The sequence below is a fragment of the Parasaccharibacter sp. TMW2.1890 genome (assembly GCF_023337645.1).
Taxonomy (GTDB): Bacteria; Pseudomonadota; Alphaproteobacteria; order Acetobacterales; family Acetobacteraceae; genus Bombella; species Bombella apis.
The window spans coordinates 519,043-576,713 of record NZ_NWUV01000001.1 but is presented as its reverse complement, the minus strand read 5'-3'; the positions used below and the strand labels follow the sequence as shown (position 1 = coordinate 576,713).

General features: G+C 59.7%; 51 protein-coding genes and 2 tRNA genes (2 of these 53 only partly in view). 17 read left to right on the top strand and 36 right to left on the bottom strand.

What is annotated here, in order from left to right; genetic code table 11:
• From CPA54_RS02550 to purB, 4 genes are all read right to left on the bottom strand, one after another.
• Positions 1-186, bottom strand: partial view of a Rap1a/Tai family immunity protein gene (locus CPA54_RS02550; protein ID WP_052349075.1) — the beginning only. Its footprint begins 567 nt before the window's first position; only the first 186 of its 753 coding nucleotides appear in the window; it begins with the start codon at positions 184-186; its stop codon lies beyond the left edge, outside the window.
• Positions 183-425, bottom strand: coding sequence for a phosphoribosylformylglycinamidine synthase subunit PurS (purS, locus tag CPA54_RS02545; RefSeq protein WP_043560321.1), 243 nt, complete (start codon positions 423-425; stop codon positions 183-185). The genes CPA54_RS02550 and purS overlap by 4 nt, the downstream gene beginning before the upstream one ends.
• Positions 425-1,186: a phosphoribosylaminoimidazolesuccinocarboxamide synthase gene (gene purC, locus CPA54_RS02540; RefSeq protein ID WP_043560324.1), complete on the bottom strand. Its 762-nt coding sequence runs from the start codon at positions 1,184-1,186 to the stop codon at positions 425-427. The genes purS and purC overlap by 1 nt, the downstream gene beginning before the upstream one ends.
• 107 nt (positions 1,187-1,293) lie before the next feature.
• Complete coding sequence (gene purB / locus CPA54_RS02535; protein ID WP_043560325.1) at positions 1,294-2,625, bottom strand: adenylosuccinate lyase; 1,332 nt, start codon at positions 2,623-2,625, stop codon at positions 1,294-1,296.
• Positions 2,626-2,848: 223 nt separating this feature from the next.
• On the opposite strand from purB, the gene CPA54_RS02530 reads away from it, so the two are divergent.
• Both CPA54_RS02530 and CPA54_RS02525 read left to right on the top strand, forming a co-directional pair.
• A complete protein-coding gene (locus CPA54_RS02530) occupies positions 2,849-3,487 on the top strand; it encodes a TerC family protein (RefSeq protein ID WP_249085478.1) in 639 nt (212 codons plus the stop codon).
• On the top strand, positions 3,459-5,426 hold the full coding sequence (locus tag CPA54_RS02525) for a lytic transglycosylase domain-containing protein (RefSeq protein WP_249085477.1): 1,968 nt from the start codon (positions 3,459-3,461) through the stop codon (positions 5,424-5,426). Before CPA54_RS02530 ends, CPA54_RS02525 begins: the two co-directional genes overlap by 29 nt.
• Positions 5,427-5,499: 73 nt before the next feature.
• Here CPA54_RS02525 and CPA54_RS02520 read toward each other — a convergent pair whose 3' ends face one another.
• The 12 genes from CPA54_RS02520 to CPA54_RS02465 all read right to left on the bottom strand — a co-directional run bounded on the left by CPA54_RS02520 (position 5,500) and on the right by CPA54_RS02465 (position 18,679).
• Complete coding sequence (locus CPA54_RS02520) at positions 5,500-5,778, bottom strand: hypothetical protein (protein ID WP_043560331.1); 279 nt, start codon at positions 5,776-5,778, stop codon at positions 5,500-5,502.
• A gap of 163 nt (positions 5,779-5,941) precedes the next feature.
• On the bottom strand, positions 5,942-6,391 hold the full coding sequence (locus CPA54_RS02515; protein ID WP_043560335.1) for a type II toxin-antitoxin system RatA family toxin: 450 nt from the start codon (positions 6,389-6,391) through the stop codon (positions 5,942-5,944).
• Complete coding sequence (lipA, locus tag CPA54_RS02510) at positions 6,391-7,371, bottom strand: lipoyl synthase (RefSeq protein WP_043560338.1); 981 nt, start codon at positions 7,369-7,371, stop codon at positions 6,391-6,393. The genes CPA54_RS02515 and lipA overlap by 1 nt, the downstream gene beginning before the upstream one ends.
• Before the next feature lie 3 nt (positions 7,372-7,374).
• The gene (gene lpdA / locus CPA54_RS02505) at positions 7,375-8,781 is read right to left on the bottom strand and encodes a dihydrolipoyl dehydrogenase (protein WP_081563099.1); all 1,407 of its coding nucleotides are present in this window, start codon (positions 8,779-8,781) and stop codon (positions 7,375-7,377) included.
• 2 nt (positions 8,782-8,783) lie between these two features.
• Positions 8,784-10,031, bottom strand: coding sequence for a pyruvate dehydrogenase complex dihydrolipoamide acetyltransferase (locus CPA54_RS02500; RefSeq protein WP_043560346.1), 1,248 nt, complete (start codon positions 10,029-10,031; stop codon positions 8,784-8,786).
• A 5-nt stretch (positions 10,032-10,036) separates the two neighbouring features.
• The gene (locus CPA54_RS02495) at positions 10,037-11,410 is read right to left on the bottom strand and encodes a pyruvate dehydrogenase complex E1 component subunit beta (RefSeq protein WP_249085476.1); all 1,374 of its coding nucleotides are present in this window, start codon (positions 11,408-11,410) and stop codon (positions 10,037-10,039) included.
• A 3-nt stretch (positions 11,411-11,413) separates the two neighbouring features.
• A complete protein-coding gene (gene pdhA, locus CPA54_RS02490) occupies positions 11,414-12,418 on the bottom strand; it encodes a pyruvate dehydrogenase (acetyl-transferring) E1 component subunit alpha (protein ID WP_043560353.1) in 1,005 nt (334 codons plus the stop codon).
• Between the two features lie 117 nt (positions 12,419-12,535).
• The gene (gene trpC, locus CPA54_RS02485; protein WP_081563098.1) at positions 12,536-13,483 is read right to left on the bottom strand and encodes an indole-3-glycerol phosphate synthase TrpC; all 948 of its coding nucleotides are present in this window, start codon (positions 13,481-13,483) and stop codon (positions 12,536-12,538) included.
• A gap of 48 nt (positions 13,484-13,531) precedes the next feature.
• Positions 13,532-14,605, bottom strand: a complete 1,074-nt coding sequence (gene trpD, locus CPA54_RS02480) for an anthranilate phosphoribosyltransferase (RefSeq protein ID WP_249085475.1) — start codon at positions 14,603-14,605, stop codon at positions 13,532-13,534.
• Positions 14,605-15,204 (bottom strand): aminodeoxychorismate/anthranilate synthase component II, encoded by a 600-nt coding sequence (locus CPA54_RS02475; protein ID WP_043560360.1) that lies wholly within the window; start codon positions 15,202-15,204, stop codon positions 14,605-14,607. The genes trpD and CPA54_RS02475 overlap by 1 nt, the downstream gene beginning before the upstream one ends.
• The gene (locus CPA54_RS02470) at positions 15,201-16,715 is read right to left on the bottom strand and encodes a chorismate-binding protein (protein ID WP_249085474.1); all 1,515 of its coding nucleotides are present in this window, start codon (positions 16,713-16,715) and stop codon (positions 15,201-15,203) included. Before CPA54_RS02470 ends, CPA54_RS02475 begins: the two co-directional genes overlap by 4 nt.
• Positions 16,712-18,679: a peptidylprolyl isomerase gene (locus tag CPA54_RS02465; RefSeq protein ID WP_283163712.1), complete on the bottom strand. Its 1,968-nt coding sequence runs from the start codon at positions 18,677-18,679 to the stop codon at positions 16,712-16,714. Before CPA54_RS02465 ends, CPA54_RS02470 begins: the two co-directional genes overlap by 4 nt.
• 158 nt (positions 18,680-18,837) lie before the next feature.
• Between CPA54_RS02465 and tpiA the strand changes: the two genes are divergently transcribed.
• The 4 genes from tpiA to kdsA all read left to right on the top strand — a co-directional run bounded on the left by tpiA (position 18,838) and on the right by kdsA (position 22,518).
• Positions 18,838-19,632 carry a triose-phosphate isomerase gene (tpiA, locus tag CPA54_RS02460; RefSeq protein ID WP_043560363.1) on the top strand — a complete coding sequence of 265 codons (795 nt, stop codon included), beginning with the start codon at positions 18,838-18,840 and terminating at the stop codon, positions 19,630-19,632.
• Between the two features lie 18 nt (positions 19,633-19,650).
• Entirely contained in the window at positions 19,651-19,980 is a 330-nt protein-coding gene (secG, locus tag CPA54_RS02455; RefSeq protein ID WP_043560365.1) for a preprotein translocase subunit SecG, read from the top strand.
• A gap of 73 nt (positions 19,981-20,053) precedes the next feature.
• Complete coding sequence (locus tag CPA54_RS02450) at positions 20,054-21,697, top strand: CTP synthase (RefSeq protein ID WP_043560366.1); 1,644 nt, start codon at positions 20,054-20,056, stop codon at positions 21,695-21,697.
• Entirely contained in the window at positions 21,694-22,518 is an 825-nt protein-coding gene (gene kdsA, locus CPA54_RS02445; RefSeq protein WP_249085472.1) for a 3-deoxy-8-phosphooctulonate synthase, read from the top strand. The genes CPA54_RS02450 and kdsA overlap by 4 nt, the downstream gene beginning before the upstream one ends.
• 20 nt (positions 22,519-22,538) lie before the next feature.
• On the opposite strand, the gene CPA54_RS02440 is transcribed toward kdsA, so the two are convergent.
• Positions 22,539-23,021, bottom strand: coding sequence for a DUF3429 domain-containing protein (locus CPA54_RS02440; protein WP_086431032.1), 483 nt, complete (start codon positions 23,019-23,021; stop codon positions 22,539-22,541).
• Between the two features lie 113 nt (positions 23,022-23,134).
• Here CPA54_RS02440 and eno point away from each other — a divergent pair, with 113 nt between their 5' ends.
• Both eno and CPA54_RS02430 read left to right on the top strand, forming a co-directional pair.
• Positions 23,135-24,421, top strand: a complete 1,287-nt coding sequence (eno, locus tag CPA54_RS02435; RefSeq protein ID WP_043560384.1) for a phosphopyruvate hydratase — start codon at positions 23,135-23,137, stop codon at positions 24,419-24,421.
• A gap of 199 nt (positions 24,422-24,620) precedes the next feature.
• Positions 24,621-24,944, top strand: coding sequence for a septum formation initiator family protein (locus CPA54_RS02430; protein WP_043560387.1), 324 nt, complete (start codon positions 24,621-24,623; stop codon positions 24,942-24,944).
• 145 nt (positions 24,945-25,089) lie between these two features.
• Here CPA54_RS02430 and rpmG read toward each other — a convergent pair whose 3' ends face one another.
• From rpmG to CPA54_RS02405, 5 genes are all read right to left on the bottom strand, one after another.
• Positions 25,090-25,257, bottom strand: coding sequence for a 50S ribosomal protein L33 (gene rpmG, locus CPA54_RS02425; protein ID WP_043561310.1), 168 nt, complete (start codon positions 25,255-25,257; stop codon positions 25,090-25,092).
• A 171-nt stretch (positions 25,258-25,428) separates the two neighbouring features.
• Positions 25,429-26,775 (bottom strand): hypothetical protein, encoded by a 1,347-nt coding sequence (locus CPA54_RS02420; RefSeq protein WP_249085471.1) that lies wholly within the window; start codon positions 26,773-26,775, stop codon positions 25,429-25,431.
• Positions 26,776-26,913: 138 nt separating this feature from the next.
• The gene (gene pgsA / locus CPA54_RS02415) at positions 26,914-27,477 is read right to left on the bottom strand and encodes a CDP-diacylglycerol--glycerol-3-phosphate 3-phosphatidyltransferase (protein ID WP_081563091.1); all 564 of its coding nucleotides are present in this window, start codon (positions 27,475-27,477) and stop codon (positions 26,914-26,916) included.
• Between the two features lie 44 nt (positions 27,478-27,521).
• Complete coding sequence (uvrC, locus tag CPA54_RS02410) at positions 27,522-29,399, bottom strand: excinuclease ABC subunit UvrC (protein WP_043560393.1); 1,878 nt, start codon at positions 29,397-29,399, stop codon at positions 27,522-27,524.
• Positions 29,400-29,705: 306 nt separating this feature from the next.
• Positions 29,706-30,734, bottom strand: a complete 1,029-nt coding sequence (locus tag CPA54_RS02405; protein ID WP_249085470.1) for a dipeptidase — start codon at positions 30,732-30,734, stop codon at positions 29,706-29,708.
• A 103-nt stretch (positions 30,735-30,837) separates the two neighbouring features.
• Between CPA54_RS02405 and CPA54_RS02400 the strand changes: the two genes are divergently transcribed.
• Positions 30,838-31,632, top strand: a complete 795-nt coding sequence (locus CPA54_RS02400; protein ID WP_249085469.1) for an exodeoxyribonuclease III — start codon at positions 30,838-30,840, stop codon at positions 31,630-31,632.
• An 82-nt stretch (positions 31,633-31,714) separates the two neighbouring features.
• Here the strand turns inward: CPA54_RS02400 and CPA54_RS02395 are convergent, their stop codons facing one another.
• The 8 genes from CPA54_RS02395 to CPA54_RS02360 all read right to left on the bottom strand — a co-directional run bounded on the left by CPA54_RS02395 (position 31,715) and on the right by CPA54_RS02360 (position 40,332).
• Complete coding sequence (locus CPA54_RS02395; RefSeq protein WP_043560399.1) at positions 31,715-32,419, bottom strand: response regulator transcription factor; 705 nt, start codon at positions 32,417-32,419, stop codon at positions 31,715-31,717.
• 122 nt (positions 32,420-32,541) lie between these two features.
• The gene (locus CPA54_RS02390; RefSeq protein WP_086431035.1) at positions 32,542-34,392 is read right to left on the bottom strand and encodes a sodium:proton antiporter; all 1,851 of its coding nucleotides are present in this window, start codon (positions 34,390-34,392) and stop codon (positions 32,542-32,544) included.
• A 152-nt stretch (positions 34,393-34,544) separates the two neighbouring features.
• Positions 34,545-35,858 (bottom strand): RsmB/NOP family class I SAM-dependent RNA methyltransferase, encoded by a 1,314-nt coding sequence (locus CPA54_RS02385; RefSeq protein ID WP_086431036.1) that lies wholly within the window; start codon positions 35,856-35,858, stop codon positions 34,545-34,547.
• Between the two features lie 60 nt (positions 35,859-35,918).
• Positions 35,919-37,403, bottom strand: coding sequence for an IMP dehydrogenase (gene guaB, locus CPA54_RS02380; protein WP_081563087.1), 1,485 nt, complete (start codon positions 37,401-37,403; stop codon positions 35,919-35,921).
• Between the two features lie 144 nt (positions 37,404-37,547).
• On the bottom strand, positions 37,548-38,936 hold the full coding sequence (hemN, locus tag CPA54_RS02375) for an oxygen-independent coproporphyrinogen III oxidase (RefSeq protein ID WP_043560411.1): 1,389 nt from the start codon (positions 38,934-38,936) through the stop codon (positions 37,548-37,550).
• 115 nt (positions 38,937-39,051) lie between these two features.
• A tRNA-Gln gene (locus tag CPA54_RS02370) sits at positions 39,052-39,125 on the bottom strand.
• Positions 39,126-39,166: 41 nt separating this feature from the next.
• Positions 39,167-39,240: transfer RNA gene (locus CPA54_RS02365), tRNA-Gln, on the bottom strand.
• Between the two features lie 69 nt (positions 39,241-39,309).
• Positions 39,310-40,332 carry a DUF475 domain-containing protein gene (locus tag CPA54_RS02360; RefSeq protein WP_249085468.1) on the bottom strand — a complete coding sequence of 341 codons (1,023 nt, stop codon included), beginning with the start codon at positions 40,330-40,332 and terminating at the stop codon, positions 39,310-39,312.
• A 127-nt stretch (positions 40,333-40,459) separates the two neighbouring features.
• Here CPA54_RS02360 and CPA54_RS02355 point away from each other — a divergent pair, with 127 nt between their 5' ends.
• Positions 40,460-41,251 (top strand): RlmE family RNA methyltransferase, encoded by a 792-nt coding sequence (locus tag CPA54_RS02355; RefSeq protein ID WP_086431038.1) that lies wholly within the window; start codon positions 40,460-40,462, stop codon positions 41,249-41,251.
• Positions 41,241-42,104 carry a glycosyltransferase gene (locus CPA54_RS02350; protein WP_249085467.1) on the top strand — a complete coding sequence of 288 codons (864 nt, stop codon included), beginning with the start codon at positions 41,241-41,243 and terminating at the stop codon, positions 42,102-42,104. Before CPA54_RS02355 ends, CPA54_RS02350 begins: the two co-directional genes overlap by 11 nt.
• A 19-nt stretch (positions 42,105-42,123) precedes the next feature.
• On the opposite strand, the gene CPA54_RS02345 is transcribed toward CPA54_RS02350, so the two are convergent.
• A complete protein-coding gene (locus CPA54_RS02345; RefSeq protein WP_081563464.1) occupies positions 42,124-42,588 on the bottom strand; it encodes an Rrf2 family transcriptional regulator in 465 nt (154 codons plus the stop codon).
• A 220-nt stretch (positions 42,589-42,808) separates the two neighbouring features.
• Here CPA54_RS02345 and hmpA point away from each other — a divergent pair, with 220 nt between their 5' ends.
• Positions 42,809-44,023, top strand: coding sequence for an NO-inducible flavohemoprotein (hmpA, locus tag CPA54_RS02340; protein WP_249085466.1), 1,215 nt, complete (start codon positions 42,809-42,811; stop codon positions 44,021-44,023).
• 85 nt (positions 44,024-44,108) lie between these two features.
• Here the strand turns inward: hmpA and mfd are convergent, their stop codons facing one another.
• The gene (gene mfd, locus CPA54_RS02335; RefSeq protein ID WP_249085465.1) at positions 44,109-47,603 is read right to left on the bottom strand and encodes a transcription-repair coupling factor; all 3,495 of its coding nucleotides are present in this window, start codon (positions 47,601-47,603) and stop codon (positions 44,109-44,111) included.
• Positions 47,604-47,709: 106 nt separating this feature from the next.
• Between mfd and recG the strand changes: the two genes are divergently transcribed.
• Both recG and CPA54_RS09165 read left to right on the top strand, forming a co-directional pair.
• The gene (gene recG / locus CPA54_RS02330; RefSeq protein ID WP_249085464.1) at positions 47,710-49,812 is read left to right on the top strand and encodes an ATP-dependent DNA helicase RecG; all 2,103 of its coding nucleotides are present in this window, start codon (positions 47,710-47,712) and stop codon (positions 49,810-49,812) included.
• A gap of 279 nt (positions 49,813-50,091) precedes the next feature.
• A complete protein-coding gene (locus tag CPA54_RS09165; RefSeq protein ID WP_081563082.1) occupies positions 50,092-50,778 on the top strand; it encodes a cold-shock protein in 687 nt (228 codons plus the stop codon).
• 144 nt (positions 50,779-50,922) lie between these two features.
• On the opposite strand, the gene smpB is transcribed toward CPA54_RS09165, so the two are convergent.
• The 4 genes from smpB to CPA54_RS02300 form a co-directional block, all read right to left on the bottom strand.
• Complete coding sequence (gene smpB, locus CPA54_RS02315; RefSeq protein WP_081563081.1) at positions 50,923-51,426, bottom strand: SsrA-binding protein SmpB; 504 nt, start codon at positions 51,424-51,426, stop codon at positions 50,923-50,925.
• Positions 51,427-51,434: 8 nt separating this feature from the next.
• Complete coding sequence (gene dapA / locus CPA54_RS02310) at positions 51,435-52,334, bottom strand: 4-hydroxy-tetrahydrodipicolinate synthase (protein WP_043560424.1); 900 nt, start codon at positions 52,332-52,334, stop codon at positions 51,435-51,437.
• A 104-nt stretch (positions 52,335-52,438) separates the two neighbouring features.
• Positions 52,439-53,278: a prephenate dehydratase gene (locus CPA54_RS02305; protein ID WP_043560427.1), complete on the bottom strand. Its 840-nt coding sequence runs from the start codon at positions 53,276-53,278 to the stop codon at positions 52,439-52,441.
• A complete protein-coding gene (locus CPA54_RS02300; protein WP_103765468.1) occupies positions 53,269-54,018 on the bottom strand; it encodes a 3-deoxy-manno-octulosonate cytidylyltransferase in 750 nt (249 codons plus the stop codon). The genes CPA54_RS02305 and CPA54_RS02300 overlap by 10 nt, the downstream gene beginning before the upstream one ends.
• 65 nt (positions 54,019-54,083) lie before the next feature.
• On the opposite strand from CPA54_RS02300, the gene CPA54_RS02295 reads away from it, so the two are divergent.
• From CPA54_RS02295 to CPA54_RS02285, 3 genes are all read left to right on the top strand, one after another.
• Positions 54,084-54,878 (top strand): inositol monophosphatase family protein, encoded by a 795-nt coding sequence (locus CPA54_RS02295; protein ID WP_249085463.1) that lies wholly within the window; start codon positions 54,084-54,086, stop codon positions 54,876-54,878.
• A gap of 82 nt (positions 54,879-54,960) precedes the next feature.
• Positions 54,961-56,226, top strand: a complete 1,266-nt coding sequence (gene serA / locus CPA54_RS02290; protein WP_043560435.1) for a phosphoglycerate dehydrogenase — start codon at positions 54,961-54,963, stop codon at positions 56,224-56,226.
• 94 nt (positions 56,227-56,320) lie between these two features.
• On the top strand, positions 56,321-57,671 hold the 5' portion of the coding sequence (locus tag CPA54_RS02285) for a YifB family Mg chelatase-like AAA ATPase (RefSeq protein WP_249085462.1). Its footprint extends 146 nt past the window's final position; only the first 1,351 of its 1,497 coding nucleotides appear in the window; the start codon lies at positions 56,321-56,323; the stop codon falls past the right edge of the window.

The window sequence follows — 57,671 nt, the reverse complement described above, 5'->3', positions numbered from 1 at the left end:
AGCACCATCGACCACACCGGCCAGATAGGACCCGCAGGCAGCCCGCTTGGACTCTTTCTGGCAGAACTTTTCCAGCTCAGCGCCTGAAAGAGATGAAATACGCTGAGCGTGAGCCGCAGTCCCCAAGAACACGCATGCCATGCTGAAAAACAGGGCAAGCCCTGTCTGCCGAACAGACTTTTTCATCCAACCACCTCTACCCGAAAATCCTCAATCACCTCATTGGCCAGAAGAGCACGAGCCATTTCAGCTCCCTTCTCCTTGGCCGCCTCTGCACTGTCAGTCTTCACGCACAGATCCACCACACGGCTGATCCGCACATCAGATGCCCCCTCGAACCCGAGAGAATGCAACGCATGCTCTACTGCCTTGCCCTGCGGATCCAGCACACCGTCCTTCAGAGAAACAAACACCCTAACCTTCATCACACACTCTCCGCAGCTACGCTTTCAGCCTGGCCATGTTCCGGAAGGATACCCAGACGACGTGCCACTTCCTGATAGGCCTCACCGACGCCACCCATGTCCCGACGGAACCTGTCCTTGTCCATCTTCTCCTGTGTCCGGCTGTCCCACAGACGACAATTGTCTGGTGAAATCTCGTCAGCCAGGACTATCCTCATCTCGTCCCCCTGCCAGAGACGACCGAACTCCAGCTTGAAATCAATCAACGTGATCCCGACACCCGTAAACAGGCCGCATAGGAAGTCGTTCACCCGCAGGGCGAGGCTCTGGATTTCCTCAAGCTCCTGCGGATGCGCCCAGCCGAATGTGGCAATATGCTCTTCGGAAACCAGCGGGTCATTCAGCGCATCATTCTTGTAATAATATTCCACAAGGGTCCGGGACAGACGCTCACCTTCAGGCAGGGCAAAACGCTTGGAAAGGGACCCCGCCACAACATTGCGGACCACGACCTCCAGCGGAATGATCTCCACCTCCCGCACCAGCTGTTCGCGCATGTTCAGGCTGCGGATAAAGTGAGTGGGAATGCCCAGCTCCCCCAGACGCTGCATCAGATATTCGCTGATCCGGTTGTTGAGAACACCCTTGCCCGTAATGACGCCACTCTTGGCCCCATTGCCTGCCGTTGCATCATCCTTGAAGTACTGGACGACCGTTCCCGGCTCCGGCCCTTCAAAAATGATCTTGGCTTTTCCCTCATAAATCTGACGACGGCGAGCCATGTCATTCAATCCTTAATCGATGCACCTACAGGTCGTCCGGGCAGCCTAGCACAGCTGGACGCCCTTAGACGAGCCTGAGATCAGGCCGGCAGCTCCGGCCCTGCTGTTCAGCCAAAAACGCGGGCAAATATCTGGTCCACTGCACGGAGATGCCGTGCGGGATCCAGAGCATCATCAAGCACGGCCTTCTCGACCCGTCCGGCCACCTCGGGATCAGCCTCCAGATTTTCACGGAATGTCCGGCCTTCTGGCGTACCGAGCTTCGTCCATGTTGCCATGGCGGCACGCTGGACGATCCGGTAGGCATCCTCCCGGGAAATGCCAGCACGGGCCAGAACCAGCAGCACCTCGCCAGAGTGGACCACGCCACCAAGGCTTTCCACATTGGCAAGCATCTGGTCTGGATAGACCACCAGTTTCTCCATCATCCCGGACAGGCGGGCCAGGGCGAAGTCCAGCGTGACCGTCCCATCCGGGCAGATGTTCCGCTCCACAGAGGAATGGCTGATGTCACGCTCGTGCCACAGGGCCACATTCTCCAGCGCCGGAGTGACATAAGAGCGGATGAGACGGGCCAGGCCCGTCAGGTTTTCGGACAGGACCGGGTTCCGCTTGTGGGGCATGGCCGAGCTGCCCTTCTGCCCGGCATGGAAGAATTCTTCTGCCTCACGCACCTCAGAGCGCTGGAGATGCCGTACTTCCGTTGCCAGACGCTCGATCCCGCTGGCGATCACGCCCAGAGCGCAGAAAAAAGCCGCATGACGGTCACGGGGGATCACCTGCGTGGAGACAGCCTCCGCCTTCAGCCCCAGGTGATTGGCCACATATTCTTCCACCTCGGGAGAGATATGGGCATAGGTACCCACCGCACCGGAAATGGCACAGACGGCGATTTCCTCACGGGCCACCTCAAGACGGCGACGGTTGCGGGCAAACTCGGCATAATGCCCGGCCAGCTTCTGACCGAAGCTCATCGGTTCAGCATGGATGCCGTGACTGCGCCCGATGGTGACGGTATGTTTGTGCTCATGGGCACGCTTCTTCAGTGCAGCCAGAAGGATGTCCATGTCCTCCAGGAGAATATCGGCTGCCTGCGTCAGCTGCACGGCCAAACAGGTATCCAGGACATCAGAGGATGTCATGCCCATGTGGACAAAACGGCTCTCCGGTCCGACCTTTTCTGCCAGCCATGTCAGGAAGGCGATGACGTCATGGCGGGTTTCGGCTTCAATCTCATCAATCCGGGCCACATCAGCATCGGAGAATGCCGCCATGGCCTCATCACCCTTCGTGCGGATGATCCTGGCAGCTTCTTCCGGAATCTCCCCTCTCTTGGCAAGCGCCTCACAGGCCAGAGCCTCAATCTCGAACCAGATGCGGTAACGGTTGACCGGTGACCAGATGGCCGTCATCCGAGGACGCGAATAGCGGGGAACCATGACGTAACTCCTGCAGAAAAAGCAATCCAGCCCTGCTTACCCCAAACAGTACCCTCTTGCCAGAGCCGACAGCGAAAAGAGACCGGCTTTTACAGGAAGGAAAGCAGAACCGTCTTTATCAATCTTCTCCGGAGAAATCATTTTACTGCATCAGAAAACATTTCTGGCTATAATGGAGGGCCGACAAAGGCAGGCCGGACACTGCAAATACGATCGTGTGATCATGTCTCTTTTCCATTTCATCGTGATGGTCTGTCTGACCATCCTCCTGAATCTGGCCCTCAGCGGCTATAACGTGATCATCCTCAAGAAGATCATAGACAGCATCAGACCAACCGGAACCGATGAGAATTTCCAGTCCTCCGAGACACAGGCAGAAATACGGCGCTACAGGCGGCAGGCTTTGATCTTCGGCACGGCTCTGGCTGCATTTCTCAGGATCGGGCTGACCCTGATCCTCAGTGATCTCCTCATTTTTTCCTACACGAAACTTGTAGCCAGCGTTCTGCTGTTCTGGACAAGCTGGACACTGTACCGTGCCCTCACGTCCCCCGTCCCGGAAGAGACAAGCAGCCACTCAACCAGCCTGGCCGAGGCCATTCCCAAGATCATCATTGCGGACCTCGCCCTCGGATTGGACAATATTCTCGCCATCGCCTGTGTGTCCATCCATCACCACATCATCCTCATTGTCGGGCTCGTCATTTCCCTCGTGATCATCACGGCCGGCGTCATCCATACGCCCACCCTCCTGTTGCGGATGCGCTGGCTGGGCTGGGTTGGCGTCCTGATCATGCTCGGCCTCAGCCTGCACCTTCTTTACCAAGGCTATCATGATATCCGCTTTCCGAACGTCCATTAAACCGCCAGGCAGACCGGGGCGGACGATCCTCCGATGTGTTCTGGCCCTCGCCTGTTCTGCTCCGGCCGTGACAGCATGGGGCGACACTTCCAGATCACTGGAAGCAGAGCTCGGCCTTTCCCCTTCTGTTCCATCCGCATCGTCTCCATCCCGGCTGGATGAATGGAAAGCGCTGACAGCCCCGGGAGGCACGGCCTACCCAGCCCAGCGTTATGCGGCTTTTCTCCGCCAGCAACCCGCCTGGCCGTTGCAGAAACGCATCGAAAGCCGGTATGAACGGGCCATGCTGATGGAAACGTCGGCGCAGGCACGTCAGGCCCTGTGTCCTGCCTTCCCCATCATGCGCAGTGATCTTCTCGCCGCCTGTGCCTCCTTTCTGCCGGACCTCCCAACCCAGGCACGTCGGCTCTGGCGGGAAACAGACATGGGTCCGGCAGAACAGGGGCTTTTCCTTACCCGTTTTTCAGCCCATCTGACAGCCGATGATGAACTGAAACGCTACGAGCGGCTGGAACGCAACGGCCCGGTCACCCTTGCCAGGGAGCAGCTTCAACGAACACCTCCTGCTCTGCGTCCTGTCCTCACAGCACGGCTGGCCAACCGTTTTGCCACGGCTGACGCCGATGCTGCCTTCCAGAATACGGATGCCTCCAGCGATGCCATGCTGGTTTATTATCGACTGAAATATCTGCGCCTTCACGACCGGCTGGATGAAGCCATCCAGCTCTGGCAGCAACCGCTTCCCACAACGTCCGTCGGTGCCCTCTCCCCGCCGACGGTCACACAATGGCAGGACGAGCGTACAAATTTTGTCCGGGCCCTGTTACGCTCCGGCAGACATGATGCCGCACTGACGGGTTTTGCCCTGCTGGACACCATACCTGCCTCCAGCCAGACCGAAGACAGCCACATGATGGCCGGATATATCGCCCTCATGCTGCTGCATGACCCCAACCGGGCTGCACCACATTTCAAGGCTCTGGCAGCAGAAACAGACCTGAACCACCGGGCCGCAGGGCTCTACTGGCAGGCCCGAAGTCTGGAAAGCCAGCACCCGGACCAGGCCGGACCACTCTTCAGGAAAGCAGCAACCCTGCCGACCACCTTTTACGGCCAAATGGCTCTGGCACGATTGACGCACACAGCATTTCTCTCGGCCACCAACCGGGACATGCGTTTCCTCGCACTTCTGAAACAGCAACTGGCTGCTCTGCCCCCCATGCCACCAGCAGGAAAGTCGCCACGACCTGATCTGATGGCGGCAGCAACACGGCTGCAACAGGCTGGTGACAACCAGAATGCTACCCTGTTCCTGACCTATCTTCAGGGCAGGACACAGGATGACCGGGCGGGACAGCCAGCCATAGCACGCCTTTCAACCAGACTTGGCCTGCCCAAGCCCGCCATCCTCGTGGCCCGACAGCTGGCCCGGCAGGGTATCGCCTTCTATCCGGGAGGCTATCCGTCACCCCGTGTCATGGTTCCCACTTCCCTGCCCCAGAGCCTCATGCCAGCCCTGATCCGCCAGGAAAGCAGCATGGATGAATACGCTGTCAGCCCCCGCCATGCACTTGGCCTCACGCAGCTTCTCCTGCCAACAGCCATCCGGACAGCAAAACGCCATGCTCTACCGTATCAGCTGACATCCCCTGCCGACCTGCTGGCCCCCAACATCAACACGACGATCGGCAGCCTTTTCATGGAGGACCTTCAGGCCCAGTTCGGTCAGGTTTTGCCCTACGCACTGGCTGCCTACAATGCCGGGCCTGGCCGCTCCAGGCAGTGGCAGGACGAAATAGGCAGCCCCACGTCTCCAACACGTGAAGATGAAGACAGTCTGCTGCGCTGGATTCTCCTCATCCCCTATAAGGAAACACGAGTCTATATCGAGCACATCATCACGGACATGTCCCTTTACGCACTTCTCCTGCCCCATTGATCTTTTAGGGACGAATCATAAAAAAAGCGGTCCCAGACGGGACCGCTTTTCCACTGCCAGAAACAGGCCTGGATCAGTTGGCCGGAGCTGCTTCCGGAGCCGGAGCTGCAGGCTGGGCCGGAGCTGCTTCCGGAGCCGGAGCTGCAGGCTGGGACTTCTGCAGGGAAGATGCGTTCAGATCTTCAGTAGCCTGCGGAGCCTTGCCGTCTTCCTTCTTCTGGCCATGCTTCATGTTGCACTTCTTGCCATGATGATGGTGATGGCGAGCATGATGGGCATCAGCAGCAAAAGCCGGAGCAGCAGCAGCTGTCAGGCCGATCAGAGCGACAGCAGAGAGAGACAGTTTCTTCATAAAATCCTCCTCAATCGTCCTTCCATGTGACGACGGGGGCAGTGTAGGACGAATACTTCTGCAAAACAATCCACACAGCACTAAAAGAAATATTACATAAAAAACAGGTCTGTAAGTCCACCCCATCCAGACCGGGCAACAGATCTTTCGTCTGCTGGTCCTGTCAGCCTGCATTCCCTCCGGGAGGCCCATAGATTGCCCCGGCCCGGGTAATAAAAGCCTTGACCATCAAGCGGACCCCCTCATTGAAGACCATGCCGATGGCATTCCTCAGAAGGCGGGACCGGAACTCAAAATCCACAAAGAAATCGACACGGCAGCCCTGCCCCTCCGGTGTGAAGGTCCAGACATTCTTGAGATGTTTGAAAGGACCACGCTCATACCCCACGACGATACGATGGGGACGCTCCAGCCGCACACGGCTCGTATAGCTTTCCCTGAACGGCCCGAAGCCGATTGTCAGGTCGGCCAGCAGCTCGTCTTCCGTACGTGACCGAACGACCGATCGCACGCACCAGGGCAGAAACTCGGGATACTTGCCAACATCAGCTACCAGATCAAAAAGCTGCTCAGCAGAATAGGGAATCACTCTCTGTTCAGCGTGTGTCGGCATCAGCCCTGACCCTTTTTCAAACGACGTTCCCGGGCCTCACGCAGCTCGGCAAAGTCCCGGTCCGCATGATAGGAGGACCGGGTCAGCGGAGACGAGCTGACCTGAAGGAACCCCTTCGCCCGGGCCATGGCACCGTAATCAGCAAATTCATCAGGCGTGACGAAGGCTTTCACTGCCGCATGTTTGACAGTGGGTTGGAGATACTGACCCAGCGTCAGAAAATCGACATCGGCAATCCGGAAATCATCCATCACCTGCGCCACCTCCATCTTCTCTTCACCCAACCCCAGCATCATGCCGGACTTCGTGAAGATGGACGGATCAAGCTTCTTGGCCTCATCCAGAAGACGGACTGACTGATAATAACGGGCCCCCGGGCGTATCCCCGGATAGAGCCGGGGCACCGTCTCGATATTGTGGTTGAACACATCCGGCCGGGCCTCCACGACCACCTCCAGCGCACCCGGCTTCCGCAGGAAATCGGGTGTCAGGATTTCTATGGTCGTACCGGGCGACGCAGCCCTGATGGCGGCGATCACATCGGCAAAATGCTGCGCCCCGCCATCAGGCAGGTCATCACGGTCCACCGATGTGATGACCACATGCTTCAGCCCCAGCTTGGCCACAGCCTCCGCCACATGGGCAGGTTCATCAGGGTCCAGCCGGTTGGGAAGGCCCGTCGTGACATTGCAGAAGGCACAGGCCCTCGTGCATATCTCACCCATGATCATCATGGTCGCATGGCGCTGGGACCAGCACTCCCCGATATTCGGGCAGGCTGCTTCCTCGCAGACGGTCGCCAGGCCATGCGTGCGCATCAGCTCTCTTGTCTCATCATAGACGGGATTGCTCCCTGGAGCCTTCACCCTGATCCATGAAGGTTTCTTCTGGATGGGGTTGTCCGGCCGGTGAGCCTTCTCAGGATGCCGTATGGCCGCCATACGCTCCCGCTGATGATTGATGACGATACGCTGGACCATGAATCAGATGTGCAGAGCACCCTCATAAGCAGCAAGAACGGCTTCGTGCATCGTCTCCGAGATGGTCGGATGCGGGAAGACCGTTTCCATAAGCTCAGCATCGGTCAGCTCGCCCGTACGGGCAATGACATACCCCTGGATCATCTCCGTAACTTCGGAGCCGATCATATGGGCACCGAGCAGCTCGCCCGTCTCGGCGTCAAAGACCGTCTTGGTCATGCCTTCAGGCTCACCCATGGCCACGGCCTTGCCGTTGGCCAGGAAGGGGAACCGCCCGACACGGACCTTGTAGCCCTCTGCCTTGGCCTTCTCCTCGCTCAGCCCCACGGAAGCCACCTGCGGACGAGCATAGATGCAGCCCGGAATGTTGCGGGCATGGAGAGGCTCCGGAGAGCGTCCGCTGATCTTCTCGACGCAGATCACACCTTCATGGCTTGCCTTGTGGGCCAGCCACGGCGGAGCCGCCACGTCACCGATGGCATAGATGCCCGGCTCACCCGTGCGGCAGAACTCGTCCGTCTGGATGTGCGAACGGTCCACCTTGACCTTCGTCCCCTCGAGGCCGAGGTCTTCCACGTTACCGACGATGCCCACGGCGCAGATCACACGATCCACCGTCAGGTCAACCTTGCCTTTTGCCGTCTCGATCGTGGTGGAGACCTCATTGGCCCCCTTCTTCAGCGGACCAACCTTCGCACCCGTATGGATGGTCATGCCACGCTTCTCGAACGCCTTGTGCGCCTGTGCGCTGATCTCGGCATCCTCGGTCATGAGGATACGGTCAGCCACTTCAGCAATCGTGACCTCACAGCCAAGATCACGATAGAAAGAGGCAAACTCGATGCCAATGGCACCAGAACCGATGACCAGAAGCCGCTTGGGCAGCGTATCTGGCGTCATGGCCTCACGGGCACCCCAGACAAGCTTGCCGTCCGTCTCAAGCCCGGGAAGCTGACGCCCCCGTGCCCCGGTGGCCAGAATGACATGAGGCGCACGGATCTGGGCCGTTTCCTTGCCATCCTTCGTGATGGAGACCTTATGCGCCTCACCAGCACGACCGGCCAGCCTGCCACGGCCATCAAAGGTCGTGACCTTGGCTTTCTTCAGAAGATGGGCCACGCCCTTCCCCATCCGCTCCGCCACGCCACGGGACCGTTTCACGATGGCTGCGAGGTCAAAGGACGGCTGGTTGGCAGAAAGACCGTACTCCTGGAGATGGCCGAGCGTATGATACACCTCGGCGGAGCGCAGCAGGGCCTTGGTGGGGATGCAGCCCCAGTTGAGGCACACGCCACCCATGTGGGTGCTCTCCACCAGAGCCACATTCATGCCAAGCTGGCTGGCCCGCAGTGCGGCCACATAGCCCCCCGGGCCACCACCGATCACAACAAGATCAAAAAGGTCGGACATGATCAAAGCACCAGAGAATAAGGGTTCTGAATGAGGTCACGCAGCGTATTGAGCCACTGCGCACCAAGAGCACCATCCACGGCACGATGATCCACCGAGAGCGTGGCCGTCATGACGGTTGCCACGGCCAGCTCACCATCCCGCACCACGGGGCGTTTCTCACCCGAAGCAACCGCAAGGATGGCAGCCTGCGGCGGATTGATGATGGCGGCGAAGTCCTTCACGCCAAACATGCCCATGTTGGAAATGGAGAACGTTCCACCCTGATAGTCCTCAGGCGAGAGCTTGCCGTCACGGGCACGGGTCGCAAGACTGCGGGCCTCCTGACTGATCTCCCTGAGGCTCTTGCGGTCAGCCTGCCGGATGACCGGCGTCACCAGCCCATCCGGCACGGAGACGGCCATGGAAATGTCCACATCCTCGAAATGCAGCATCTCGGTCTCGGTGAACTGGACGTTCAGGCCCGGCAGCTTCTTCAGGGCAAGAGCCACAGCCTTGATCATCATGTCATTGACAGAGATCTTGCAGCCCTCGGCCTCCAGAGCCTTGTTCAGGCGGCTGCGCAGGGACAGCAGGGCATCCAGCTCGATATCGACAGAGACATAGAAATGCGGCACCTGTGTCTTGGATTCCGTCAGGCGGCGGGCAATCACCTTCCGCATCCCGGAATGCTTCACATGCTCCACATGACCAGCTGCCGGAGCGGCCGCAGACGACGCAGCCGGAGCAGGCTTCTGCCCCTTCGCCTTCTCCACGTCACGCCGCAGGATGCGGCCATTGGGGCCTGTCCCTGCCAGGCTGGCAATATCAACCCCATGCTCCTTGGCAATGCGACGGGCCAGAGGAGAAATGAAGATGCGCTCCCCTTTGCCTTTTTCAGGTGCAGCCGGCTTCTTGTCCGGGTCGAAAGAGGAAATCTCAATCGGGGCGGGAGCCTCGTCCTTTACCCCGGCCTTCTTTTCCGGTTCCGGCTTTGCCCCGGCAGCCGGAGCCTCCGGAACATCTTCCCCCTCATCCACCAGAATGGCGATCGGGGTTTTCACGGCCACATGCTCGGTCCCTTCCGGAATGAGGATCTTCCCAAGAATCCCCTCATCCGCCGCTTCCACTTCCATGGTCGCCTTGTCGGTCTCGATCTCGGCGATCACATCGCCGGACTGGACCATGTCACCCTCTTTTTTAAGCCAGCGGGCGACAGTACCTTCCGTCATGGTCGGAGACAGGGCCGGCATTAAAATATTGATTGCCATCGGTTTCAGTCTCCAAACTGCTTGCGCACAGCCTCAACAATCCATTCCGGCTTGGGCAGGGCCAGCTTCTCCAGATTTGCTGCATAAGGGAGAGGAATATCCAGCCCGCAGACACGGGCCGGAGGGGCATCCAGCCAGTCGAAGGCCTGCTCGACGGCAACCGTGCAGATTTCGGACCCGATGCCCGCAACCGGCCAACCTTCTTCCACCGACACGATGCGGCTCGTCTTCTTCACGCTCTTGATGATCGTTTCCGTATCGAGCGGACGCAGGGTCCGCAGGTTGATCACCTCGGCCTCGATGCCCTGCTCGGCCAGAAGCTCGGCAGCTTCCAGAGCCACGCCAACCATGATGGAGAAAGCGACCAGCGTCACGTCCTTGCCTTCACGCTCGATCTTGGCCTTGCCGATCGGCAGGATGAAATCCTCATCCACCGGGCATGGGAACTTCTTGCCGTACATGATCTCGTTTTCCAGAACCACGACCGGGTTCGGATCACGGATGGCCGCACGGAGCAGGCCCTTGGCATCTGCCGCAGACCACGGGGCCACGACCTTCAGGCCCGGAATGTGGGCATACCAGCTGCCAAAGCACTGAGAATGCTGCGCCCCGACACGGGCCGCTGCTCCGTTGGGACCACGGAACACGATCGGACAGGACATCTGACCACCGGACATGTAACGTGTCTTGGCGGCAGAGTTGATGATGTGATCCACAGCCTGAAGGGAGAAGTTCATCGTCATGAATTCGACGATCGGCTTCACACCGGACAGGGCGGCACCAACGGCCATGCCGGTGAAGCCATGCTCCGTGATGGGCATGTCCATGACACGCTTCGCACCGAATTCATCCAGAAGGCCCTGACTGACCTTGTAGGCACCCTGATACTGGGCCACTTCCTCACCGAGCAGGAACACGTCCTCATCACGACGCATCTCGGCAGCCATGGCATCACGCAGAGCCTCACGCACGGTGATCTCGGCCGTCTCCCCCCATTCAGGCTCGACCAGATCGGTCGTGGAGGTGCTGGCCGGAGCCTGTGGTGCGGGCATCTGGGCAGGAACGTTCTTTTCCACCTTGGAAGCAGAGCCAGCCTTGGGACCGAGGTCCAGCCCGTCCGCTGCAGAAGCGTCCTCACCCTCCTCCAGCAGGACGGCGATGGGCGTGTTCACCGCCACGTGGTCCGTTCCCTCGGTGACGAGGATACGCCCCAGAACGCCTTCCTCGACGGCTTCCATTTCCATGGTGGCCTTGTCGGTCTCGATCTCGGCGATCACTTCGCCGGGCTTGACCACATCACCTTCTTTCTTGACCCAGCGGGCCAGTGTTCCCTCCTCCATCGTCGGGGAGAGAGCAGGCATGAGAATAGGAGAGGCCATGAGTTATTCCCCCACCAGAACGTCGGTCCAGAGCTCGGATGCATCCGGCTCAGGGCTGGTTTCTGCAAATTCGGCAGCATCCTTCACAGTGGCCTTCACATCCTGTTCCACTGCCTTGAAGAAGGCTTCATCAATCCCGTGCTTGATCATTTCTGCTTTCAGCGTTTCGATCGGGTCACGTGTCCGGCGCATCTCGTCCACCTCGGACCGCTGGCGGTACTTCGCCGGGTCTGACATGGAATGGCCACGATAGCGGTAAGTTTCCATCTCCAGCAGGAACGGCCCCTTGCCGGAGCGGCAATGCTCCATGGCTTCCCTGGCGGCCTGATAAACGGCGGCCACATCCATGCCATCCACCTTACGGGATGGAATTCCCCACGGAGCGGCATTCTTCGAGAGGTCCTTGGAGGCGGAGGAGCGCTCAATGGAAGTCCCCATGCCGTAACGGTTGTTCTCGATCACATAAAGGCAGGGAAGCTTGTGCAGGGCGGCGAGATTGAAGCTCTCATAAACCTGCCCCTGATTGGACGCACCCTCACCGAAATACACGATGGAAACGGCACCATCCTTCTTGTAAGCACTCGTCAGGGCAAGGCCGGTCCCGATGGCCACCTGCGCTCCGACAATACCATGCCCTCCGTAGAACTCCTGTTCCTTTGAAAACATGTGCATGGAGCCACCCTTGCCGTGGGAATACCCCCCTGAACGGCCTGTGAGCTCCGCCATGACGCCACGGGCCGTCATGCCAGCCACCAGCATCTGCCCGTGATCACGATAGGAGGTGATGGAACGGTCGCCCTTCTTCATGGCGAGACCGATACCAGCCACAACAGCTTCCTGACCGATATAAAGATGGCAGAAGCCACCGATCAGCCCCATGCCGTACAGCTGGCCGGCCTTTTCCTCGAAGCGACGCACAAGGAGCATTTCCCTGTAGGCACGCTCCATTTCCTCCCGTGATAGCGCCGGGCCATTCTGCCGGTTCGGCGCGTCCGTCATAGAACCCATGACACTCTCCCGCGGTTGACGATTTCAGATAGGGCGGACTTGTAACAACAGTCCCTTCCAAAAGCTAGCTATCCGAGACCCCCTCCAACCATTTTTTATACCGGACCGGTACTCTTTTCAGAAACCGAGCAGCCTGCGGGCTGCAAGCCCCGGATCTTCCTCACGCAACAATGATTCTCCGACCAGAACGGCACTGCACCCTGCCTCGCCAACCTTGGCCAGATCATCCGGCGTGGCAATGCCACTCTCGGACACGACAAGACGATCCGGCGGAACCTGCGGAGCAAGGTCCAGCGTCGTCTGAATGTCCGTCTTCAATGTCTTGAGGTTCCTGTTGTTGATGCCGATCAGGAAACTGTCATAAGCAAGCGCCCGATTCAGCTCTTCTTCGTTGTGCACCTCAAGCAGCACATCCATGTCCAGACCACGGGCCAGAGCGATCAGCTCAACAGCCTCATCTTCCTTCAGGGCGGCCATGATAAGCAGGATGCAGTCCGCCCCGATGAGGCGGCTCTCATGAACCTGCCATGGCTCAAGGATGAAATCCTTCCGCAAGATCGGAAGGCTGCATGCAGCACGGACGGCCTGAAGGTCTTCCGCACTCCCGTGGAAACAGGACCCTTCCGTCAAAACGGAAATACAGCTTGCCCCAGCATTCTGATAGGATCGGGCGATCTGCGCCGGATCATACTCAGGCCGCAGGATTCCTGCCGATGGAGATGCTTTTTTCACCTCTGCGATGAGTCCCACACGCCTGTCAGCCGTAATATGCTGAAGGGCCTGACCAAACCCACGGGTCGGCATGGAGACTTCCTTTGCCTTGGCAGCAATCTCCTTCAGCGGCATCACCTGCATCCGCTGCTCGACATCAAGGCGGGTCCGGGCACAGATGCGCTCCAGCACATCACCGCCGCTCTCCCCGCTACCTGATGTGGCAGGCTGGGAGACTTCCGACGCTACCGCCTCCTGTGCATCACCATTTGAAGGGACATCAGAAGCCGGAACCTGTCCACCATCCTCTGCAGGGGCAAAAGCAGCCATCGACCGCTGTGGCAAAAAAATCATGATCGTCCTGAATCTTTACCTTGGAACATTACCGAACGGTTCTAGCGTTCAGTCCTGAGCACTTACACCCGTTTGAGCCCGGATTAAAGCCTTCCGGGCCAGCCCTTCATCAAGGGAGCGGGCTGCCTCGGCCACGTTGCGCCTCAGAGCGGGAACAGAGAGACGGCCACTCTCAAGCAGATTCCCCCGCCCGGCAACATGCAGGCCAACAGCTGCATTCAACAGCACCGTATCCCGATAACAGCCTGTTTCTCCTGCAAAAAGAGCCCTCATGCGCTGGGCATTGCAGATGGGGTCTCCCCCCTTCAGGGCGGCAATGCCGTAATGCGGCAGGCCGGCCATTTCCGGTGTCAGGTCAAAAGAAATGATCTCCCCATTCTCCCACACATCATTGTGTGTTGGGCCGGCGAGAGTCAGTTCATCAATCCCGCCTTCATCCGTATGACCATGCACAACCCAAGCGGAAACAGCCCCCAGCTCACCCAGCACCCGGGCCACTGGCCGGCACCAGACTTCATCAAACACGCCCACCAGCTGCCGCCGGACCCGCGCCGGATTGCAGAGCGGCCCCAGAAGGTTGAAGAGTGTCCTGAAACCAAGCTGTTTGCGAACAGGTGCAGCCACACGCATGGCCGGGTGATGGAACGGCGCTGCCAGAAAAGCGAGATTTTCCTGCCTCAGACGTTTTTCCTGCCGGGCATGGTCCGCATCGGCAGGAATCCCCAGAGCTTCCAGAACATCCGTTGCCCCGGCCCGGGAAGACAGGGCCCGCCCCCCGTGCTTGGCCACGGGCACGCCCAGCCCAGCCAGAACAAAGGCCGTGGCTGTGGAGACATTCAATGTTCCCAGGCCATCGCCCCCTGTGCCGCAGACATCCACCGTGTCATCCGGCACCTTCTGCAATGCCTGCATACTCTGCCGCACGGCCTGCACGGCACCTGAAAGCTCCTCAACGGTCTCTCCCCGCATCTGAAGGGCTGTCAGGAAAGCGGCAAGTTCAATATCCGAAACGGCTCCCTGCATGATGAGCCTGAAAGCCTGCTCCGCCTCAGAAACATCCAGCTCCTTTCTGGCGGCGACTTTCCTGAGAAAAGACGCAAATGGCTTCTCCTGCCCGCCCATCAGCCAGTTGCACCCTCTTTCTGCGGAAGAACATTGGCCAGTCGCAAAAAGTTGGCCAGAAGGTCACGCCCGGAATTGGAGGCAATGCTTTCAGGGTGGAACTGCACACCATGGATCGGATGCTCCCGGTGACGGACCCCCATGATGACACCATCCTCCGTCCTTGCATTGACGATGAGCGAATCCGGTATGCTGTCCGGGTCCAGCGTCAGGCTGTGATAGCGCACCATATCCACCGGGTCGGGCAGTCCGGCAAAAACCCCGCTGCCATCGTGATGGATGGCATTGATCTTGCCATGCATCGGCACGGCAGACCGGACGACCTTCGCCCCGAAGACCTGCCCAATGGACTGGTGGCCCAGACAGACACCCAGCACGGGGACCTTCCCCGCTGCTTTTTCAATCAGCTCACAGCAGATACCCGCTTCATCGGGAGAACAGGGGCCGGGAGACAGCACAATGGCAGAAGGATTCATCTCCAGCGCCCGGTCTGCGGTCAGCGCATCATTCCGTTTCACCGCACATTCCACACCCAGTGCTCCGAAATGATGCACCAGATTGAAAGTGAAACTGTCATAGTTATCAATCAGCAGGATCATCTGACTCTCTCCTCACATCCAGAGGTCATATCTGCTTTCTCAGATGATGTGCGGGATGAGGAATTACACCCCCCTTCCCCAGAAAACGCCTGCTGCCCATTATGAACAGCCTGACCAATGGCCGCCTCCGCAGCAGTGAAGAGCGCCCGGGCCTTGGCTCTCGTCTCCTGATATTCCGACTCAGGGTCAGATTCCGCCACGACACCGCAACCGGCCTGCACATGCATCTGGCCATCCTTCAGCAGGGCCATGCGCAGACCGATGCAGGTATCCATGTCACCATCCGCTCCGAAATAGCCGACACACCCGGCATAAGGGCCACGCCGGGTGGGCTCCAGCTCGTCAATGATTTCCATGGTGCGTATCTTCGGCGCCCCGGTCAGCGTTCCCGCCGGGAAAGCAGCCGAGAGAGCATCCAGCGCCCCGCACCCCGGCTTCACCCGGCCCGTCACGGTCGATGAAATATGCATGACATGGCTGTAGCGCTCCACCACGAAACGGTCGGGCACCTCCACGGTCCCGAGCTGGGACACACGCCCCACGTCGTTCCTGCCCAGGTCGATCAACATGAGATGCTCGGCAAGCTCCTTGCCATCAGCGAGCAGCTCTTTCTCCAGTGCCAGATCATGGGCCCGATCCCGCCCGCGGGGCCGGGTTCCGGCCAGAGGACGGACCGTTACGATACCATCCCGCATCCGCACCAGAATCTCCGGGGACGACCCTACGAGGGTGAATTCACCCAGCTCCATCAAAAACAGGAACGGTGCCGGATTGATGCGCCGCAAACTGCGATACAGGGCCAGTGACGACAGGGGAAACGCTGTCGTGAAACGCTGGCTCGGAACAATCTGGAAGGCGTCACCCGCTGCAATATAATCCTGCGCCGTCCTCACCTTCTGGAGGAAAGCCTCATGCGTGATGTTGGAAACAGGCTCCGCCAGCCGGGTTCCCTCTGGCAGGGTCTCTGCCGGGTCAGCAACGGGCTGCCGCAGAGCGGCCACAGCCTTCTCCAGCAGCGCCTCCCCTTCTGCCCTGACCATGCCATCACGCAACGGGGTGGCCAGAATCAGCTCGTCCCGCACCGTATCGAACACAGCAAACAGCCGGGGACGGATCATCACCCCTTCTGGCAGGTCCAGGTCATTCGGCGGCGGGTTGGGAAGGTCTTCCATCTGCCGGACCATGTCATAGCCCAGCACGCCAAAGACACCGCCAATCATCGGGGGCAATCCCTCCGGCAGGTCCATACGGCTCTCATCAAGCAGAGCCTTCAGCGACACCAATGGAGCCGCCTCTTCCGGCCTCCCATCACGAAATGCCTGACCATCCTTGCAGCGCCAGATCGTATCCGGCAGCAGGGCTATGATGGAATACCGCCCTCTGGCAGCGCCTCCCTCCACACTCTCGAAAAAGAGGCGGTACGGATCATCCACCAGACGGGAAAGACGGAGAAAAACCGAGAGCGGTGTCAGCAGATCGGCTGCTTCTACCCTATGTAATATCCTGCTCACTGCTGGCCCAACCTTCCTGAAATCATGCTCAGCACCCTCTCATTCACATCACTGAACAGAGCTGCATTGAAATGACGGGGAGGAGCCTCCCGGGTATAGGACATGCCCAGCGTCTCCTGAAGATCATTGCGGTAAGCCCCGGCTATCAGGCTTGCCTGACGCTGCCGGATGGCCTGCATCATGGTCGGTGATTCCGCATACTGCCCTGTCACATTGACAAGCCAGTAGCCATCTCCCTCCTGGAGCATGGCTGTCTGTCCCTGTTTCTGCTCAAGCGCCGCCCTGAGAATGAGGGCGGGCACATCGTTCCGCAGCTGGAGGCGAGAAAAATGCTCATCCTTCTGGAGCATGGCTTCCTCTTTCTGTCCTGCCAGAGCCTGACGCAGCCCCTCTTTTTTCGCCTGCTGATACAGGGCGGTGCCCCTCTGCTCAGTGGCGTGTTTCCGGGCATCCGCCAGCCAGGCATCCTTGACGGCCTGCTGCACGACCTCGTACGGCTCCTGCCTGCCCGGCGTGACACCATCCACCAGCACGGCAAAAGCACTGCCATCCGGTCCGGTCACGACATGCGGCGGCTCATCTTTCTTCTGACTGAAGACCTGCTCTATCAGAGCCTGACGCAGGGCGGCATCACCCGGCAAAGGAGCAGGCTCCCCGCCCGGCAGATTGCCATGGGAATCCAGACTGCCTTCCAGAGGGAAAGCACCAATGTCGGCCGGAACCTTGTCCAGCGTGACAGACCCGGCCACGGCCTCCTCAAAGGCTCTCTGACGGTCCTTCAGCATGGCCGTCGCCCGTTCATTGGCCAGATCCTCACGGAGACTGTCCTTCAGGCTTTCAAAACTGGCATGTCTCGCAGGCTTGACGGACAGCACATGTACCACGCTCCAGCCAGCGGCCGTATGAACAGGCGCAGAAACATGACCCTCCGGCGTGGCAAACGCTGCCTTGCCCAAGGCCTCATCAGGCAGATCGGTCAGACGGGCGTCATTCAACGTGGCAGGAATGGCTTTGGGGTGCTGCTTCTGCAAAGCCGCCCAAGACTGCCCTCCCCGCCATGCTGCCGCCAGATTCTTTGCCGTAGCCTCATCCGTCACGGCCAGCACCTCAATGGAGCGCAGTTCCGGACTGTTATGCCGGGCCGCCTCGGCGGGGTCCTGCATCTTCATCCTGTATGCCGCCTGAAGGTCCTCATCAGAAATCTGGATCGTCTTTGCGACACTGCCTACCGTCATGATCACGATCCGGGCATGACGGTACTCCGGCTGCCGGAACTGCCAGAGATGGTTCTGATAATAACGCTTCAGCTGCCCATCAGTCGGTTGGGCAGACACCTCTCCCAGAGAGAACGGCAGACGCACCATATCCACCACGGTGCCATGACCGATATAGTTCATCAGCCAATCCAGCTCCTGCGCCGGGGGCTGCACGGTTTTACCGAATGCAAGCAGAGTGGCACTACCATAAAGCATGCGCCGTACTTCCTGCGTCAGATCCTGATGACTCATATTGTTACGCCCGAGCACCGCCTCCATCTTCTGCGGGTCAAAGCGGCCACTGGGATCCTGGAAATCCGGCATGGCAAAAACAACCCCACGAATCGTTTCATCCCCAGGATTGAGGCCATTCCGCCTGCCAGCCAGTTCTCCCTCATGCACCAGAATGAGACTGCGCAGGGCCGTATGGCCGATCTCCTGCCGTCCCTGCGGGGTCTTCAGGAATTCAGCCGAACCACCCGTCTGCTGAAGGACAGAGGCAACCTGATTCTGGATGGCTTTCTGAAACTCGGCAGGGGTGATCTTGTGTGCTCCGACCTGCACCACGGTATCACCGCCCAGACCGGCCATGCCGCCGCCCAGCCCAAAAAAGGTGCCTCCCAGTACAACAAAAGACACGAAAACCATTAAGGCGATCACCCGGCCGAGCCAGGAGTCAACCAGGAAATGACGCAGGGCAGTAATCATCGAAGACGCATATCACTTTACTGATGGCAGAATAGCATTAGCCGGGAAAACCCGCTAAGCTGCCCCAGCATAGAGATGCCGACACAGATTGACCAGCACGGCGTGTCCCTTCTCTGCTCATGCGCAGTGGATGCATCGTGCCGACCGGGGAGAGCAGAATGACCACCGTACCCAAATTCGTCATTGGGAACTGGAAAATGCAGGCTCGCCACGAGCACGGCCTACAGCTCGCACGGGACATTGCCCATGGCATGAAAGAAGCCCCGCCGCCAGCCCACCTTCACACCATCATCTGTCCGCCTTTCACGCAGCTCGATGGTGTCCATCAGGCCCTGAAGGAAGTCTGCCTGCCCCACGAGCAGCTGGCCCTGGGGGCACAGGACTGTTACCCGGCCTCCTCCGGGCCCTTCACGGGGGATATTTCCGCCCCGATGATCCGGGACATGGGAGCACGCTATGTCATCCTGGGGCATTCCGAACGGCGCCAGAACCATGGGGAGACGGACGCAGTCATCCGTCAGAAGGTCAAGGCCGCCACGGCAGCCGGATTAACGCCAATCGTCTGCATTGGCGAACATCTGGCCGAACGGAACGAAGGTCGGGCCGCCAGCGTACTTTCCACACAGATTGAGGGCTCCCTGACACGGGGCTTCCGTGGAATCGTGGCCTATGAGCCTGTCTGGGCCATCGGCAGTGGTATCACACCCTCCCGGGAAGAGCTCCAGAGAAAGCTCCAGCTGATCCGTGCCCTGCTGCCAATGAGACTCATGACGGATGACATTCGTGTTCCGGTCCTGTATGGCGGGTCTGTAACTTCCGTGCAGGCTCCCTCCATCATGTCCATAGAGGCAGTGGATGGGGTGCTTGTCGGCAGTGCCAGCCTCGAGGCACGAAGCTTCCTGGACATCATTGGCGCTGCGGCTGAAGCAACAACGCCTCAGCCTTCCCCATAACCTGTTGGACCTGACTGCATGACCACATTACTGCTTATCCTCACTGTTCTGGTTGCCCTGGCCCTCATCGGCATTATCCTGATCCAGCGTAGCGAAGGCGGTGGTCTCGGCGTTGGCAGCAGTCAGGGACTTGGCTCCTTCATGTCCGGCCGGGGGACAGCCACCCTGCTGACCCGCGGTACGGCCGTTCTGGCTGCCATTTTCATGATTCTCTGCCTGTGTCTGGCCGTGCTGAACCGTGGGGCCTCCAGCGGTGGCAACACGCGGGACATTCTGGCCCATCCTCCTGCCAGCCAACCAGCAGCTCCAGCGGCTCCGACAGCGCCGTCCCAGCCACAGCATCCCTGAGGCCATTTTTGGGGGAAGCTGAGCACATAATCTGCTTCCCCTTCCCCCCCTCTTCACTATATAAGGGCCTCCCATGACGCGCTTTGTTTTTGTGACGGGTGGGGTTGTATCCTCCCTCGGTAAAGGTATCGCTTCGGCGGCTCTGGCTGCCCTCCTCCAGGCTCGTGGGCACAAGGTCCGCATCAGGAAACTGGACCCTTATCTGAATGTTGATCCGGGCACGATGAGCCCGTATCAGCATGGTGAGGTGTTCATCACTGATGACGGTGCCGAGACCGACCTCGATCTCGGTCATTACGAGCGTTTTACGGGTGTTCATGCCCGTCGCTCCGACAACACCACGACGGGCCGCATTTACTCCGATGTCATCGCCCGGGAACGCCGGGGCGATTACCTCGGGGCTACGGTCCAGGTCATTCCGCACATCACGGATGCCATCAAGGAAGCCGTGGTTACCGATACGGATGGCTACGATTTTGTCCTGGTTGAAATCGGCGGCACGGTTGGCGACATTGAGAGTCTTCCTTTCCTGGAAGCCATCCGCCAGCTCCGCAATGATCTGGGGCATGAGAACACCATGTGTGTTCACCTGACCCTCCTGCCTTACATTCCCTCCGCTGGTGAGCTGAAAACCAAGCCGACCCAGCATTCCGTCAAGGAACTCCAGAATGTCGGCCTCCAGCCGCAGATTCTTCTCTGCCGCTCCGACCGTCCCATTCCGCAGACAGAGCGGCAGAAAATTGCCAGCTTCTGCAATGTCCGTCCCGAAGCCGTAATTGCAGCGCTGGATGTCGATACAATCTACGCCTGCCCTATCGCCTATCACGAGCAGGGCATGGATCGTGAAGTTCTGCGTTATTTCGGCCTGCCGTTCGAAACAGCGCCAGACCTCTCCCGCTGGGAGAAAATCGTCCGTGGCGTTCGGGAGCCGAAAGGCGAAGTCCGCATCGGCATCGTCGGCAAATATACGGCCCTGCTGGACAGCTACAAGTCCCTTGCCGAGGCCCTTCTGCATGGTGGCATCTCGCAGGATGTCCGTGTCCATATGAACTGGATTGATGCAGAAGAGCTGGAAGACCCCTCCAGTCTTGAAGAGCAGCTGCGTGGCATGGATGGCATCCTCGTGCCGGGCGGCTTTGGCGAACGTGGGTCTGAAGGCAAGATCAACGCTGTCCGTTATGCCCGTGAAAACCGGATTCCGTTCCTTGGAATCTGCTTCGGGATGCAGATGGCCGTTATTGAATGTGCCCGCTCCCTCGCAGGCCTGAAGAAGGCCTCCTCCACGGAGTTCGGCCCGACAGATGAGCCACTGGTCGGCCTGATGACCGAATGGGCCCGTGGCACGGAACTGCTGCGCCGCCGTGAAGGAGGCGACCTTGGCGGAACCATGCGTGTCGGTGCCTATCCGGCCAAACTGGTTGAAGGCTCCCGTGTTGCAGAGGTCTACGGCCGGACGGACATCCGTGAGCGCCACCGCCATCGCTGGGAAGTCAACGTCCATTACCGTGACGTGCTGGAAAAAACGTCCCTGCGCTTCTCTGGCATGTCTCCCGATGGCGTTCTGCCCGAGGTGGTGGAATATCCAGACCATCCCTGGTTTATCGGTGTGCAGTACCATCCAGAGCTGCTTTCCAAGCCGTTCGACCCGCACCCGCTTTTCGTAGGGTTTGTCGGCGCTGCAAAAAAAGAACATCTGTCACGGGAACAGGATGTATGAGCGTCCCTCTGGGCAAATTTGTCATTGGTCAGGATCAGCCCTTCCGGCTGATCGCTGGCCCGTGCCAGATCGAATCCCGTGATCACGCCTTCTTCATGGCCGAAGCCCTGCATGGGCTCTGTCAGGAGCTGGATATCAAGCTGATTTACAAAAGCAGTTTCGACAAGGCCAACCGCAGTTCCGTCCATGCTGCCCGTGGTGTCGGTATGGAGGAAGGGTTGAAAATCCTCTCCGACATCCGGTCCCGCTTCAATATTCCTGTGCTGACGGATGTTCACGCACCGGAACAGTGTGCTCCTGCAGCTGAAGCTGTGGATGTTCTACAGATTCCGGCTTTTCTCTGCCGTCAGACAGACCTTCTTCTGGCCGCTGGACGGACAGGACGGGCCATCAATGTCAAAAAAGGGCAGTTCCTCGCTCCGCAGGACATGCAGAACATTGTCGACAAGCTGAAATCTACCGGCAATGAGCGTATCCTGCTCTGCGAACGTGGCACCTGCTTCGGCTACAATACACTCATCAACGACATGCGGGCCCTCCCCATCATGGCGCGCACCGGCTATCCCGTCGTCTTCGATGCCACCCACTCCGTGCAGCAACCGGGCGGATTGGGTACAGCCACCGGAGGGCAGCGTGAATTCGTTGCTCCGTTGGCCCGGGCCGCCCTAGCGACAGGTGTCAGCGCCCTGTTTATCGAGACCCATCAGGAACCGGATACGGCCCCCAGTGATGGCCCGACCATGATCCCCCTTGCTGAAATGCGGTCATTGCTGACCCCACTCAAAAAGATTGACGAACTCGTAAAAGCTGAGGGCCTCTGATCAGAGGCCCTTCCTCCCTCTCAAAACTGGCCTTGCGGTGAGAGAAGGGCAAACAGGAAGCCAATCACGCACAGACCGGTGCTGATGGCCCGGACCATGATATATCCCTGCGGCAGGTCACCATGCCGGTTGGCGATTCGTTCCAGAGCAAAAATTCCTGCAAAGCCGATTGCCTCCAGCCCGAAGCCTGTGCGCAGATTTCCCAGCAGGCCTACGCAGAGGGCAAGCCACCCCCAGAGAAACGCAAACGTCCCTGAAAGAAGCGCCCGCCTGTCCCGCAGGCTCTCTCCCTTTGGCGGAATGATCGTGGGTTTGCTGGCCAGCAACCCCCACTGTACAGCCCCATAAAAAGGCAGGAGGCATCCCCCATAGGCCAGAAGGATCTGGCTGAGATGTGGCAGGGATGTCAGCACACCCGCCAGAAACAGCCAGCCCCCCACCAGAAAGGGAAAAACGCCGCCAAGCGCAACAAGCATGGCAGCCGTGACAGGAAATTGTCGCATCTTAATTGACCTCGGGCGCGGATTTTGAGACTGAAATAGAGCGAAAGCGGATCCGGTCTGCGAGCTGATAATAGGCCGTTCGGGGTCCGCCGCATAGAGTCAGGAGAAGTCCCTTGAGCGCTATTGTTGATATTATTGCCCGCGAAATTCTGGACAGCCGTGGTAACCCGACTGTTGAGGTAGATGTTGAACTGGCCTCCGGTGTGACCGGCCGTGCCGCTGTTCCTTCCGGTGCCTCCACCGGTGCCCACGAAGCTGTAGAACTGCGTGATGGCGACAAAAAACGCTTCCACGGCAAGGGTGTCCTGAAGGCCGTCAACGCCGTGAACACGGAGATCGCCGACAAGCTGCGTGGCATGGAATCTGAAGACCAGATCGCCATCGACCAGGCCATGATCGACCTTGATGGTACACCGAACAAAGGCCGCCTTGGCGCCAATGCCATTCTCGGTGTGTCCCTCGCCGTGGCCCGTGCTACAGCTGAAGAGCTGGACCTGCCGCTGTATCGCTATGTTGGCGGCACATTCGCCCATGTTCTGCCGGTCCCGATGATGAACATCATCAACGGTGGTGAGCATGCGGACAACGCCATCGACTTCCAGGAATTCATGATCCAGCCGGTCGGGGCTTCTTCCGTTGCTGAAGCCATCCGCATGGGCTCCGAAATCTTCGCCTGTCTGAAGAAAGAGCTGCACAAGAACGGCCTGAACACCAACGTTGGTGATGAAGGTGGTTTTGCTCCGAACCTGAAGTCCACAGAGGAAGGCCTGAAGTACATCGAGAAGGCCGTTGCCGATGCCGGCTACAAGTTCGGTACGGACATCACCATCGCTCTCGACTGTGCCTCCACCGAGTTCTACAAGAACGGCCGTTACGAGATGAAGGGCGAAGGCAAGAGCTTCTCCTCCAGCGAGATGGTCTCCTACCTTGAGGAACTGACCAAGAAGTTCCCGATCGTCTCCATCGAGGATGGTCTGGCTGAAGATGACTGGGAAGGCTGGAAAGAGCTGACAGAGCGTCTGGGTGACCGCATCCAGCTGGTCGGTGACGATCTCTTCGTGACCAACCCGGCCCGCCTGAAGGAAGGCATCGAGAAGGGTGTTGCCAACTCCCTGCTCGTGAAGGTGAACCAGATCGGCTCCCTGACAGAGACACTGCACGCTGTGGAAATGGCCCAGCGCGCTGGCTACACCACTGTCATGAGCCACCGTTCTGGTGAGACAGAGGACAGCACCATTGCCGACCTCGCCGTCGCCGTGAACACGGGGCAGATCAAGACCGGGTCCCTCTCCCGCTCCGATCGCATGGCCAAGTACAACCAGCTGATCCGCATTGAGCAGCAGCTGGGCAAGAGCGCCAAGTATGCTGGTCACAGCATCCTGAAAAAAGCCCGCAAGTAATTACGGGAGCAGTTTAGCCGGTTCTCCCGGCTGAACTTGCGGAAAAGGCCTCCACCTGGAAACGGGTGGGGGCTTTTTTTATACCTCCCCTTCAGATTTCTCTCTGGCATGGCCGGCAGATACCTTGCCTCTCCCACCAACCGCTTATAAGGTGATAACCGTTTCAACCTGATCAACATGAAGACCGAGGAGCCATTGCATGATCGCTCTGCTACGGCGTGGACTGGGTGCTGTATTCGCTCCGCTCCTCTTTCTGCTTCTGACAGCCTATTTCATCTGGAATGCCCTGCATGGGACTCTTGGTATTGAGGCCTATCAACGACAGAAGAAACTTCAGGCAGAGGCACAGTCCGCCCTGCTGGATGCCCATAAGGAGCAGGACATCTGGCGTCGGCGCGTCATGGCGCTGAATGAAAGAGCCCTGGACCCGGACATGCTGGATGAACGGAGCCGAGTGATGCTCAACAGCAGCCGCAAGGGCGATCTGGTCATTCCCTACGGTGAGAAAAACTCTCTTTATTGACAGACAGAATGACCGGGCTCTGCCCCCGCTCACCTCACGTTTCCCTGTAAACCATCAGGTCGTTTCTCCCCTCTTGGGGGCAATGACACATAAAAAAAAGCGGCCCCAAAAGGCCGCCTTTCTTTTTCGTCAAATGGAATGACGATTACTTGATCTTCGCTTCACGGAAGACAACGTGCTTGCGCACGACCGGGTCGTACTTGCGTACTTCCATCTTCCCCGTTGCCGTACGGGCATTCTTCTTCGTGACATAGAAATAACCCGTATCTGCAGAAGAAACGAGACGGATCATGATTACGTTTGTCTTGGCCATACTACCCTCGGACTGCTGCCGCATGATGGGACGCTGCTTCATCAGTGTCGGAGCAGCACATCCCCTATACCTGAGCGGGACAATGATACCTTGAGCCTTTCAGGTCAAGCCCTTTCCAGCCCACGATACCCTCATTGAGACAGATTATGCTCTTTTTCTCACAAGGTGGTCTCATTTGTCCCAGTCAAACTGATAAACCCTTTCACTCTTATGAGAACGATGGGACCTCGCAGGAGCCTCAAAGCCCAGAGCATCCACGTAATCATCATCACGTTTTCTGCTCGAATGATGACGCTCCTTCTGGGCATGTGCTTCCACATGCCGTCCGGCGACCGTGTGATGCTCCCTCTCGATAACCACCACCTCATGCTGACGGGCCTGCGTATGCTTATGCCTATGCGTCCGATGCGGCTCCACCACCGGCTGTGCTGCATCCACCACTGCAGCCTCATGCCTGTGATGTGCTCCAGCCTTGCCCTTGGACCTGTGCTGTCTGCCCATCTCTTCATCAGCTCCAGACTGTTGTGGAAGAGGAGCTGCTACGACACCAGTCTCAGGCTGCGGACGGGGTGCTTCCGTAACGGCTGGTACCTGACGTACAGGACGCTGCGGTTCGGAAGGAACCTCGACCCTGGGCTGCGGACGGGCCGCTTCCGTAACGGCTGGCGCCTGACGTACAGGACGCTGCGGTTCGGAAGGAACCTCGACCCTGGGCTGCGGACGGGGCGCTTCCGTAACGACTGGCGCCTGACGTACAGGACGCTGCGGTTCGGGAAGAACCTCGACCCTGGGCTGCGGACGGGGCGCTTCCGTAATCGTCGGCTCCCTGTAGGCTGGCTGCCGGGACACGGCACCCCCGCCAGCCCTGCGCTCCAGATGGGAAAGCGGTTCTGCCGGCGGTGCCTTCTGGAGCTCGGCCTGAGCCTCCTGCCGCGATTCCTCAGAAGAATGAACATGCCCGAATGTTCTGGCATGTGCGTACAGGGACGCCTTGCCCGCACTGACAACCTTCACGCTGCCATCAGGAGCGATGAGCGTATCCGTTCCATCACCATTGGGAATGGTAACCACACCCCGCCCTGCGGGCTCCATGTAAGGCCGCGCATTATCCTTGACATGGGATGGAATGGGTTTGCCTATGGGCATCACGCCCTTACCGGACCCATAACGCTGCCCGACATCTTCCCCGACACTCATGCCCTGGCCATCATTGAGCTGCTGCCGGAGATCCGCATCAAGCTGTGGTCGTGCCTTCTGCCATTTCTCAACAAAATTCCTGTCAGACCGGCTGACATCCTGAAGGCTGGGCACAGGCTCCGGCTGACCCGGCCAGACATCCCCCTCCTCGGGAAGAACAGGCATTGTGCTCAGCTTCACTCCCCGGACACGCTGCGCCGTCTCGCTCCGGGCATCTGGCATGTTCGGATTGCCAAAAGGATTGATCGTACTGCCCAGATGCCTGTCCAGACCCGTGCAGCTGACCGAAAAACTGGTACACCCCACCGCAAAGAAGGACATGACAGCGCCTACCCTCTTTAGCTTTCCTTCCCTGCTTTTCATTCCCTACCCTTTACAATCATCGCAACCTGTCCCCAGGAAGGCTCAGCCCACCTTCTGCCACCATCATCTCGAGCTGCCAGATACCTCACACCAAGTCTATCTCCGCATCTGCGCCACGGTCGCCTTGAGGTAGTCTGTCCCCGTCAGAAGCGTCGGAATGACAGACAGCCAGAGCAGCGCAGCGCCAATTACGCCAAAGCACCATGTCACGTCATGAAAGGAGGTAGAAGCCCCCTCCCCCAGAATCAGGAAACCGATGGCCACCATCTGTGTGCCTGTCTTCCATTTGGCCAGACGGGTGGACGGAATCGTCTCATTGCGGGAGGCCATATACTCCCGCAGCCCGCTGATCATGATTTCCCGAAGCATGATGAGAATGGCTGCATACAACGAGCAGAACCGCAGCCCTCCCATCCCTGCAAGTGCCAGGAGAAGCCCCCCGACAAGGAGCTTGTCTGCGATCGGATCCATCATCCTGCCAAGGTCTGATGTCAGGCCTTGCCGACGGGCCAGAGCCCCATCGAGATAGTCAGTCACACAGGCGCCAACATACAGCAGAAACGCCATATCAGCCCACAGGCCACCACCTGCCAGACACCCGATCAGCACCGGGATGACAAGGATACGGAACAGAGTGAGAAGGTTGGGAAGATTGATCACCTGATATCCCTAATATGGAAGGCCACCCCCAACACGGTGCTCAGTCAGGGTTTTTTGAGGACGTCACTCTGTTCTCTTACCCATTCTGGATGGAAATATCCATAAATGACCTGTGCCATTTCGCGATTAATTCCCGGTACATGCTCCAGCTCTTCCAGAGCCGCCTGCCCGACATGGCGTGCAGAGCCGAAACGGGTCAGCAGAGCCTTCTTGCGAGCTGGGCCAACACCGGGAATCTCGTCGAGGCCGGAACGGGTCAACGCTCTGGAACGTCCTGCCCTGTGTGTCGTGATGACAAAACGGTGGACCTCATCCCGCAACCGCTGAAGATAGTAGAGGACAGCATCATTGACGGGCAGCTGGAACGGTTCCTTCCCCTCCACAAAGAACCATTCCCTCCCTGCATTGCGGTCCACCCCCTTGGCAATACCCACTACAGGAATGGAGGACAGGCCCCTCTCCGCCAGAATCTCCCGGACGACTCGTACCTGCCCTTTGCCGCCGTCAATCAGCAGCAGGTCCGGCCAGTTTTCACTCCCTGAATCATCCGGTGTCAGCTGGGCAAAGCGACGGGTCATGACCTCCTTCATCATGCCAAAATCATCACCCGGAGCGACAGGACCACGGATGGCAAATTTCCTGTAAGCCCGCTTCACGAAACCTTCCGGGCCGCCCACAATCATGGCGCCATAGGGAGCCTGTCCCATCAGATGGGAATTGTCATAAACTTCAATACGTTTCGGTGGCTCGGGCAGGTCGAAAAGCTCGGCCACCTTTTCCAGCAGAACGGCCTGCCCGGCCGTTTCTGCAAGCCGACGCTCCAGAGCTTCACGAGCATTGAGAATGGCGTGGTCCAACACCGCCTTCTTTTCACCCCGCTGCGGCTGGAGAATCTGCACCTTCTGCCCCCGTTGCAGGCTCAGCGCTTCAGTCAACAGAGGCTGTTCAGCAGGCTCAGAACTTGTCAGCACCTGTAAAGGAGGCTGCTTGTCCTCGTAGAACTGGAGGAGAAACGCCGCAAGAACATCAGCCGCAGGCTCATCTGCCTCATGCCGGGGATAGAAAGCCCTGTTGCCATTGTTGCGACCACCACGGATGAAAAAGACTTGGATGCAGCTCTGCCCCGCCTGCTGCCAGAGTGCAACGACATCCGCCTCCTGGATGCTGGCCGGATTGATGGCTCCTGAGGCCCGTAGATTGGCAAACCCCCGGATACGGTCACGGATGAGAGCAGCCCGTTCGAAAGCCAGCTCCTCGGAAGCCTGTTCCATTTCCAGGGTCAGGCGCTGTTGCAGCTCCCGGCCGCCTCCACTCAGGAATTCCTTCGTCTGTTCCACCAGCCCCTGATACTCCAGCGGGCTGATGCGCTCCACGCAGGGAGCAGAGCAACGCTTGATCTGGTGCAGCAGGCAGGGGCGGGTCCGGGATTCGAAAACGCTGTCCGTACAGGTCCGCAGCATGAAGGCCCGCTGAATGACCTGAATTGTCTGGTCCACTGCTCTGGATGACGCAAAAGGCCCCCAATAGGTTGCCCCTTTGACGGGCTTCCCCCGTTGGCGCATCAGGCGGGGATAGGCGTGATCCCCGCTCAGCAGAAGCCACGGATAACTCTTGTCATCCCGCAGAAGGATGTTGAAGCGGGGCTTCATCCGCTTGATGTAGTTGGCCTCCAGCAGCAGGGCCTCGGCCTCGGTGCGTGTCACGACAATTTCCATGCTGGCCGTCAGGGAGACCATGAGCTTCAACCGGTCCGGCAGACGGGCGACATGCGTGTAAGACGTGACCCGCTTTTTCAGGTTCAGCGCCTTGCCGACATACAGCACCTCCCCCTTCACACCGATCATGCGATACACGCCGGGACTTTCAGGAATCGTCTTCAGGGCTTTCCGAATCGCAGGGGCGCCGTGGGGTCTTTCAGGCATATGTCCTAGTTTTCCGCCAGTTTTTCATGATCATGCTGCGCCTTTCATACTCATCCACCATTCCTGTGGACAAAGCTGTGAATACTCCAAGGGTAAAAGCACACAGCATAGGGTTTCTCTTCTTTTTTCATAGATTGCCCATTTTTTAGGCAAAGAATATAACCATCTGAAAAATAAGGAATTATAAAAGATTTTATCCCTGCATCCTCCCCTTTCCTGCCCCCTGATGGCGGTGTGGGCTGTCAATCCCGTTTCTGAAAAAATTACTGTGCAAAAAATACCACGAATTTTCTCAAAAAGTAAAAATCAGGTTTGACATTTCGAAATTTTATCTTCTGCCCTCTGCAACAGGCGCAGCATGTTTTCTCCACATATGGCCCGAATCTCCCCGGCATCCAGACCAGCAACAGCCAGCGCTTCGGACACATGGTGAGTCTCACTGGCATCCTGCCAGCCCTCTATCCCGCCTCCGCCATCAAAGTCGGACGAAATTCCCACATGTTCGACACCAATCCTGCGGGCCACATACAGCACATGCTCCACAAAATCTTTCAGCGTTCCACCACCACCCCGGCGCAGGAATGGCCCCATGGCTGTAATCTGGATCAGGCCACCACTGGCCTTCAGTGCATCAAGCTGTCCGTCATCCAGATTGCGGGGATGATCACACAAAGCCCGCACACAGGAATGGCTGGCAAAAACAGGAACTGAGGATGCATCCACCGCCTGCATCATGGTCTTGCGGGATGCATGGGAAACATCCACCAGCACACCATGCCGGTTCATCTCACCAATAACCTCCCGCCCCAAAGCGGACAGACCGCCATGCACTTCTGCCGGCCCCTGCCGGACAACCGCCGAATCCGCCAGAAGGTTATGGCCATTATGGGTCAGGGTCATGTAACGCACGCCATGCCGCCGGGCGAGATAGCCGATCCGGGCCGGGTCATCCGCCAAGGGGTAGCCATTTTCCATGACAGGCACCAAAGCCACCTGCCCGGCCTCCGTAGCCCGCCGGATATCCGGAACTCTCCGGCACAGCACAGCCTGCCCGGAAAGATGAAGCGGAACCATCTCTTCCATCGCCTCCAGCATGGCCCGTGCTCTTTGCCACGCTGCCTCATGCCCTGCGTCATCCAGACCAGCCTGCGGTGTATAGGCAGCCAGACAGGCCACCCCCATCCCACCGGCCTGCGCCTTAGGAACGGTAAACCGGCGTTCCACATCCCGCATGGCAACATCCGCCTGGTCCCGCTTATGCCAGCAGGGCAGACCTTCCGCCGTTTTTTCGTTCCATGGAATATCAATATGGCTGTCGATCATCAGGATGGGCATATGCGGGAGACTTTCCTTATTCATTCCCCCCCAGATTGGGGTAAACCCTGTTCATCGCAAGATCATCCGTTGAAATTTCCCGCTCCAGAGGAGATCAGAAAACATGCGTCTCATTACATGGAACATCAATTCACTCCGCCTCCGGCTACCCCTGCTCCAGCGTCTGATTGAGGAACAGGCCCCTGATGTCATCTGCCTTCAGGAAACCAAAGTGCCGGACCCTCTCTACCCCCGTGATGCACTGGCAGAGCTGGGTTTTCCCCATCAGCTCTATCGTGGAATGAAGAGCTATAATGGGGTCACCATTCTCTCCCGCACACCGCTGGAGCCCATTACCGGCACGCCGGACTGGTGTGGCCGGGAGGATTGCCGCCATGTGGCTGCCAGCATCCAGACAGAAACCGGGCCGGTAACGCTCCACAATTTCTACGTGCCCGCCGGTGGCGATATTCCCGACCCGCAGGAAAATGAAAAATTCGCCCATAAACTCGCCTTCCTTGAGGAGGCTACAGCATGGTTCCGGGCCAATCCGCCACAGCGGAGCATTCTGGTCGGTGATCTCAACATCGCTCCGCTGGAGCATGATGTCTGGAGCCACCGTCAGCTTCTGAAAATCGTCAGCCATACGCCACCGGAAACGACACGCCTGACCGAATGGCTTCAGGCCGGATTTGAAGACGCCATGCGGAAGGCCATTCCAGAACCGGAAAAGCTCTTCACATGGTGGTCATACCGCAATCGTGACTGGAAAAAATCCAACCGGGGGCGCCGTCTGGACCATATCTGGACAACACCGGACCTTCTCCCCGGCCTGAAGACAATCAATGTCCTCAGCCCCATGCGGGACTGGACCTCCCCTTCCGACCACGTTCCCGTCATGATGGATCTGGCCGTCTGACCAGACTGGACCAGATGGCAGAAAGGCTGGCAGGACTTCCTCCTGCCAGCCTTTCTTCTATCCGCCCTCAGGGCACCATCCGTCAGAGATCAGGATTCAGGCAGTACCCACCACCTTCCGTCAGCAGAATCCCGGCCCGGCCATGATCAGGCTCGATCTTCTGCCGCAGACGGTAGATGTGCGTTTCCAGCGTGTGGGTCGTCACCGAGGCGTGATAGCCCCAGACCTCATGCAGCAGCACGTCCCGCTCCACTGGCTGCCCACCGGCACGGTAGAGATATTTCAGGATTGCCGTTTCCTTTTCCGTCAGATGGATGCGCTGCCCCTTTTTCTGGTCCACCAGCTGCTTCCTGGCCGGATGGAAAACATAGGGACCGATATCAAAAACAACATCCTCACTGTTCTCGAAAAGACGCAGCTGCGCCCGCAGACGGGCCTTCAGCTCGCCCATGCGGAACGGTTTGGCCACGTAGTCATTCGCTCCAGCATCCAGACCACGAATCACGTCATCTTCATCATGCGACCCCGTCATCATGATGATGGGGATATGAATGCCCCTCTCCCGCAGCCCGGCACAGAAATCCCGCCCGTCACCATCTGGCAGGTTCACATCCAGCAGAAGAATGTCTGTCCTGCCTCCAGAAGAGTGATCCATCACCTCCCGTGCAGCCGCAATGGTGGCAGCCTGTTCAACGCGGTACGCTTCCTCCTCTCCCAGCTGTTCAGCCAGCAGAAGGCGCAAGGCATCATCATCGTCAACAATCAGTATTGAGTGATGAGCATTCATATCCCAAAAATCCCGTCCGTAATGCACTCAAAACCCCGCCTCTCCGCCCATGCCGGATGGGCAGACAGGGAGGACCTGTCTTTCTGATAGGGCACTACACTAGCCCGAATGACGGCCAAGCACTACGCCCCTGCACGCAGTTCTGCTTCCTCTTTTACATCTGCCCCCTCATCACGGCTTTCCGGCGCCCTCATGGAAATGACAAGATCCCCCATGCTAGGCATGGTCCAGGCCCGATCTTCTGCCGAGCGAATGAAGATGCCCGTACCCCGGCGAACAATGAGCAGATCCAACCGGTTTTCTTCTTTCCCGAAAAGATCCACCGTGGCATCCGTCACGCTCTGACAGACAAAACGCCAGCCACGACTGAACAGGGTATCAAAGAACGTATAGTTCCAGCCCGGTTCTCCCAGCACCTTCCCCCGGGCATCACGTGAGAGGCCACGATACAGGTCCAGCCGGGCCACACCGGGACTGACCTGATAGACCCTCTCCCGCCCCATATGCGGAGCCATGTGCCCGCAGACCATCCCGTTATAGATGGCATCCCCGGTCGTGGCGATCAGGTAGTCCGCCGGGCGCTCCTCCAGAGCCTCCTGCCCCGCTGCGGAGAGAAGTTCCGCCTTGAGGACCGGCACCCCACGCCGGGCTGCGGGCATGAGTTCCTGCGCTGTCGTATCCACCAGCAGAACAGGTACCTTCTCCTCATTCAGGCAGGCCGCCAGATCGGTCGACCAGGCATTACCACCAAGAATGACCAGAGCAGGCTCATTGGAGAGAGTCAGATGCAGCCTTCGTGCCAGCGGGCCGAGTGAAAAACCGTGGCAGATCATCGTCACGGCAATCACGCAGAACACGGCCGGCATGACAAGATCGGCAGAGGCGTACCCCGCCTCCGAAAGCTTGATCCCCGCCGCACCAGCCACAGCCGCCGCAACAATCCCTCGTGGAGCGATCCATCCGACAAAAATCCGTTCCTGCCAGCTGATGCTTGTCCCCAGCGTGGCCAGGAAAATGCACAGGGGGCGAACGACAAACAGCACAACCAGCGTGAGAAGCAGGATGGGAATGGACAGTCTGGCCAGCACGGCACGGTGCAGGTCGGCCGTCAGCAGGATGAACAGAACGGATACCATAAGGACCACCAGAGATTCCTTGGTCCGTTTCAGTTCATTCAGGCCCGGGATATGCAGGTTGGTCAGCATCATGCCGAAGACGGTCACGGCAATCAGGCCGGCCCCTTCCATCACCAGCGTGCAGGCCTCGAAAATGATCAGCGCCAGCGTGACCATGATGGGTACTTTCAACAGCTCCGGCATCAGGTCCCGGGTAAAAAGGTAACGCAGCAGATAGGCAGGCAAAATGCCCGCCGCCACGGAAACAGCCCCAGCCAGAAGCATGTCCGGCAGGGTATGGACGAAGAAAATCTGCTTGTGCAGGTCCACATGCAACAGCATGATCTGCATGACGACGGCAGCCAGAATGGCCCCCAGCGGGTCGTTGACGATGGCCTCCCACCGCAGGAAGGCCGCCACACGGGGCTGGAGTTTGGCACTCCGCAACAGGGGCAGGATGACCGTCGGCCCCGTCACCACGATGATGGCCCCGAAGAGAAAGGATGTTCCCCATTCCAGATGGGCAACATAATGGGCTGCCAGAGCTCCCAGTATCCAGTTGATTGGCAGGGCCACCATCGTCAGGCGGGCAACGCCCTGCCCGGCCTCCCGGAGCTGGCGGATATCCAGCACCATTCCACCCTCAAAGACGATCAGGGCCACCAGCATGGAGACCAGTGGACGGAATGCATGACCCAATGTTTCTGATGGATGCAACCACCCCAGAACAGGGCCAAAAAGCAGCCCCATGGCAAAGAGCAGAACAATGGCTGGGAGCCGCAGGCGCCAGGAAACCCATTGTGCCAGCATCCCTGCCCCGAATGTCAGCACCACACCAAAGAGAACATCATAGGCCATAGGGGATATGTTTCCTCCAGTCAGACAGGACCGCCCGGCCCCGTAGCAGGAACAGGCTGGCCATTGTCCAAATATTAGCCATTTTCATGACAGATGCACAAATCCGCCGCAGGGACAGACAGGAGACCGGATAGCCCGTCCCTGCATGCGTCTCAGCCCTGGGACATTTTTTCCATGGCCGCCACGAAGAAACCATCCGTCCCGAAACCATGAGGCGTCAGGGAGAAAAGTGCCTCCTGCCGCAGTTCTTCCGGCAGAAGGATGGAACGTTTCTCCGCAGGCAGCAGGGTGTAAGCCTCCTGCCTCTTCAGGAAGGCTTCAATCTGCTTTCCGTTCTCCGCCCCCAGAAGGGAACAGGTGGCATAGACCAGCTTCCCGCCCGGCCGGACGAGACGGGCTGCAATGTCCAGAATGGCTGCCTGCTTGGCGCAGAGTTCCTTGATGTCCTCCTCTGTCAAACGCAGGCGGGCATCAGGATTGCGCCGCCATGTCCCGGTACCGGAACAGGGGGCATCCACCAGTACCGTGTCAAACTGGCCTTCCCGCCGTTTCGCCCATTTGTCGCCTTCACTCAGCAGATGCCGTGTCACGTTATGGACATCCGCCCGGCGCAGACGCTTCGTGGCACCATCCAACCGGACCCGGGAGACATCACAGGCCACGATCTGCCCTTTATTCTCCATCGTCATGGCCAGAGCCAGCGTCTTTCCGGCAGCACCGGCGCAGTAATCCAGCAGCCTCTGCCCCGGTCTGGCATCCACGGCTGCTGCGATCAGCTGGCTGCCTTCATCCTGTATCTCTACCAGCCCTTCCCGGAAAAGAGCCGCCGCCGTAACGGGCTGACGCCCTTCAAGCCGGATGCCCCACGGAGAGAGAGCCGTCGGCTCCCCCTGAAAACCTTCCCGCCGGAGACGGCGCAGGGCCTCCTCCCGTGTTCCCTTCAGAAGATTGACCCGCAGGTCCAGGGAGGGTGCCCCCATGAGGGCCCGCATTTCCTCCTCCAGCCTGTCACCAAAATCTTCCACCAGATAAGGGTGCAGCCAGTCGGGATATTCCAGCCGGACCGGCAGTGGCTGCTTCTCGCTGCTGATGTCCTGTCCTTCCAGAGCCTCCAGCATGACCATTTCACGCTCGCTCAGCGGGGCTGGAGCGTAACGCTCCCCGCTGAAAAGGGACTGGATGGATGAAAGGGGCTGCCCGACAAAATGCAGCATGGCCGCACAGAGCAGCCTCGGGGAAACATCCTCATGCCGGTAGCGCAGGTCCGCCCGCAGATGCCAGTGCAGCCGACGCCATGCCCGCAGCACGTCCCACGCAAGGGTGGAAATGGCCCGGCGGTCACCACCACCGATATAGCGGCGTTCACGGAAGAAATTGTTGGCAACGGCATCAGCCGGACGGTGCGGTGCGTTCTGGATCGCACAAAGCAGATCAATCGCACCAGAAAGACGAGCAGCGGGGGTCATGGCCCCCGCCTACTCCGTTTCCTTTCATCAGGAAAGGAAAAAATGACCTTTCAAAGCCAATTAAAGCCGATAGTTGGGGGCTTCCCGGGTGATGGTCACATCATGCACGTGGCTTTCCCGCAGACCCGCATTGGTGATCTTGCGGAAGCGGGCACGGGCCTGAAGATCGGCAATCGTGGCGGAGCCGGTATAGCCCATGCCAGCCCGCAGGCCACCGATCAGCTGGTGTACGACAGCCGCCATCGGCCCCTTGTACGGCACCTGCCCTTCAATCCCTTCCGGCACCAGCTTCAGCGTGTCCCTCACCTCACCCTGGAAGTAACGGTCTGCCGAACCACGAGCCATGGCCCCCATGGACCCCATGCCACGATAAGCCTTGTAGGTCCGCCCCTGATACAGGAAGCTCTCGCCGGGGCTTTCCTCACATCCGGCCAGCATGGAGCCGACCATCACGACATCAGCACCGGCCCCGATGGCCTTGACGATGTCACCGGACGTGCGGATGCCACCATCGGCAATGGCAGGAATATCCAGCTCATGACAGGCGGCTGCCGTTTCCAGCACGGCGGAGAACTGCGGCACACCCACACCGGCCACGACACGGGTCGTGCAGATGGACCCCGGACCAATGCCGACCTTCACACAGTCTGCACCGGATTCGATCAGCGCCCTGGCAGCTTCTGGCGTGGCCACGTTGCCGGCGATCAGCTGCACGTCGGCATATCTGTCACGCAGGCGGGCCACGGTCTCCAGCACGCCACGGGAATGACCGTGGGCCGTGTCGACCACCAGCACATCCACGCCCGCCTCGACAAGAGCCGCCCCACGGCGGAGACCATCCTCCCCAACGCCGATGGCCGCAGCGCAGAGCAGACGCCCCTCCGCATCCTTCACGGCCAGCGGATGGGTCATGGCCTTGTCCATGTCCTTGACGGTGATCAGACCGATGCAGCGTTCCGCATCGTCCACGACCAGCAGTTTCTCGATCCGATGATCATGCAGCAGCTGGCGGGCCTGATCCGGGGATGCCCCGTGCCGGACCGTGACCAGCCCCTCATGCGTCATCAGGTCCCGCACACGGGTATTTTTATCTTCGGTAAAGCGCATGTCACGGTTGGTCAGAATACCAACCAGCCTGCCATCCTTCTCCACGACCGGGAGGCCGGAAATGCCATGGTGGGCCATGATCTCATGAACATCGCTCAGCGTCTGGTCCGGCCCCACCGTAACGGGATTGACCACCATGCCAGCCTCAAAACGCTTCACACGACGGACCTGCTCGGCCTGTCCTTCCAGCGTCAGATTCTTGTGGATGACACCCATGCCGCCCTGCTGCGCCATGGAGATGGCCATTTCCTCTTCCGTCACCGTATCCATGGCGGAAGAAAGCAGCGGAATGTTCAGCTCCAGCTTGCGGGTAAGACGTGTCTTCGTGCTGACCTGACCGGGAAGAACCGATGATTCAACCGGCTCGATCAGCACGTCATCAAAGGCCAGGGCATCACGCACACGGCTGTAAAGTTTGTCATTCTGGAAATTGGTCATGATGCCTACGCCCTCGCTCGTGCGTCCTGTTCAATACAACTAGGTCAGCCTACCACCACTGAAAGGGTAATTAAGCTGTTGGCAGGGTCTCATAACGCACTCTGTAACCATAGGCAAAGGAAAACAGACTGCAGCCTACTCTCCTCACAGGGAGGAAGAAAAACGGGGGACTGGTTTCCCCTCGCCTGCTGCGGCCAGTTCCTTGCGCCGTGTATCGAATACGGCCGCCAGATGCCGCAGGAAGGGGCCGCCCTTTTCTGTCAGGCTCACCCGGTTGCCCTCCCAGCGGATCAGCCCGTCCTCCTCGAAAGGACGCAGGGCTTCCAGCTCTTCTGCAAAAGCCTGTTCCAGCCCCTGTCCTGACGGGATGTAGGGTGTCAGGTCCACGCCCGAAAGGCACATGACGGTCTCGATCACCTTCCCCCGCCAGCGGTCCTCCTCCGTACGGAACACCCCCCGGGCAACGGGAAGGCCATCATGCTCCTTCAATGCCCGGATATAAGCCGCCGTAGACGGAATGTTCTGGTAGAATCCGTCAGGTGTCATGGAAATGGCCGATGCTCCCATCCCCAGCAGGACGGGTGATGAATCGATCGTATAGCCCTGAAAATTGCGATGCAGTGTACCGGCCTCATAGGCATGGGCCATGGCATCTTCAGGATGGGCATAATGGTCCAGCCCGATGGGCTTGTAGCCTTCCTCAACCAGAACACGGTCGATCCTGTCCGCCTGCTGCAACCGCTCTTCCGAAGAGGGGAGAGAGTCTTGCGGGATGAGCTGCTGGCGTTTCTGTTTCCACGGGACATGGGCATAGCCGAAAACAGCCAGACGGTCTGGCCTCATTCCAGCAACACGCCGGGCCGTGTCCTGTACGCTCTCGACTGTCTGATAGGGCAGGCCATAGATCAGGTCGATATTCACCCCATTCACCCCTGCCGCACGGGCCTGCTCCACACAGGCCAGCGTCTGCTCGTAAGACTGCACACGCCCACAGGTCTCCTGCACAATACGATCAAGGTCCTGCACACCGAAACTGATGCGGTTGAAGCCCAGCTCGGCCAACAGGGGCAGCATGCCCTCCGGCACATGACGGGGATCCATCTCCATGGCGATTTCAGCATCATCAGCCAGCCGGAACTGTTCCCGCACTGCGGACATTACGTTACGCAGGGCCGTTTCTGGCAGGGTTGTCGGTGTGCCGCCACCAAAATGGAGATGCCGGACCACACGCCCTTGCCCAACCAGTGCAACGATACGGTGCATCTCCTCCAAGAGAATGTCACCATAGGCTGCCCGTGCCTCTTCCTGCCGCATCACTGCCGTGTTGCAGGCACAGAAGCGGCACAGCTCGTCACAAAACGGGACGTGGAAATACAGGGAGACGGACTGCTCTGGCGGCAGGGCCTTCAGCCAGTCTGCCACCTCCTGCGGCCCGATGGCATCAGAAAAACTGACCGCCGTAGGATAGCTGGTATAGCGTGGCAGGTTGCCGCCATAACGGGCGATCAGGTCAGGAGAAATATTTGCAGCCACAGTCTCACCATAATCCAGTCTCGGTCAGGGAGCTTCTGCTTACAGCGGCGCACCCTGTTACGCAAACCACCCCATGGGCAGAATGTAACGGAACGATTAACCTGTCTGAGAAAAATGGCTGGGAGACCTGGATTCGAACCAGGGCTGACCGGGTCAGAGCCGGTAGTTCTACCGCTAAACTATCTCCCAAGCGGTCGGGGCTTCCCCCTGGAGCAAACACACCACATGACTGGCTGGGAGACCTGGATTCGAACCAGGGCTGACCGGGTCAGAGCCGGTAGTTCTACCGCTAAACTATCTCCCAAGCGGCGTTTGCTGGAGGGGTTCTAGCCCCATTCCCCCCACGACGCAAGGGGGATGGGAAAGTTTTTCCTTATTTTACCGGACGCCGGAGTGCGCTGGCCAGAAATGCTCCACCAATCAGGACAAGCCCGACAAGCCCCGTCACCCACTCCGGCACCTCCACCAGCACGCTGACCAGCATCAGGAGGGAAAGGATGAAAATGGTGTAAAACGCCCCATGCTCCACATAGACATACTCGGCCAGAGCATTCGTTTTCAGCATGGAGAGTGTCATGGAACGGACAAACATCGCCCCCACGCCCAGCCCCAGCGCAATGACAACTGGGTCCGTCGTGATCGCAAAGGCCGAGATGACACCATCAAAGGAAAAACTGGCATCAATGAATTCCAGATACAGAAAAGTCAGCAGCCCCCCGCCAGCCGCCATACGGGACGCCCCCGGCTCGCCTATCAGCCAGACCAGCGTTTCCTTGCCCAGAATATAGGCCGCAATCCCCCCGCAGCCCCAGAACAGGAAGGCCATCGGGTCATGCCCCTGCCCCATCAGGCGGGTGATGAGCATGAGAACTGCCAGTGTCAGCCCGACCGGCAGGGCTGACACCCCGCCCAGATGGGCTGCCGGACGCTCCAGCCATGAGAGCCAGTGATGCGTCTTGTCATCATCCAGAAAATAGTTCAGCGCAATCAGCAGAAGGAACGACCCACCAAAAGCGGAAATCATGTCCTTTGCCCCCAGCATGATGGCGGCATAACGCTGCGGCTCCATGATGGCGAGACGGGCCGCCTGCCATGGTGACAGCCCGGCCACCAGAGCGACCAGAAGCACGGGGAACAGGAACCGCATCCCCAGTACGGAAAGAGGCATCCCCCAGCTGATGTACCGCTTCTGCCAGCGTGGCGACATAGTTTTGAGGATGCCATAATCCACGATGGCATTATCCATGGATTCAGCCGTTTCCATCAGGGCAAGAATGGCCACGCCCTCCACACCCATGAGAGCACCGTACAGGCTGGGCGTATGTCCGTACCCCAGAGCGGCACCAGCACACAGGGCCAGAGCGGCCAGAACAAAAGCGGCGTAAAACTGTCTCAAGAGCTGTACCTGTTTCTCAAGATGATGAGCCTTTCTGCTCATGATCCCTCATCCCTTACAGGCAAAAAGGGGCAGGCAGCAACGGACAGGCTTTGCAGGGCGACAGGAAGAGCCTATCTTTCCCTCCATGAGTCCGAAACACACGCCTCCTTCCTCCCGCCGGCCAAAGGGCGGTGCCACGCCACCCCGCATCCCCGGCAAACCCCTGCGCCACTCCCGCACGCCCGGCACCCGGGATACGGCGGATGACGCGGCCACCTCCCAGACACTGCGAACCCAGACCGTAAAACTCCGCAAGGCACGGGGCCGCACGCCGGCGCAGCAGCGCTGGCTGAACCGCCAGCTGAACGACCCCTACGTGACAGCGGCACGACAGCAGGGCTGGCGCTCCCGTGCCGCCTTCAAGCTGCTGGAAATGGATGACCGCTTCCACTTCATCAGGCCCGGAAGCCGGGTGGTGGACCTCGGGGCTGCCCCGGGAGGCTGGGCACAGATTGCCGTCAAGCGTGGAGCTGCCAAGGTGATCGGCGTGGACCTGCTGCCGGTGGACCCGGTGCCGGGGGCCGAGATCATCGAGGGTGACTTCATGGAGGCCGACATGCCGGAGCGGCTCCAGACCATGCTGGGCGGGCGGGCTGATCTCGTCATGTCCGACATGGCACCGAACACGACCGGCCATGCCGCAACCGATCATATCCGCATCATGGCCCTGGCCGAAAACGCCCTGGATTTCGCCCTGAAGATATTGGCCGAGGACGGAGCCTTCATCGCCAAGGTCTTTCAGGGAGGGTCCGAAAAAGACATGCTGGACCTGATGAAACGCAATTTTGCCGTCGTCAAGCACGTCAAACCCCCTGCCTCCCGCAAGGAATCGAGCGAGCTTTACGTCATTGCCACGGGTTTCCGTGGTGAGCCGTGAGTTCAACGACTATCCGGAACCGATTCGGAACCTCTTCATAGGGGCGCTCTGCGGCCATCAGGACGCCTGCTTTGCCCTTCTGCCGATCGGTCTGGAACAGTCCCTGTTTCCGGTCCTGTCCCGCTGCGTTCCACAGGAATTCCCCCGGAACATTCCGAAGCACATTGCCCAGTTCTGGGACAGCCCTGAACCGCCGGAAGACGTCCGGGCTGCCATGAAAGGCATCCGGAATGACAACCCGGCTTTCTCCTACCATCTGGAATGTGATGCCTCCGCCCGGGCGTTCATCCATGACCACTATGGCGCCAGCATCACCGCCCTCTATGACGTCTGCCCTCACCCGGCCATGCGGTCGGACTTCTGGCGGCTCTGCTACCTGCATGTAAAAGGCGGCGTCTATATTGATGCGGATGTAACAAGCCGTGCCCCTCTGACAGACATAACCAGAGGCACACATTTCAGGACGCTGTTACCTTATTCCGTCGGCGAACCATGGTGCCTCGACAACGACGTGCTCATCCAGGAGGCTGGCAACCCTCTCATTCAGCATATCATGGAAACCATGTTCCAACGGGTCCGGCACATTCTGGAAACCGGCTATTTTGAAAATGTCTGGGTCTCGACCGGCCCCGGCGCCATGGTTGTCGGCACGATGAGCTGGATCGCCCACACCCTGAAAAACCAGAAAGTTCCATTCCATAAGGTCAGCCAGTTCCTGATGGCAGCAGGAATCGCCTTTGTTGCCCATCGTCAGGTCGAGCAGACACTCGATACCTGCTCACACTTTGCCTACCAGAGCACCAATGCCAACTGGCGAAAATTCATGAAGTGGCCTGACAGCAACACCCCCTGATCCCTGACAGCAGCATCCATCACCGTTCCGCTCCAGTCATCATTTCCTGCACGGCCTGCATCAGGACACTTCGCTCATGAGGGGCCGTGACATCGGCCAGCGTGACTTCATCCAGCACATCCATGAAAGCGAATCGGGCTTTCAGCAGCGTCTGTTTCAGACGGCAGCCACCAACCAGAATGCAGCCAGAGGCTCCCTCCTCCTTGCCCATGCAGCCGACAAGGGCGAGATCATCCTCCGTGCAGCGGACAATGTCTCCCAGATAGATCTCCTCAGCATTCCTGCCCAAACGCAGCCCACCATTGCGGCCACGCAGCGTCTTGATGAAGCCGTGCCGCCCCAGCCTGTGCACGACCTTGACCAGATGATTCTCTGATATGCCGTACACGCGGGCAATCTCGCCAATGGAGACGAGACGCTCCTTCTGTGTCTCCAGATAGATCAGGGACCTGAAGGCATAGTCGGTATAGAGGGTCAGACGCATTCCGGGAGCTTCCTTCCGGTCGTGTTTCAGATGATCCGGCGTCACTCCAAGCCTGCATGCAAAAGAGGAGACGTGGTGGCAGTGGCTCCTTCTCCGAAACTAACAGAAAGATGACATCTGCCAACCTGTTTCCTTGCCTCGTCTCTTCCGGCTTGACAACGGCTGGTATCGACCTATTTTAAAGGTGTATTTTCTATACATCTTTTAGAGAGTGTGATCCTTGTCCATTTCCCTCACCCCACAGACCCGTACCATCGTCAAAGCCTGTATTCCTGCCCTGGAGGCTCATGGCGTCGACATCACTAGAGAGATGTATCGCCGCCTTCTGAGTGATGAAAACATCCGAGACCTCTTCAACATCTCCCATCAGAAAAATGGTGACCAACCCAGGGCCCTGGCCTATGCCGTCCTCGCTTATGCCCGCCATATTGACGGTCCCACGGCCCTGAAGGACATGATCGAGCGTATTGCCGAAAAACATGTCGGGCTGAACATCCTGCCAGAACATTACCCCCATGTTGGCACAGCGCTGCTTGGGGCCATTGCCCATGTCCTGGGAGAGCAGGCCACACCTGAAATCATGGAGGCATGGAAAGAGGCTTATGGTTTTCTGGCTGACGTATTGATCAACCGGGAACGGCAGATATATGAGGACCACGCCGCCAGAAAAGGCGGCTGGACAGGATGGCGTGCCTTCCGCATTGCCGATCGGCATGAGGAAACGGCTGACACCGTCTCCTTCATCCTTCAGCCGGTGGATGGCCAGCCCGTCATGCAGCACCAGCCGGGCCAGTATCTCAGCTTCCGGCTGGACATCCCTGGCCATGGCCCGGAACGCCGCAATTACAGCATCTCATCAGCCCCGGCAGATGACCATTACCGCATCACTGTCAGGAAACAGGAAGACGGCGTCGTGTCCCGCTGGTTCCATGACGATGTCCGGACAGGTGATACTCTGGATGTCTCTGCTCCAGCCGGTGATTTCTTCCTGCAATCTTCCTCCGAAAGGCCGCTGTGCTTCATCTCTGCCGGTGCAGGCATCACGCCTGTCATGTCCATGATGGAAGCACTGACCACCCGCACTTCACATCCGGCCATCCATTTCATTCATGGCACCCAGACAGCAGACAACGAAATTTTTGCCCGCAAAACCCATGGGCTGGCTGCCTGCGGAGCCATTACGGCAGACCTGTTCTACAGCCAGATGAACAGCCTTCCACAACGGACAGATGGCCTGAACTGCCATACTGGACGCCTCACACCCTCATGGCTGAAAGCGCATAAGGACAGACAGGCTGATTTCTATATCTGTGGCCCGACAGAGTTCATGGTCAGCATGATCCACACCCTGCGGGAGCAGGATATTCCCATGGATCGCATCCATTATGAAATGTTCGGCTCTGCATCCACCCCCTATCTCGTCACACAGGCCTGAACCTGTCCGACACCGCAACAACATGAAAAATGGGGCGGCACCATTATTGCCGCCCCATTCCTGCTTTGCGGGTTGAAAGCAACCTTCAGCCTGCCTCGGCCGGGCGAACCGTCTCCAGCAGCTTGGTCAGAGAAGCCAGAATCTTCCGGGCCATGCTGATACGCACGGCATTGGTCATTTCCCGCACCATGGCCAGCTTGTGGTCAGGCCGTATCTTCACACCGGCCTTCTCATTACGGGCAACCCAGCGGATCAAACCATCAGGGTTGCCGAACCTGTTCCTGCGGAACTGGAGGACCATACCTTTCGGGCCTGCCTCCAGCCGCTCCACGCCCGTCTCACGGCAGAGCTTCTTGATCATCACGACATCCAGAAGGTTCTCCACCTCCTGCGGCAGAGGACCGAAACGGTCCACCAGTTCAACCCGCATGGCGTCCACATCCGCCTCATCCTTCAGGGCGGCAATGCGGCGGTACAGGCCAAGACGGACAGGCAGGTCCTTCACATAGTCCTCCGGCAGCAGCACCGGCAGGCCGAGGATGATGTTCGGCGTCCAGCCCGTATCTTCCTCCTCGCCTTCGTTCCTCATCCGGCGCAGGTCCGTCACGGCGTCCTGAAGCATCTGCTGGTACAGCTCGATTCCCACCTCCTTGATATGGCCGGACTGCTCATCCCCCAACAGATTTCCTGCCCCTCGCAGGTCAAGGTCATGAGATGCCAGCGTGAAGCCCGCCCCAAGGGAATCAAGCGTCTGCATGATCTCCAGCCGCTTGACGGATGAAGCCGACAGGACATGCGTCTGCGGCCAGGTCAGATAGGCATAGCCCCGCTGCTTGGCCCGCCCCACACGGCCCCGCAGCTGGTAAAGCTGCCCAAGGCCGAACATGTCCGCCCGATGAATGATGATCGTGTTGACCCGGGGCATGTCCAGCCCACTCTCCACGATGTTGGTGGAAAGCAGGATGTCGTATTTCCCCTCCGAGAACTCCGTCATCACCGTTTCCAGCTCGGTGGGAGTGAGTCGGCCATGAGCCTCCGTGATGCGGGCATCGGGCACGATCTCCCGCAGCCGGTCGGCCATGTGCCGCATGTCCGTCAGACGGGGCACCACGCAGAAGACCTGCCCTCCCCGGAAGCGTTCCCGCTGGATGGCCTCATGAATCATCACCCTGTCAAAAGGCGTGATGAAGGTGCGTACGGACAGACGGTCCGTCGGCGGGGTGGCGATAAGGCTCATTTCCCGCACGCCGGAAAGGGACAGCTGAAGCGTCCGTGGCAGGGGCGTGGCGGACAGCGTCAGCACATGCACGTCTTCCCGCAGGGCCTTCAGCTTCTCCTTGTGGGACACGCCGAAATGCTGTTCCTCGTCAATGATGAGCATTCCCAGCCGTTCGAACGACACGGCTTTCGAGAGCAGCGCATGGGTGCCGATGACAATGTCCACCGTTCCATCGGCCAGCCCCTCCCGCACCTTCGTGGCTTCCTTGGCCGTGACCATGCGGGAGAGCTGCTCCACCTTCACGGGCAGCCCCTCGAACCGCTTCCTGAAGCCGATATAATGCTGCCGGGCCAGAAGGGTCGTGGGTACGACCACCGCCACCTGCATCCCGGACATGGCCGCCACGAAGGCCGCCCGCAGGGCCACCTCCGTCTTGCCGAAGCCCACATCACCACAGACGAGCCGGTCCATCGGCTTGCCACTGCTCAGGTCCTCCAGAACGTCCGCAATGGCCCGTGACTGGTCTTCCGTCTCCATGAAGGGGAAACGGGCGCAGAATTCATCCCACATCCCTTCAGCCGGGGCCATGATGGGAGCTTCCTTCATGGCACGGGCCGCCGCCGTGCGGATCAGCTCGCCGGCCATTTCCCTCAGGCGGGTCTTCATCTTCGCCTTGCGGGCCTGCCACGAGCTGCCGCCCAGACGGTCGAGCTGCACCGCCCCCTGCTCGGAGCCGAAACGGCTCAGCAGATCAATATTTTCCACGGGCAGAAGAAGCCGCTGCTCACCATCATACAGGATGGAGAGATAATCATGGGCCACACGCCCTTCCCGCACCGTCTCCAACCCGACATAACGGCCAATGCCGTATTCCTCATGCACGACAAGATCGCCCTCTGAAATCTCGCCGATCTGCGTGATGAAGTCATTGCCCTTGCGCCTGCGCCGGGGCGGACGGGCCAAACGTTCCCCCAGCAGGTCCTGTTCGGACACGAAGGCCAGACGCTCCCCGGTGAAGCCCCGTTCCATGCCCAGCACGACAAGCCCGACAGCCCCACGGGCCATGCCCGCCGCCTGCGCCCAGTCATCGAAACTCTCGCAGGGAATATCATGGTCCCGCAGCAGGCTGCTGATCCGCTCCCGGGAGCCGTTGCTCCAGGCCGTCAGATAGGTCCGCCGTCCCTGCTTCGCCCAGTCCTGCACATGGGTGGAGAACTGGTGGAAGACCCCTTCCCGTCCGGCACCGCCCATGCTGGCAAAGACCGGACCCGGCCTGTACCCGGCATCCACGCCTTCTGCGCCATCGGGCTGGGCGAAAGGTGACAGCAGGACGGTGGGGTGACCCTTCAGCATCCCGTCCCAGCCATGACGGTTCAGATAGAGCCGGTGCGGTGGCAGGGGCCGATAGGGCAGCTCCCCCTCATGCCCGGCGGCACAGCGGGCCTGATAATGGTCGGCGATCATGTCCAGCCGTGCCGTCAGGATTTCCGGCGTGTCCCGTTCGAAACTCAGGGCGGCATCCGGCAGATAATCCAGCAGGGTTTCCATATGCTGGCCGTCGCCGTCATGGAACAATGGCAGATAATGCTCTGCTCCACTGGCCCTGCGTCCTTCCAGAAGCTGGCGGTAGAGAACATCCTCCATCGCTCCCACGCCGAACACATCCCGCCAGCCCGTCTGGAAGCGGCTCAGGCTGGGCTTGTCCAGCGCATATTCCGAAACCGGCGTCAGGCTGAACTCCGTCCGCTGGTCCGTGGACCGCTGGGTGGCGGCATCAAAACTGCGGATATTGTCCACCTCATCCCCGAAGAGGTCCAGCCGGACAGGCTCCCCGGAATCAGCGGGGTAAAGATCGAAAATGCTGCCCCTCATGGCGAACTCGCCACGTTCCATCACCGTATCCACACGGCTGTAGCCGTTGCCCACGAGCCGTTCCGCCAGACTGGTCGCATCCAGCGTATCACCGACCTTCACATGGATGGTCTGCCCCGCAAAGGCCGCACGGGGCGGCACACGCTGGAGCATGGCATGGATGGTCGTCAGCACGATGCGGCCCGTCTTGGGCCGTGGCTCCAGAAGGTGGCTCAGCGTGGCGGCACGCTCGGCCACGATGGAAGGATTGGGGGAAATCCGGTCATAAGGCAGACAGTCCCATGCCGGAAAGCGCAGGACGGTGACTTCCGGCATCAGCCAGCCCAGCATGTCCGCCAGAGACGCTAGGGCAGCGTCATCATGTGCCACATGAACAAGCGTCCCCTCATGTTCCGCCAGACGCTGACGGAGCAGGAATGCCACCGCCCCATCAGGCACCCCCCAGACTGTCGGACCAAAGGACGCAACGGCAGAACGATCAACAGGCATCAGGGCGGGCTCTCCACTAAGGACATTTTTATTATCGGCCGGTTCTGCTACCCTATAGCCCTCCACAGCCCCCCTGTCAGCCCGGAAGCCACCCGCCCCCGATGCCATGCCCCTAGCTCCCCCTTCCGCACGGATTGCGCCACTTCTGGCTCCCATCAGCAGCCTGCCGGGCACAGGCCCCCGCCACGCCACGATGCTGGGCCGGATCAGCGGCGGCAGGCGGATCATCGACCTGCTCTTCACCCTGCCAGAAAAGCTGATCGACCGGCGCAGGCTCATGAGCGTCGCCGAGGGGCGGAAACTGCCAGCGGGCGACATCCTGACAAGCCGTGTCCGTGTGACAGGCATCCGCCGCCCCGTCCGCTCCTCCCAGCCCACCATCCTGACCACCAGAGACAGCACCGGCACGCTGGAGATCACCTTCTTCCAGAAGGGGCGGCTCTTCCTCCCCCCAGAGGGGGCAGAAATCCTCGTTTCCGGCAAGGTCGGGCATTACCATGACCAGCTGACCCTCTCCCGCCCGGACCACATCATGGCCTGGGAAAAGAAGGACCGATTCCCGTGGCTGGAACCGGTCTGGCCCCTCACGGCCGGGCTGTTTCCCTCCACCGTGCGGAAAGCCATGCAGGCCGCCCTGGCCCTGATCCCGCCCGACCTCCCGGAATGGCTGGACCCGCCCCTGGTGAAAAAACGGAACTGGCCCAGCTTCGCCACGGCTCTTGGGCTGATGCACTTCCCCGAGACGCTGCCTTCCGACGACGACCCCACCCCCATTCTGGAGCGTGCCCGTGCCCGGCTGGCAGCCGATGAAGTTCTGGCGGACCAGCTCTGCCTGGGGCTGGCCCGGATGCAGGCCCGGACACGCACGGGCCGCCCGCTGGTGGGCGATGGCTCCCTGCGCCGTACCCTGCTTGAGCGTTTCGGCCATGAACCCACACCGGCGCAGCGGCGTGTCATGGCCGAAATCGCAGCGGACATGGAGCGTCCCGCCCCCATGATGCGCCTGCTCCAGGGGGATGTCGGCGCCGGAAAAACGCTTGTCGCCCTGACGGCCATGCTCCAGGCCGTCGAGGCCGGAACACAGGCCGCCTTCATGGCCCCGACGGAGATCCTTGCCCAGCAGCATGCCAGCACGTGCGAGGCCCTGTGCCCGGTGCCGTTCGTGTTTCTCAGCGGCTCCGTCAAGGGGAAGGCACGGCGGGTCGCACTGGCGAAACTGGCCGATGGCCATGCGAAGATCGCTATCGGCACCCATGCACTCTTTCAGGATGGCGTCACCTTTGCCGACCTCGGCCTGGCCGTCATCGACGAGCAGCACCGCTTCGGCGTGGAGCAGCGCATGAGGCTGGCCAGCAAGGGGGCAGCCACCGACCTTCTCGTCATGACCGCCACCCCCATCCCCCGCACCCTGCAACTGACGGAATGGGGCGAAATGGGCGTGAGCCGGCTGGACAGCAAGCCAGCCGGCCGCCAGCCCATCCATACGACCGTGCACAACATGGGCAAGCTGGACGACATCTTCGCCGGCATGAAACGGGCCCTGGACCAGGGGAAGCAGATCTTCTGGGTCTGCCCCCTCATCGAGGAGAGTGAAACGCAGAGTGCCGCAGCGGCAGAAGAACGCTGGGCGGAGCTCACAAAACGTTTCGGCCCCATCATCGGGCTGGCTCATGGCAGGCAGGACATCGACACGAGGCAGAACGCCCTGACGGCCTTCCAGAAAGGCCAGACCCGCCTGCTGGTCGCCACCACGGTCATCGAGGTCGGCGTGGACATTCCCAATGCCACCATCATGGTCATCGAACAGGCCGAACGCTTTGGGCTGGCCCAGCTGCATCAGCTGCGTGGCCGTGTCGGCCGGGGGGCACAGAAATCCTTCTGCCTGCTGCTGCACAGTGAAGGCACCAGCTTCACAGCCCAGCGTCGCCTCCACCTCCTGCGGGATACGGAGGATGGCTTCCTGATTGCCGATGAAGATTTCCGCATCCGTGGTGGTGGCGACCTGACAGGCAACCGACAGTCCGGCCTGCCGGGCTTCCGGCTGGCCGACCCGACCCGCCTCTCCCTGCTTCTGACAGCCATGCGGCAGGACAGCCAGCGTGAACTCACCCGCACCCCCGACCTGACAGGGCCAAGGGGAGAGGCCCTCCAGGACCTCCTGCATCTGTTCGACCGGGCCATACCGGACAGACTGCTTGTATCTGGCTGAAATAAAAGACTGTCACAGAAATTGTTAACAATATTTGTTCAGCCATAAACTTACATTATTGTCATCTCTACGAAGGAGTGGCCTACAATTAGACTTCCAGACGACGCAGCATAATAACGGCAGAAAAAATTATCGTAATTTCATCTTTTTCCTTGTGGCTTAATTGAAAAAACATGCTACCGTCAGAAGTGGAACATGCAGGCATGTTTCCAACATAATGACCCTGAGGGAGCGGATCGACCGCTTCCTCCCTGATGACCCCAGTACGGGACGAGACCCTTGAGAAATAATAGATCCGACCGCAGCTCCTTTTCCTCTCGCCGCGGCGGTTTTGACCGCGATTTCATGACCCAGCCTTCCTATTTTGATGATCGCGGCAGTTACGATGCCCCGCGTGGCGGTGGTTTTGGCGGTGGCGCCCGCCGTGGCGGTGGCCGTGGTGGCCCGCAGATCACCCCGACAGGTCCGGAGATCACCGGTACCGTCAAATGGTTCAACACCGAGCGTGGCTTTGGCTTCGTTGGCCTGAGCGATGGCAGTGGCGATGTTTTCCTCCATGCCAACACGATCAGCGCCCTCGGCCATGCTGAGCCTGCACCGGGAACGACCGTTGTTGTCCGTGTCGGCCAGGGGCCGAAAGGCCGCCAGGTGGCTGAGGTGATTTCTGTCGATGCCAGCACGGCCACAGCAGAAGCCCCCCGTCGCCCTGCCCCCATGCGCCAGGAACGTTTCCATCCTGCTCCGGACCTGTCCCAGGCCGAGGAAATGCGTGGAATCGTCAAGTGGTACAACACCACGAAGGGCTTCGGTTTCATTACGCCTGAGACAGGTGGCAAGGATGTGTTCGTCCACGCCTCTGCTCTGGAGCGCTCTGGCCTGCATGGTCTGGCTGATGGCCAGCAGATCGGCATGAAGGTTGTTCAGGGACACAAAGGCCCTGAGGCTGTAGAGATTACAGCCGAATAAGACAGTCTTCCGCATCCGCTGAAGAAAAACCCCACGGCCCGTAAGGAACGTGGGGTTTTCTGTATCCTCTGCCCACAACCAGCAGAAACGGGCATCCCTCCCTGCTACTACTGGCCCCGGGGCAGCTTTAACGGGGAATTCCCCTCAATAATCTCCACGCCCTTTGTTACGGAGCAGACGGGCCTTGTCTCGCTGCCAGTCACGGTCTGCAATGGCGTGGCGTTTGTCTTCCTTCTTGCGCCCCTTACCAAGACCAAGTGTCACTTTGGCTACACCACGGGCATTGAAGTGAATGTCCAGCGGAACCAGTGAAGCCCCGGCTCTGGTGACCTCTCCAATATATTTGGCCAGCTGTTTGCGGTGCAGCAGCAGCTTGCGAGGAGCCCGTGTATCAAACCGGGACAGCACCCCTCCCTGATATTCCGGAATATAGGAATTGATGAGCCACAGCTCACCATTCCGTTCTACGGCGTAGGCCTCGGTCAGTGTTGCTCGGCCCATGCGAAGGCTCTTGACCTCCGGCCCCTTGAGAACAAGACCCGCTTCAACCGTTTCCAGAATGGTATAGTTGAAACGGCCCTTCCTGTTCTGCGCAGCGATGCCATGGGAAATGAGCCCACCTTTTGTTTTTTTCTTGCTGGCTGCCATGGTCCGTCTTAATCCAGAAGGCCAAGCAAACGCAGAGCCTCGTCCACACGCTTCTTCGTTCCTTCCGTCGGCTCCACCATTGGCAGGCGCAGCGTGGATTCGCACAACCCGAGACGGGACATGGCGTACTTTGCCGGGGCTGGGCTGGTCTCGGCAAACAGGGCATCATGCAGCGGCAGCAGCCTGTCCTGAAGAGCAATGGCCTCCTGCACCTTCCCTTCCCGCCAGAGACGATGGAGCTGGGAGCAGAGATCCGGTACCACGTTGGACGTCACACTGATGCAGCCGTGCCCTCCGGCGGCCAGAAAGGACAGGATGGTCCCATCCTCACCAGAAAGCTGGTTGAAGTCCGCCCCAGCCTCCCGCCGCACGGCCAGCGGACGGGAAAGATTGGCCGTAGCATCCTTCGTACCGACAATGTTCGGGTGCTTGGCCAGACGCCCCAGGGTCTCCGGCGTCAGGTCCACAACGGAACGGCCCGGGATGCAGTACAGCCAGAGCGGCAGCGGCGTGGCATCAGCCACCGTCATGAAGTGGCGGTACAGCCCTTCCTGCGTCGGCTTGTTGTAATAGGGAACGACCACCAGCAGGGCATCGGCCCCCACCTTGTGAGCATGACGAGCCATACCCACAGCCTCATGTGTGCTGTTGGAGCCTGCTCCGGCCATCACGAGCGCACGGCCAGCAGCCACCTCCACACAATGCTCCACGACACGGCCATGTTCCGCATGGGAGAGCGTCGGGCTTTCCCCCGTTGTCCCGGACGGAATGAGGCCTGTCGTCCCGCCCTGGATCTGACGCTCGATCAGCCTGGTAGCGGCCTGCTCGTCCAGCGTGCCGTCCTTCTTCATGGGGGTGATCAGGGCGGTCAGCGAGCTGTGGTACCGTTCATTGATATTCTGTGCCATCTCTTTACTCTCCACCCTTGTCCCTGCTCATAAAAATCCGTGGGCTGACCTCGCCAGCCGACATTCTGCTGCCATTATAATGAGACCTCTCCGCTGGAGAAAGGTCACATCTCATCCCGAAACGAACTCCGCCGGTAGGTGCCCAGCACGTGATGATCCTGGCTCACCCCTGCCAGCTCCAGAAGAGCCTCCCGAACTCCCCTGTCATCCGGCGCCCCCTCAATGTCCATCAGAAAACGGGATGCCTCAAAAGAGCCTCCCAGCATGTAGCTTTCAATCCGTGTCATGTTGACCCCATGCCGTGCAAAACAGGCCAGAACATCACACAATGCCCCCGGCACATGCCGGACATGAACGATCAGCGTCGTCATCATCGGCTGGCCTGCCACGGATTCCACCACAGCGTCCGGAGGGGCCACACGGTAGAAACGGGTGGTATTGTGGGCGGCATCTTCCACATTGCGCAGAAGAACTTCGAGCCCGTTCAGCTCTCCAGCTAGGGAGGACGCCACCGCCGCCTCTTCCCTGCGCCCCCAGCCTGCCACAAGCTCGGCGGCTCCCGCCGTGTCAAACTCTGTTACCGGCTCCAGATCATACCGTGCCAGAAGACCCCGGACCTGCGCCATCGCCACAGGGTGCGTATGGACACGCTTCACATCTTCAAGCCGTGCCCCCTTCACACCCAACAGACAGTGTTCCACCCGCTGGAAATGCTCCCCCACGATCTTCAATCCCGCTTCCGGCAGCAGCGCATGGATCTCTGCCACACGACCGGCAAGGGAATTCTCGCATGGCAGAAGGGCCTCATCCGCCAGACCATCCCGCACGGCCTCGATCGTCTCGGCAAAGCTGCGACAGGGCAGCGTGGCCCAGCCCGGACGTGTGGCCCGGCAGGCCAGATCGGAATAAGCTCCCGGCCGCCCCTGAAACGCAATTACCGGCATGATGGCTGCTCCCCTACTCTGGCCCGGACTCTCGCAAGGTCTTCCGGCGTATCCACCCCCAAGGGAGCCGTGGCAATCCGGGCACAGCCAATCGTCATGCCCGCCTCCAGCGCACGGAGCTGCTCCAGCTTTTCCCGCTCTTCCAGCCCGGAGGGCGGCAGGGTAACGAACCGGGCCAAGGCCTCACGACGCCACGCATAGACACCCACATGATGCCAGTACACGCCCTCACCCCACGGAATCACGGACCGGGAAAAATAGAGTGCCCGGGCCACGTCATCGTCACTCTGGAAACTACAGGCCACCTTCACGACCGACTCGGCGTCACGCTCCTCGGGACCCTGCACCGGGGCAACCAGTGTCCCGATGTCGAACCGCCCTTCTGCCAGTGGGCGCAAGGCCTGCTGGAGGGTCTCCGGCTCCACAAGAGGGAGGTCACCCTGAAGATTGATCACGCAGTCATGCCGCCTCTGCGGGTCGTGAGCTTCAATCGCCGCCTGCACCCTGTCCGATCCGCTTGGCAGGGCCGGGTCTGTCAGAATGGCCTTCACCCCCGCCATGCCTGCCACAGCGTCCCGGATTTCCTCATCTCCGGCCGCCACGAGGACAGGCCCCAACCCGGCCGCCACAGCCCGGCGGGCGACATGAACGATCATGGGCTCGCCATCAATCTCGGCCAGAGCCTTGCGTGGAAGCCTTGTGGAGGCAATTCTGGAGGGAATGACAATAATCGGTTGCATGATCCCTGATTGCCGTGCGGTCCTGTCCACGTCAATCAACCCAGCAGGAAAAAGGCACAATCCTCATGCGTCAGTCTGATCTTTCCTCCCATCTGGCCCTTGCCCAGCGCTGCGCCGATGCTGCCCGACAGGTCATCCTGCCGTATTTCCGCCAGTCCCTCACCATCATCTCCAAGGCCGATGACAGCCCCGTCACCCTGGCCGACCGGGAAGCCGAATCTGCCATGAGGGCCATTCTGGAAAAACATGTTCCCCATCATGCCATCCTGGGCGAAGAGGCCGGTGCCTCTGGCACTCCGGGGAAAGACTGGCTCTGGGTGCTGGACCCCATTGACGGCACACGCTCCTTCGTAACGGGCCGACCAAGCTTCACGACACTGATCTCACTGTTTCATGAAGGCCGTCCCGTACTGGGCCTGATCGACCAGCCCGTCACCAATGAACGCTGGCTCGGGCTGGATGGTGAATCCAGCCGCTATGTCGCCCCGCACATGCCCGGCACCATCGGCACCCGGCAGACTGTCCGCCTCAAAGGGGCTGAGCTTTCCTGCACGGCACCGGAAATCTTCCGTCCTGCCCAGTTCCGGCAGTTTCAGGCACTTCAGCAAAAAGTCCGCCGGACCTCATGGGGAGGAGATGCCTACGCTTACGGACTGTTGGCTCTGGGACAGATCGACCTCATTGCGGAAGATACGCTCAAACCATGGGACTGGGGACCACTGGCCCCCATCATCAGGGGGGCCGGTGGCAGCCTGACGGACTGGTCCGGCGCCCCGCTGACACTGGAAAGTGACGGCACCGTACTGGCCTGTGCCAGCACACCCCTGCGTGATGAGGCCATGGAAGCCCTTTCCACCTGACGATCTGTCCATTACACATAGATAACGATTCTTCACGAGGTCACGCCTGCTGACCCGGTTCCCACGATGAAGGTTACCCGCCATGCCCCTCTCCCTCGCCAAAGACAGAATCAACATTCTTCTGCTGGAAGGCATCCATGACAGTGCCGTCAACTATCTGGAACAGCAGGGCTACGCCTCTGTCACCCGGCTGAAAGGCGCCCTGGAAGGCGATGCCCTCAAGGAAGCCCTTCAGGGTGTCCATATGGTCGGCATTCGCAGCCGGACGCAGCTGACAGCCGATATCATCAACTCTGCCAACCGCCTCATGGCCATTGGGTGCTTCTGCATCGGCACCAACCAGGTGGACCTCAAGGCTGCCCGGATGGCCGGGATTCCCGTCTTCAATGCGCCTTTCAGCAACACCCGTTCCGTGGCCGAGCTGGTCATGGGCGAGATCGTGATGCTGCTGCGCCGCATTCCGTCCCGCTCGGAGGCCTGCCACAAGGGGGGCTGGGAAAAGTCCGCCAACAATGCGTGGGAAGTCCGCGGCAAGACGGTCGGCATCGTGGGCTACGGCTCCATCGGGTCCCAGCTGTCCGTTCTGGCCGAATCCTTCGGCCTGCGGGTGCTCTTTTACGACATCGCCCCCCGCCTGCCACACGGCAACGCCATTGCCGTCAGCTCTCTGGAAGAGCTGCTGGGCCAGTCCGACATCGTGACGCTGCATGTTCCTGAAACACCGGAAACGCAGAACATGATCGGCGAGGCTGAAATCCGGGCCATGAAGCCGAACTCCATTCTGCTCAACAACGCCCGTGGCACGGTGGTGGATATTGAAGCCCTGGCCCGTGCCCTGAAGGACGGCCACCTGATGGGTGCGGCCATCGACGTCTTCCCCGTGGAACCGAAGAGCAGTCAGGAGCGCTTCACCTCTCCGCTCCAGGGGCTGGAAAACGTACTGCTGACCCCACACATCGGTGGCTCCACCATGGAAGCACAGGAGCGCATCGGTGTCGAAGTCGCCCAGAAGCTGGTGGATTATTCTGATGTCGGCTCCACCATCGGGGCTGTCAACTTCCCACAGGTTCAGCTGGGTGAGCGCCCCGGCGGGATGCGCTTCATGCATGTCCACTCCAACCAGCCGGGCATCCTTGGGCAGATCAACGACATTTTTGCCAAAGCCGCCTGCAACCTGACGGCCCAGTTCCTCCAGACAGATGGTGAGCTTGGCTACGTCGTGACCGAAGCCGAAGCACAGGAAGGCCAGAATGTCGCCGAACTGGAAAAAGAGCTTCTGGAACAGCTCCGTAGCCTGAAAGGAACCCTGCGGGCCCGCTCCATCCGTCCGGTCCCGGCTGAAGACTGAGCCGTCCTGCTGCCCTGTCCGGTCTGCTTCTGACAATCGCCCGGCAGGTCCACTGTCGGGCGGTTTCATATCCGACCCACAAGGACTTCTGATCATGGCCACCACCCCGCCCGCTCTTGCCCGCATCCAGAGCGTCACCTTCTCTGGAATCGATGCCTTGCCTGTCATGGTGGAAGTTCAGATTTCCAGCGGGCTGCCATCCTTCATCATTGTCGGGATGCCCGCCCGGGCCATTGCCGAATCCCGGGAGCGTGTCCGTGCGGCACTCTCCGCCATGGGGCTGGCCCTCCCTCCGAAACGGATCCTCGTCAATCTCACCCCGGCCGACCTCCCCAAGGAAGGAGCCCATTTCGACCTCCCCATCGCTCTGGGCCTGCTTGCCGCCATGGGTGTCATCCCGGCCGACTCCATCACGGCCCTGACCGCTTTGGGTGAAATCGCCCTTGATGGAACGGTCACCCCTGTAAACGGCATCCTCTGCGCCGCCCTGACAGCCTCGACCCAGGGCCAGGGGCTGATCTGCCCAGCATCGCAGGGGGCAGAGGCACGCTGGGGCCATCCGGCCCTTGAGATCATCGCCACGCCATCCCTCACGGCATTGATCGGCCATCTCCGCAAAGAACAGCCCCTGCCGGATGAACCCCCTCCTACCCCCCAGCCTCCCGATTATGGCCTCGACCTCCGGGATGTGAAGGGCATGATGCAGGCCCGTCGTGTGCTGGAAATTGCCGCCGCAGGTCGTCACTCCCTGCTCATGTCTGGCCCGCCCGGGTCTGGAAAATCCATGCTGGCCAGCCGTCTGCCCGGTATCCTGCCTGATCTCTCTGCGACGGAAATCCTGGAGACCAGCCGCATCCACAGCATTGGTGGCCTGTTGCCTGCCGGGCAGCTTGTCAACCGTCCCCCCTATCGGGCGCCACACCACAATACGACACTGCCTGCTCTGGTCGGTGGCGGTCCAAAAGCCATGCCCGGCGAGGTCAGCCTCGCCCATAATGGCGTCCTGTTTCTGGATGAACTCCCTGAATTTCCCCGCAACTGTCTTGAAGGACTGCGCCAGCCTGTCGAATCAGGTGAGGTCACCATCTCCCGTGCCGCACGGCATACACACTATCCGGCCCGTTTCCAGCTTGTTGCCGCCATGAACCCCTGCCGCTGCGGGTATGTCCATGATGCCGAGCGTTCCTGCAACCGGGCACCACGCTGCGCACAGGATTATACGGCCCGCATCTCCGGCCCGATGCTGGACCGCATGGATCTGTGCGTTCATATCCACTCCCTTTCACCTCTGGCCATCAGCCGTGCTCCCACAGGGGAAAGCAGCGCAGAGGTACGGGCCAGAGTGCAAAAGGCCTATGATCGGCAGATGGAACGACAGGGAACCTGCAACAGCACCATGCCCCCCGATGGGTTCCTCTTCGAAGCGGACGCCCTGGCTCTTGCAG

Bases quoted from the DNA above. Each gene is read 5' to 3' on its own strand.
- purS (WP_043560321.1), bottom strand. From the start codon at position 425: ATGAAGGTTAGGGTGTTTGTTTCTCTGAAGGACGGTGTGCTGGATCCG.
- purC (WP_043560324.1), bottom strand. From the start codon at position 1,186: ATGGCTCGCCGTCGTCAGATTTATGAGGGAAAAGCCAAGATCATTTTT.
- purB (WP_043560325.1), bottom strand. From the start codon at position 2,625: ATGGTTCCCCGCTATTCGCGTCCTCGGATGACGGCCATCTGGTCACCG.
- CPA54_RS02530 (WP_249085478.1), top strand. From the start codon at position 2,849: ATGTCTCTTTTCCATTTCATCGTGATGGTCTGTCTGACCATCCTCCTG.
- CPA54_RS02525 (WP_249085477.1), top strand. From the start codon at position 3,459: ATGATATCCGCTTTCCGAACGTCCATTAAACCGCCAGGCAGACCGGGG.
- CPA54_RS02520 (WP_043560331.1), bottom strand. From the start codon at position 5,778: ATGAAGAAACTGTCTCTCTCTGCTGTCGCTCTGATCGGCCTGACAGCT.
- CPA54_RS02515 (WP_043560335.1), bottom strand. From the start codon at position 6,391: ATGCCGACACACGCTGAACAGAGAGTGATTCCCTATTCTGCTGAGCAG.
- lipA (WP_043560338.1), bottom strand. From the start codon at position 7,371: ATGGTCCAGCGTATCGTCATCAATCATCAGCGGGAGCGTATGGCGGCC.
- lpdA (WP_081563099.1), bottom strand. From the start codon at position 8,781: ATGTCCGACCTTTTTGATCTTGTTGTGATCGGTGGTGGCCCGGGGGGC.
- CPA54_RS02500 (WP_043560346.1), bottom strand. From the start codon at position 10,031: ATGGCAATCAATATTTTAATGCCGGCCCTGTCTCCGACCATGACGGAA.
- CPA54_RS02495 (WP_249085476.1), bottom strand. From the start codon at position 11,410: ATGGCCTCTCCTATTCTCATGCCTGCTCTCTCCCCGACGATGGAGGAG.
- pdhA (WP_043560353.1), bottom strand. From the start codon at position 12,418: ATGGGTTCTATGACGGACGCGCCGAACCGGCAGAATGGCCCGGCGCTA.
- trpC (WP_081563098.1), bottom strand. From the start codon at position 13,483: ATGATTTTTTTGCCACAGCGGTCGATGGCTGCTTTTGCCCCTGCAGAG.
- trpD (WP_249085475.1), bottom strand. From the start codon at position 14,605: ATGGGCGGGCAGGAGAAGCCATTTGCGTCTTTTCTCAGGAAAGTCGCC.
- CPA54_RS02475 (WP_043560360.1), bottom strand. From the start codon at position 15,204: ATGATCCTGCTGATTGATAACTATGACAGTTTCACTTTCAATCTGGTG.
- CPA54_RS02465 (WP_283163712.1), bottom strand. From the start codon at position 18,679: ATGATTACTGCCCTGCGTCATTTCCTGGTTGACTCCTGGCTCGGCCGG.
- tpiA (WP_043560363.1), top strand. From the start codon at position 18,838: ATGACCACCGTACCCAAATTCGTCATTGGGAACTGGAAAATGCAGGCT.
- secG (WP_043560365.1), top strand. From the start codon at position 19,651: ATGACCACATTACTGCTTATCCTCACTGTTCTGGTTGCCCTGGCCCTC.
- CPA54_RS02450 (WP_043560366.1), top strand. From the start codon at position 20,054: ATGACGCGCTTTGTTTTTGTGACGGGTGGGGTTGTATCCTCCCTCGGT.
- kdsA (WP_249085472.1), top strand. From the start codon at position 21,694: ATGAGCGTCCCTCTGGGCAAATTTGTCATTGGTCAGGATCAGCCCTTC.
- CPA54_RS02440 (WP_086431032.1), bottom strand. From the start codon at position 23,021: ATGCGACAATTTCCTGTCACGGCTGCCATGCTTGTTGCGCTTGGCGGC.
- CPA54_RS02430 (WP_043560387.1), top strand. From the start codon at position 24,621: ATGATCGCTCTGCTACGGCGTGGACTGGGTGCTGTATTCGCTCCGCTC.
- rpmG (WP_043561310.1), bottom strand. From the start codon at position 25,257: ATGGCCAAGACAAACGTAATCATGATCCGTCTCGTTTCTTCTGCAGAT.
- CPA54_RS02420 (WP_249085471.1), bottom strand. From the start codon at position 26,775: ATGTCCTTCTTTGCGGTGGGGTGTACCAGTTTTTCGGTCAGCTGCACG.
- uvrC (WP_043560393.1), bottom strand. From the start codon at position 29,399: ATGCCTGAAAGACCCCACGGCGCCCCTGCGATTCGGAAAGCCCTGAAG.
- CPA54_RS02405 (WP_249085470.1), bottom strand. From the start codon at position 30,734: ATGCCCATCCTGATGATCGACAGCCATATTGATATTCCATGGAACGAA.
- CPA54_RS02400 (WP_249085469.1), top strand. From the start codon at position 30,838: ATGCGTCTCATTACATGGAACATCAATTCACTCCGCCTCCGGCTACCC.
- CPA54_RS02395 (WP_043560399.1), bottom strand. From the start codon at position 32,419: ATGAATGCTCATCACTCAATACTGATTGTTGACGATGATGATGCCTTG.
- CPA54_RS02390 (WP_086431035.1), bottom strand. From the start codon at position 34,392: ATGGCCTATGATGTTCTCTTTGGTGTGGTGCTGACATTCGGGGCAGGG.
- CPA54_RS02385 (WP_086431036.1), bottom strand. From the start codon at position 35,858: ATGACCCCCGCTGCTCGTCTTTCTGGTGCGATTGATCTGCTTTGTGCG.
- guaB (WP_081563087.1), bottom strand. From the start codon at position 37,403: ATGACCAATTTCCAGAATGACAAACTTTACAGCCGTGTGCGTGATGCC.
- CPA54_RS02355 (WP_086431038.1), top strand. From the start codon at position 40,460: ATGAGTCCGAAACACACGCCTCCTTCCTCCCGCCGGCCAAAGGGCGGT.
- CPA54_RS02345 (WP_081563464.1), bottom strand. From the start codon at position 42,588: ATGCGTCTGACCCTCTATACCGACTATGCCTTCAGGTCCCTGATCTAT.
- mfd (WP_249085465.1), bottom strand. From the start codon at position 47,603: ATGCCTGTTGATCGTTCTGCCGTTGCGTCCTTTGGTCCGACAGTCTGG.
- recG (WP_249085464.1), top strand. From the start codon at position 47,710: ATGCCCCTAGCTCCCCCTTCCGCACGGATTGCGCCACTTCTGGCTCCC.
- smpB (WP_081563081.1), bottom strand. From the start codon at position 51,426: ATGGCAGCCAGCAAGAAAAAAACAAAAGGTGGGCTCATTTCCCATGGC.
- dapA (WP_043560424.1), bottom strand. From the start codon at position 52,334: ATGGCACAGAATATCAATGAACGGTACCACAGCTCGCTGACCGCCCTG.
- CPA54_RS02305 (WP_043560427.1), bottom strand. From the start codon at position 53,278: ATGCCGGTAATTGCGTTTCAGGGGCGGCCGGGAGCTTATTCCGATCTG.
- CPA54_RS02300 (WP_103765468.1), bottom strand. From the start codon at position 54,018: ATGCAACCGATTATTGTCATTCCCTCCAGAATTGCCTCCACAAGGCTT.
- CPA54_RS02295 (WP_249085463.1), top strand. From the start codon at position 54,084: ATGCGTCAGTCTGATCTTTCCTCCCATCTGGCCCTTGCCCAGCGCTGC.
- serA (WP_043560435.1), top strand. From the start codon at position 54,961: ATGCCCCTCTCCCTCGCCAAAGACAGAATCAACATTCTTCTGCTGGAA.